The 55,323-nt window shown below is 70.8% G+C and carries 56 protein-coding genes and 2 pseudogenes (2 of these 58 only partly in view); 18 read left to right on the top strand and 40 right to left on the bottom strand.

The features are described 5' to 3' along the window. Together ACZ7OI_RS40990 and ACZ7OI_RS40985 are read left to right on the top strand one after the other, a co-directional pair. Positions 1–905: the 3' portion of a cytochrome P450 gene (locus ACZ7OI_RS40990; RefSeq protein WP_470269508.1), read on the top strand. It extends 325 nt beyond the left edge of the window; 905 of the gene's 1,230 nt are visible here — the last part of the coding sequence; its start codon lies off the left edge, out of view; the stop codon is at positions 903–905. Position 906: 1 nt separating this feature from the next. Beyond that, entirely contained in the window at positions 907–1,917 is a 1,011-nt protein-coding gene (locus tag ACZ7OI_RS40985; protein WP_470269507.1) for an FAD-binding oxidoreductase, read from the top strand. Between the two features lie 313 nt (positions 1,918–2,230). Here the strand turns inward: ACZ7OI_RS40985 and ACZ7OI_RS40980 are convergent, their stop codons facing one another. After that, positions 2,231–3,178: an NADP-dependent oxidoreductase gene (locus ACZ7OI_RS40980; RefSeq protein WP_470269506.1), complete on the bottom strand. Its 948-nt coding sequence runs from the start codon at positions 3,176–3,178 to the stop codon at positions 2,231–2,233. A gap of 83 nt (positions 3,179–3,261) precedes the next feature. Here ACZ7OI_RS40980 and ACZ7OI_RS40975 point away from each other — a divergent pair, with 83 nt between their 5' ends. Beyond that, positions 3,262–3,855 carry a TetR/AcrR family transcriptional regulator gene (locus tag ACZ7OI_RS40975; protein WP_470269505.1) on the top strand — a complete coding sequence of 198 codons (594 nt, stop codon included), beginning with the start codon at positions 3,262–3,264 and terminating at the stop codon, positions 3,853–3,855. A 169-nt stretch (positions 3,856–4,024) separates the two neighbouring features. Then, positions 4,025–6,304, top strand: coding sequence for an ATP-binding protein (locus ACZ7OI_RS40970; protein WP_470269504.1), 2,280 nt, complete (start codon positions 4,025–4,027; stop codon positions 6,302–6,304). Between the two features lie 79 nt (positions 6,305–6,383). Here ACZ7OI_RS40970 and ACZ7OI_RS40965 read toward each other — a convergent pair whose 3' ends face one another. The 8 genes and pseudogenes from ACZ7OI_RS40965 to ACZ7OI_RS40930 form a co-directional block, all read right to left on the bottom strand. Then, positions 6,384–7,037, bottom strand: a complete 654-nt coding sequence (locus ACZ7OI_RS40965) for a cutinase family protein (RefSeq protein ID WP_470269503.1) — start codon at positions 7,035–7,037, stop codon at positions 6,384–6,386. Between the two features lie 65 nt (positions 7,038–7,102). Next, on the bottom strand, positions 7,103–9,532 hold the full coding sequence (locus ACZ7OI_RS40960) for a penicillin acylase family protein (protein WP_470269502.1): 2,430 nt from the start codon (positions 9,530–9,532) through the stop codon (positions 7,103–7,105). A gap of 69 nt (positions 9,533–9,601) precedes the next feature. Then, entirely contained in the window at positions 9,602–10,666 is a 1,065-nt protein-coding gene (locus tag ACZ7OI_RS40955; RefSeq protein WP_470269501.1) for an alpha/beta hydrolase, read from the bottom strand. Between the two features lie 175 nt (positions 10,667–10,841). Then, positions 10,842–12,611 (bottom strand): chloride channel protein, encoded by a 1,770-nt coding sequence (locus ACZ7OI_RS40950; protein WP_470269500.1) that lies wholly within the window; start codon positions 12,609–12,611, stop codon positions 10,842–10,844. A gap of 112 nt (positions 12,612–12,723) precedes the next feature. Continuing rightward, complete coding sequence (locus ACZ7OI_RS40945) at positions 12,724–14,013, bottom strand: ArsB/NhaD family transporter (RefSeq protein ID WP_470269499.1); 1,290 nt, start codon at positions 14,011–14,013, stop codon at positions 12,724–12,726. A 31-nt stretch (positions 14,014–14,044) separates the two neighbouring features. Further along, positions 14,045–14,491, bottom strand: a complete 447-nt coding sequence (locus ACZ7OI_RS40940; protein WP_470269580.1) for a CBS domain-containing protein — start codon at positions 14,489–14,491, stop codon at positions 14,045–14,047. A 151-nt stretch (positions 14,492–14,642) separates the two neighbouring features. Continuing rightward, positions 14,643–15,764, bottom strand: a pseudogene (locus ACZ7OI_RS40935) (cation:proton antiporter); the annotation flags it as partial. A 138-nt stretch (positions 15,765–15,902) separates the two neighbouring features. Beyond that, positions 15,903–16,211, bottom strand: coding sequence for a hypothetical protein (locus ACZ7OI_RS40930; protein ID WP_470269498.1), 309 nt, complete (start codon positions 16,209–16,211; stop codon positions 15,903–15,905). A gap of 157 nt (positions 16,212–16,368) precedes the next feature. Between ACZ7OI_RS40930 and ACZ7OI_RS40925 the strand changes: the two genes are divergently transcribed. Both ACZ7OI_RS40925 and ACZ7OI_RS40920 read left to right on the top strand, forming a co-directional pair. Further along, positions 16,369–18,351: an APC family permease gene (locus tag ACZ7OI_RS40925; protein WP_470269579.1), complete on the top strand. Its 1,983-nt coding sequence runs from the start codon at positions 16,369–16,371 to the stop codon at positions 18,349–18,351. A 216-nt stretch (positions 18,352–18,567) separates the two neighbouring features. Next, a complete protein-coding gene (locus ACZ7OI_RS40920) occupies positions 18,568–18,894 on the top strand; it encodes a hypothetical protein (RefSeq protein WP_470269497.1) in 327 nt (108 codons plus the stop codon). 57 nt (positions 18,895–18,951) lie between these two features. Here the strand turns inward: ACZ7OI_RS40920 and ACZ7OI_RS40915 are convergent, their stop codons facing one another. Then, on the bottom strand, positions 18,952–20,046 hold the full coding sequence (locus ACZ7OI_RS40915) for an acyltransferase family protein (protein ID WP_470269496.1): 1,095 nt from the start codon (positions 20,044–20,046) through the stop codon (positions 18,952–18,954). A gap of 37 nt (positions 20,047–20,083) precedes the next feature. On the opposite strand from ACZ7OI_RS40915, the gene ACZ7OI_RS40910 reads away from it, so the two are divergent. Beyond that, positions 20,084–20,821 carry a CPBP family intramembrane glutamic endopeptidase gene (locus ACZ7OI_RS40910; protein ID WP_470269578.1) on the top strand — a complete coding sequence of 246 codons (738 nt, stop codon included), beginning with the start codon at positions 20,084–20,086 and terminating at the stop codon, positions 20,819–20,821. Here ACZ7OI_RS40910 and ACZ7OI_RS40905 read toward each other — a convergent pair. Beyond that, complete coding sequence (locus ACZ7OI_RS40905; protein ID WP_470269495.1) at positions 20,814–21,032, bottom strand: hypothetical protein; 219 nt, start codon at positions 21,030–21,032, stop codon at positions 20,814–20,816. The genes ACZ7OI_RS40910 and ACZ7OI_RS40905 overlap by 8 nt on opposite strands. Here ACZ7OI_RS40905 and ACZ7OI_RS40900 point away from each other — a divergent pair. Further along, positions 21,031–22,031, top strand: a pseudogene (locus tag ACZ7OI_RS40900) (Acg family FMN-binding oxidoreductase). The gene ACZ7OI_RS40905 and the pseudogene ACZ7OI_RS40900 sit on opposite strands and share 2 nt — an antisense overlap. Before the next feature lie 154 nt (positions 22,032–22,185). Here the strand turns inward: ACZ7OI_RS40900 and ACZ7OI_RS40895 are convergent. Then, positions 22,186–22,785, bottom strand: coding sequence for an Rv1733c family protein (locus ACZ7OI_RS40895; protein WP_470269494.1), 600 nt, complete (start codon positions 22,783–22,785; stop codon positions 22,186–22,188). Between the two features lie 199 nt (positions 22,786–22,984). Between ACZ7OI_RS40895 and ACZ7OI_RS40890 the strand changes: the two genes are divergently transcribed. Beyond that, the gene (locus ACZ7OI_RS40890; RefSeq protein ID WP_470269493.1) at positions 22,985–23,431 is read left to right on the top strand and encodes a CBS domain-containing protein; all 447 of its coding nucleotides are present in this window, start codon (positions 22,985–22,987) and stop codon (positions 23,429–23,431) included. Between the two features lie 30 nt (positions 23,432–23,461). Here the strand turns inward: ACZ7OI_RS40890 and ACZ7OI_RS40885 are convergent, their stop codons facing one another. The 5 genes from ACZ7OI_RS40885 to ACZ7OI_RS40865 form a co-directional block, all read right to left on the bottom strand. Next, positions 23,462–24,448, bottom strand: coding sequence for an Acg family FMN-binding oxidoreductase (locus ACZ7OI_RS40885; protein ID WP_470269492.1), 987 nt, complete (start codon positions 24,446–24,448; stop codon positions 23,462–23,464). A 109-nt stretch (positions 24,449–24,557) separates the two neighbouring features. Continuing rightward, the gene (locus tag ACZ7OI_RS40880; RefSeq protein WP_470269491.1) at positions 24,558–26,123 is read right to left on the bottom strand and encodes an ABC transporter permease; all 1,566 of its coding nucleotides are present in this window, start codon (positions 26,121–26,123) and stop codon (positions 24,558–24,560) included. Next, entirely contained in the window at positions 26,120–27,019 is a 900-nt protein-coding gene (locus tag ACZ7OI_RS40875; RefSeq protein ID WP_470269490.1) for an ABC transporter ATP-binding protein, read from the bottom strand. The genes ACZ7OI_RS40880 and ACZ7OI_RS40875 overlap by 4 nt, the downstream gene beginning before the upstream one ends. Then, a complete protein-coding gene (locus ACZ7OI_RS40870; protein ID WP_470269489.1) occupies positions 27,016–27,297 on the bottom strand; it encodes a nitroreductase family protein in 282 nt (93 codons plus the stop codon). Before ACZ7OI_RS40870 ends, ACZ7OI_RS40875 begins: the two co-directional genes overlap by 4 nt. Before the next feature lie 9 nt (positions 27,298–27,306). Beyond that, complete coding sequence (locus ACZ7OI_RS40865) at positions 27,307–28,095, bottom strand: Acg family FMN-binding oxidoreductase (protein WP_470269488.1); 789 nt, start codon at positions 28,093–28,095, stop codon at positions 27,307–27,309. A 106-nt stretch (positions 28,096–28,201) separates the two neighbouring features. On the opposite strand from ACZ7OI_RS40865, the gene ACZ7OI_RS40860 reads away from it, so the two are divergent. Further along, entirely contained in the window at positions 28,202–28,669 is a 468-nt protein-coding gene (locus ACZ7OI_RS40860; RefSeq protein WP_470269487.1) for a universal stress protein, read from the top strand. Positions 28,670–28,706: 37 nt separating this feature from the next. Here the strand turns inward: ACZ7OI_RS40860 and ACZ7OI_RS40855 are convergent, their stop codons facing one another. After that, positions 28,707–30,428: a GAF domain-containing sensor histidine kinase gene (locus ACZ7OI_RS40855; protein ID WP_470269486.1), complete on the bottom strand. Its 1,722-nt coding sequence runs from the start codon at positions 30,426–30,428 to the stop codon at positions 28,707–28,709. A gap of 149 nt (positions 30,429–30,577) precedes the next feature. Here ACZ7OI_RS40855 and ACZ7OI_RS40850 point away from each other — a divergent pair, with 149 nt between their 5' ends. Continuing rightward, on the top strand, positions 30,578–31,558 hold the full coding sequence (locus ACZ7OI_RS40850) for an Acg family FMN-binding oxidoreductase (protein ID WP_470269485.1): 981 nt from the start codon (positions 30,578–30,580) through the stop codon (positions 31,556–31,558). A 5-nt stretch (positions 31,559–31,563) separates the two neighbouring features. Here ACZ7OI_RS40850 and ACZ7OI_RS40845 read toward each other — a convergent pair whose 3' ends face one another. Together ACZ7OI_RS40845 and ACZ7OI_RS40840 are read right to left on the bottom strand one after the other, a co-directional pair. Next, on the bottom strand, positions 31,564–32,205 hold the full coding sequence (locus ACZ7OI_RS40845; protein ID WP_470269484.1) for a response regulator transcription factor: 642 nt from the start codon (positions 32,203–32,205) through the stop codon (positions 31,564–31,566). A gap of 53 nt (positions 32,206–32,258) precedes the next feature. Continuing rightward, the gene (locus ACZ7OI_RS40840) at positions 32,259–33,995 is read right to left on the bottom strand and encodes a GAF domain-containing protein (protein WP_470269483.1); all 1,737 of its coding nucleotides are present in this window, start codon (positions 33,993–33,995) and stop codon (positions 32,259–32,261) included. Between the two features lie 372 nt (positions 33,996–34,367). Between ACZ7OI_RS40840 and ACZ7OI_RS40835 the strand changes: the two genes are divergently transcribed. Together ACZ7OI_RS40835 and ACZ7OI_RS40830 are read left to right on the top strand one after the other, a co-directional pair. Beyond that, the gene (locus ACZ7OI_RS40835; RefSeq protein WP_470269482.1) at positions 34,368–34,559 is read left to right on the top strand and encodes a hypothetical protein; all 192 of its coding nucleotides are present in this window, start codon (positions 34,368–34,370) and stop codon (positions 34,557–34,559) included. 10 nt (positions 34,560–34,569) lie between these two features. Continuing rightward, the gene (locus ACZ7OI_RS40830; RefSeq protein ID WP_470269481.1) at positions 34,570–35,529 is read left to right on the top strand and encodes a hypothetical protein; all 960 of its coding nucleotides are present in this window, start codon (positions 34,570–34,572) and stop codon (positions 35,527–35,529) included. 91 nt (positions 35,530–35,620) lie between these two features. Here ACZ7OI_RS40830 and ACZ7OI_RS40825 read toward each other — a convergent pair whose 3' ends face one another. The 13 genes from ACZ7OI_RS40825 to ACZ7OI_RS40765 all read right to left on the bottom strand — a co-directional run bounded on the left by ACZ7OI_RS40825 (position 35,621) and on the right by ACZ7OI_RS40765 (position 46,955). Then, a complete protein-coding gene (locus tag ACZ7OI_RS40825; RefSeq protein ID WP_470269480.1) occupies positions 35,621–37,981 on the bottom strand; it encodes a phosphoketolase family protein in 2,361 nt (786 codons plus the stop codon). Continuing rightward, the gene (locus tag ACZ7OI_RS40820) at positions 37,978–38,874 is read right to left on the bottom strand and encodes a universal stress protein (protein WP_470269479.1); all 897 of its coding nucleotides are present in this window, start codon (positions 38,872–38,874) and stop codon (positions 37,978–37,980) included. Before ACZ7OI_RS40820 ends, ACZ7OI_RS40825 begins: the two co-directional genes overlap by 4 nt. Continuing rightward, positions 38,871–39,482 (bottom strand): CBS domain-containing protein, encoded by a 612-nt coding sequence (locus tag ACZ7OI_RS40815; protein WP_470269478.1) that lies wholly within the window; start codon positions 39,480–39,482, stop codon positions 38,871–38,873. Before ACZ7OI_RS40815 ends, ACZ7OI_RS40820 begins: the two co-directional genes overlap by 4 nt. A gap of 94 nt (positions 39,483–39,576) precedes the next feature. Next, positions 39,577–40,473, bottom strand: a complete 897-nt coding sequence (locus ACZ7OI_RS40810; protein WP_470269477.1) for a CHAD domain-containing protein — start codon at positions 40,471–40,473, stop codon at positions 39,577–39,579. A 208-nt stretch (positions 40,474–40,681) separates the two neighbouring features. Next, a complete protein-coding gene (locus ACZ7OI_RS40805) occupies positions 40,682–41,086 on the bottom strand; it encodes a hypothetical protein (RefSeq protein ID WP_470269476.1) in 405 nt (134 codons plus the stop codon). Beyond that, complete coding sequence (locus tag ACZ7OI_RS40800; RefSeq protein WP_470269475.1) at positions 41,083–41,973, bottom strand: universal stress protein; 891 nt, start codon at positions 41,971–41,973, stop codon at positions 41,083–41,085. The genes ACZ7OI_RS40805 and ACZ7OI_RS40800 overlap by 4 nt, the downstream gene beginning before the upstream one ends. Continuing rightward, positions 41,960–42,241, bottom strand: coding sequence for a DUF1918 domain-containing protein (locus tag ACZ7OI_RS40795; RefSeq protein WP_470269474.1), 282 nt, complete (start codon positions 42,239–42,241; stop codon positions 41,960–41,962). Before ACZ7OI_RS40795 ends, ACZ7OI_RS40800 begins: the two co-directional genes overlap by 14 nt. Then, entirely contained in the window at positions 42,208–42,849 is a 642-nt protein-coding gene (locus ACZ7OI_RS40790) for a universal stress protein (RefSeq protein ID WP_470269473.1), read from the bottom strand. The genes ACZ7OI_RS40795 and ACZ7OI_RS40790 overlap by 34 nt, the downstream gene beginning before the upstream one ends. A gap of 69 nt (positions 42,850–42,918) precedes the next feature. Continuing rightward, positions 42,919–43,773: a polyphosphate kinase 2 gene (gene ppk2, locus ACZ7OI_RS40785; RefSeq protein ID WP_470269472.1), complete on the bottom strand. Its 855-nt coding sequence runs from the start codon at positions 43,771–43,773 to the stop codon at positions 42,919–42,921. A gap of 5 nt (positions 43,774–43,778) precedes the next feature. Continuing rightward, complete coding sequence (locus ACZ7OI_RS40780; RefSeq protein ID WP_470269471.1) at positions 43,779–44,417, bottom strand: CBS domain-containing protein; 639 nt, start codon at positions 44,415–44,417, stop codon at positions 43,779–43,781. A gap of 123 nt (positions 44,418–44,540) precedes the next feature. Continuing rightward, positions 44,541–44,942: a DUF6010 family protein gene (locus tag ACZ7OI_RS40775; RefSeq protein ID WP_470269470.1), complete on the bottom strand. Its 402-nt coding sequence runs from the start codon at positions 44,940–44,942 to the stop codon at positions 44,541–44,543. A 124-nt stretch (positions 44,943–45,066) separates the two neighbouring features. Then, complete coding sequence (locus ACZ7OI_RS40770; protein ID WP_470269469.1) at positions 45,067–45,945, bottom strand: universal stress protein; 879 nt, start codon at positions 45,943–45,945, stop codon at positions 45,067–45,069. Next, entirely contained in the window at positions 45,945–46,955 is a 1,011-nt protein-coding gene (locus tag ACZ7OI_RS40765) for an Acg family FMN-binding oxidoreductase (protein WP_470269468.1), read from the bottom strand. The genes ACZ7OI_RS40770 and ACZ7OI_RS40765 overlap by 1 nt, the downstream gene beginning before the upstream one ends. A gap of 428 nt (positions 46,956–47,383) precedes the next feature. On the opposite strand from ACZ7OI_RS40765, the gene ACZ7OI_RS40760 reads away from it, so the two are divergent. Further along, positions 47,384–47,980, top strand: coding sequence for a hypothetical protein (locus ACZ7OI_RS40760; RefSeq protein ID WP_470269467.1), 597 nt, complete (start codon positions 47,384–47,386; stop codon positions 47,978–47,980). A gap of 58 nt (positions 47,981–48,038) precedes the next feature. Further along, the gene (locus tag ACZ7OI_RS40755) at positions 48,039–49,076 is read left to right on the top strand and encodes a zinc-dependent alcohol dehydrogenase family protein (protein ID WP_470269466.1); all 1,038 of its coding nucleotides are present in this window, start codon (positions 48,039–48,041) and stop codon (positions 49,074–49,076) included. 170 nt (positions 49,077–49,246) lie between these two features. Here ACZ7OI_RS40755 and ACZ7OI_RS40750 read toward each other — a convergent pair whose 3' ends face one another. The 7 genes from ACZ7OI_RS40750 to ACZ7OI_RS40720 form a co-directional block, all read right to left on the bottom strand. Continuing rightward, on the bottom strand, positions 49,247–49,681 hold the full coding sequence (locus tag ACZ7OI_RS40750; RefSeq protein ID WP_470269465.1) for a BON domain-containing protein: 435 nt from the start codon (positions 49,679–49,681) through the stop codon (positions 49,247–49,249). A gap of 21 nt (positions 49,682–49,702) precedes the next feature. After that, positions 49,703–49,939, bottom strand: a complete 237-nt coding sequence (locus tag ACZ7OI_RS40745) for a CBS domain-containing protein (protein ID WP_470269464.1) — start codon at positions 49,937–49,939, stop codon at positions 49,703–49,705. Positions 49,940–49,949: 10 nt separating this feature from the next. Beyond that, entirely contained in the window at positions 49,950–50,456 is a 507-nt protein-coding gene (locus ACZ7OI_RS40740) for a universal stress protein (RefSeq protein ID WP_470269463.1), read from the bottom strand. 132 nt (positions 50,457–50,588) lie between these two features. Next, positions 50,589–51,227, bottom strand: a complete 639-nt coding sequence (locus ACZ7OI_RS40735; RefSeq protein ID WP_470269462.1) for a hypothetical protein — start codon at positions 51,225–51,227, stop codon at positions 50,589–50,591. Further along, the gene (locus tag ACZ7OI_RS40730) at positions 51,224–51,634 is read right to left on the bottom strand and encodes a hypothetical protein (RefSeq protein ID WP_470269461.1); all 411 of its coding nucleotides are present in this window, start codon (positions 51,632–51,634) and stop codon (positions 51,224–51,226) included. Before ACZ7OI_RS40730 ends, ACZ7OI_RS40735 begins: the two co-directional genes overlap by 4 nt. After that, positions 51,600–52,724 carry an acetate/propionate family kinase gene (locus tag ACZ7OI_RS40725; protein WP_470269460.1) on the bottom strand — a complete coding sequence of 375 codons (1,125 nt, stop codon included), beginning with the start codon at positions 52,722–52,724 and terminating at the stop codon, positions 51,600–51,602. The genes ACZ7OI_RS40730 and ACZ7OI_RS40725 overlap by 35 nt, the downstream gene beginning before the upstream one ends. A gap of 18 nt (positions 52,725–52,742) precedes the next feature. Beyond that, the gene (locus tag ACZ7OI_RS40720; protein ID WP_470269459.1) at positions 52,743–53,183 is read right to left on the bottom strand and encodes an acetate--CoA ligase family protein; all 441 of its coding nucleotides are present in this window, start codon (positions 53,181–53,183) and stop codon (positions 52,743–52,745) included. 599 nt (positions 53,184–53,782) lie between these two features. Here ACZ7OI_RS40720 and ACZ7OI_RS40715 point away from each other — a divergent pair. The 3 genes from ACZ7OI_RS40715 to ACZ7OI_RS40705 form a co-directional block, all read left to right on the top strand. Further along, positions 53,783–54,223, top strand: coding sequence for a DUF6292 family protein (locus ACZ7OI_RS40715; RefSeq protein ID WP_470269458.1), 441 nt, complete (start codon positions 53,783–53,785; stop codon positions 54,221–54,223). 467 nt (positions 54,224–54,690) lie between these two features. Further along, positions 54,691–55,095: a DUF302 domain-containing protein gene (locus ACZ7OI_RS40710; RefSeq protein ID WP_470269457.1), complete on the top strand. Its 405-nt coding sequence runs from the start codon at positions 54,691–54,693 to the stop codon at positions 55,093–55,095. Continuing rightward, on the top strand, positions 55,092–55,323 hold the start of the coding sequence (locus ACZ7OI_RS40705) for a mycothiol-dependent nitroreductase Rv2466c family protein (RefSeq protein WP_470269456.1). The gene runs 353 nt beyond the window's last position; the window shows 232 of its 585 coding nt (coding positions 1–232); its start codon is at positions 55,092–55,094; the stop codon falls past the right edge of the window. The genes ACZ7OI_RS40710 and ACZ7OI_RS40705 overlap by 4 nt, the downstream gene beginning before the upstream one ends.

Raw genomic sequence — 55,323 nt, 5'->3', positions numbered from 1 at the left:
GGATCGACGACCTCGTCCGCCCCATCGCCCGGGACTACCTCGAAAAGTTCGAGAACGACGGCCGCGCGGAACTCGTGTCCCAGTACTGCGAACCGGTCAGCGTCCGCTCCCTCGGCGATCTGCTCGGGCTGCACGGCGTCAGCTCGGACAAGCTGCGCGAGTGGTTCGCGAAACTGAGCCGGTCCTTCACCAACGCGGCGATGACCGAGGACGGCGAATTCGCCAACCCGGAGGGGTTCGTCCAGGGCGACGAGGCGAAGGCCGAGATCCAGGCGACCGTCGACCCGCTGATCGACCAGTGGATCGCCGAACCCGCCGACACCGCGATCTCGCACTGGCTGCACGACGGGATGCCGCCGGGGAAAACCCGCGACCGCGAGTACATCTACCCGACGATCTATGTGTACCTGCTCGGCGCGATGCAGGAACCGGGCCATGGCATGGCCTCGACTCTGACGGGGCTGTTCAGCGAACCCGATCAGCTCGAGCAGGTGGTGGACGACCCGGCGCTGATCCCCCGGGCGATCTCCGAGGGGATGCGCTGGACCTCGCCGATCTGGTCGGCCACGGCGAGGATCTCGGCCAAACCGGTCACCGTCGCCGGGATCGGCCTGCCCGCCGGGACGCCGGTGATCCTGTCCTACGGTTCGGCCAACCACGACACCGGCGTCTACGAGGCCCCGACCCGCTACGACCTGCACCGGCCCCCGCTGCCGCACCTGGCCTTCGGCGCCGGGAACCACGCCTGCGCCGGAATCTATTTCGCCAACCACGTCATGCGCATCGCACTGGAGGAGCTGTTCGAGTCGATCCCGAACCTCGAACGCGACACCTCCTCGGACGTCGAGTTCTGGGGCTGGGGCTTCCGCGGGCCGACGTCGCTGCACGTCGCCTGGGAGGCCTGACATGTCCTTCACCGCGACCGTCGGAGGCCGGGAAGTGCCGTGCGGGCCAGACCAGCCGATGCTCGACGCTTTCCTCCGCGCCGGGGTCTGGATGCCGAACTCCTGCAACCAGGGCACCTGCGGCACCTGCAAACTGCGCGTGGTCGACGGCGCCGTAGACCACGCGGGCTCCCCCGCCGACACCCTGACCGGCGACGAGCGGGCAGCGGGCCTGGCACTGGCGTGTCAGGCCCGGCTCCGCTCGAACGTCGTCGTCGAAACCGCGGGCGGCGCCGCCCGGCCCGCACCCCCGCTGCGCGACCTCACCGCGACCGTCCGCGAAATCCAGGACATCGCCCGCGACACCCGGCGGCTGCGGCTCGGGCTGCCCGAACCGCTGGCTTTCCACGCGGGCCAGTACGTGGAGCTCACCGTGCCCGGTACCGACGTGCGCCGTCAGTACTCGCTGGTCAACACTTCCGACGAGGACAAAGTCCTGGAGTTGCACGTCCGTTTGGTGCCCGGCGGCGCGGCGACCGAGCAGTGGATCTTCGCCGGACTCGTCGTCGGAGAACAGGTCCAGGTCACCGGTCCGCTGGGCGATTTCTTCCTGCCTCCGGCCGACGAGGACGACGGCGGCCCGATGGCCCTCATCGGCGGCGGCACCGGTCTCGCGCCGCTGATCGGCCTCGCCCGCACCGCGCTGTCGCGGGATCCGGCCCGGAAAGTACTGCTGTACCACGGGGTTCGCGGCGCGGCCGACCTCTACGACCTCGACCTGATGGCCGAACTCGCCGACAGTCATCCAGGTTTCGCGTTCATTCCTGTGCTGTCGCACGAACCCGGGAGCAGCACGCACCGCACCGGTTTCCCGACCGACTGCTTCCTCGAAGACGTTCCCAGCGCACGCGGCTGGTCAGGCTGGCTCTGCGGGCCGCCGCCGATGGTCGACGCCGGGGTGAAGGCGTTCAAACGTCGCCGGATGGCTCCGCGCATGATCCACCGGGAGAACTTCACCCCGGCCGGGACCTGACCGGGCAGGTTCCGGCAGCGAACCGCGGCGGAGGGAGGGATTCCCGCGCAGGCAACGAACTCTGCCGCTACGGCTCGTCCTCGGCGCAGCTGAAAGGTGCGCCGCCACCGCGCGGGTCTCCCACTGGACGTCGCCTTCGAGGATCGACAGCAGCCGCACCGGGGATTCGGTCTCCAGCTGGTCGAGTACCGCTCGCACAGTGCGGGGAACTTGAGGTACTGCCCGGCAACCATCGGCCGCCCAGAATGTCCGCCCGAAGCTGCTGGCAGACGCCCTCGGCGCGCGTCGTTTCCCTGCCGTGCGCTCCCTTTTCCTAGAGGTCGATCACGACCTTGCCGTGCACGTGCCGCCCCGCCTGAAGTTCCACCGCGGCGCGGATCTCCTCGACCGGAAAGCTCGCCGCGATCGGTACCCGCAGCCGTCCTGCCGCCACCAAATCGGCGATCTCCTCGATCGCGCCGGGCGCTGCGTTGGCGCCGTTCGCCGGAGTGATCCCGTCGATCTGGCCCGCGATGGTGGTGATGCGTTCGTCGGGCACGCCGAGTTCGCGGGCCGTCCGCGCCGTTTCCATCCCGTGCAAGTCCATAGCGGCGGTGACGCCATCGGGAGCCAGCGCACGGACCCGGTCGGCCAGGCCATCGCCGTAGACCACCGGCTCGGCCCCCAGCGCGCGCAGGGCATCGGCCGAGGACGCCGACCCCGTCCCGATCACCCGGGCGCCCGCGAGCCGCGCGAGCTGGACAGCGAAAACGCCCACCCCGCCTCCCGCTCCGCCGACGAGCACCGTGTCGCCCGGACCGGGGTTGACCACGGCCAGAGCCGCGGCCGCTGTGCACCCCGCGATCGCAAGTGCGCCGGCGGTGCGGTCGTCGACGCCGTCCGGGGTGCGGTGTGCCTCGCCGCCCACCGCGATGGTCCCGGCCTCGTCCACGACGACGTAATCGGCGACCGCGCGGGACAAGGCGCCGCCGAACACCCGGTCGCCGACCGCGAACTCGCGCACTCCGTCGCCGACTTGGTCCACGATCCCGGCGTAGTCAGTGCCGAACCCGCACGGCAGGCTCAAGCCGAATCGCGCGGCGGTCTCCGCGTCGGAGGTCATGAACCAGTCCATCGGATTCAGTCCGGCCGCCGCGACCCGCACGCGGAGCTGTCCCGGTCCGGCTTGCGGCACGGGCACTTCGCGGACGCTGAGGGTCTCCGGTCCGCCGAACGACGTGAACTGCACCGCCCGGCTCGTGGTGGCGCTCGGTTCTTTCATGCTCGCCTGCCTCCTGAAGCAACACAAACGGACTATGCTCCGGTTACGTCGTCCAAGCTAGCACAAGTGGAGCGTGATCCGTTTTGGCCGCCGCACCGCCCCCCAAACCGCGCGCGGACGCGACCCGCAACCGCCAGCAGCTGCTGGACGTGGCGACCCGGCTGTTCGCTTCGGCCGAAGCCGAGCCGTCGATGCGCGCGATCGCCCAGGAAGCGGGCGTCGGCATCGCCACTCTCTACCGGCACTTCCCCACTCGCGAGTCGCTGGTCGACGCCGTCTACCAGGATCAGGTTTCGCGGCTCACGATCGGTGCCCGCGACCTGCTCGCCCAGCTCGGCCCGGCCGCCGCGCTGCGCCGCTGGATGGACCTGTTCGGGGACTGGATCGCGACCAAGAACGGGATGCTGGACACGCTGCTCGCGATGGTCGAATCCGGCGAGATCGCCCACGCCCACACCAGAACCGAACTGCTCGCGGCCATCGACGGCCTTCTCGAAGCCGGACGCGCGAGCGGAGAACTCCGCGCCGACGTCCCGGCCGAAGACATCGCCGCCGCGCTCATCGGCATCTTCACCGTCGCCGGTTCGCCCGAACACAAAGCGATGGCGGCTCGTCTGCTCGACCTCTTGATGGACGGGCTCCGGCCTTCCGCAGGCCAACCCGAAGCGGCGGAGTGAGGACGAGTTCCCCGACGACATCGGGTTCGAGCACCGTTACGGACGTTGCGCGCCCTGACACCCTCCGCAACCATGACGAGAGGGGCACGAAGGCACTCACCCCTCGGTACGAGTCGCGACGCCGCGCAAGGCGTCCGGTTCCTCAACCAGCCAGCGAGGGGGAGACGAGTTGGCAGGCCGGTTCGGCGTGCTGCTGCGGCAGCTGCGGCAAGCTGCGCGGCTGACCCAGGAGCGGCTCGCGGAGCGCTCCGGGGTGTCCGTCCGGTCCATCAGGCGGTTTGAGCTCGGGCAGGGCGGCGAGCCCCGCATGGCCACGGCGCGGCTGCTGGCCGACGCCCTGTGCCCGAGCCCGGCTCAACGGCACGAACTGCTGGCCGCGGCCCTGACCGGGACGGCGGAAGGCTCCCAGGCCGCGGTCGGCTCGGCGCCGCGGCAGTTGCCCGCCCAAACCGGGATGTTCGTCGGCCGGAGCGCCGAGCTGGCGGCCGTGGACAAGGCTTTCGGAGCGCTCGGCTCAGGCGGGCTGGCGGTGGTGTCGGCGATCGGCGGGGGCGGCGTGGGCAAGACCTGGCTGGCGCTGCGCTGGGCGTACGCCAACGCGGAACGGTTCCCCGACGGGCAGCTGTTCGTGGACCTGCGCGGCTTTACGCCCCAGGACAATCCGATGACGCCGCGGGAGGCCGTGCGGGTGCTCCTGGGGTCTTTCGACATCGAACCGGCCTCCCTTCCCCCTGACCTGGCGTCCCAGACGGCCTTGTACCGCAGCCTCACCGCCGGCAAACGGCTGGTGATCGTGCTGGACAACGCCCGCGATACCGCGCAGGTGGCACCGCTGCTTCCCGGCGGCTCGTCCTGCGCCGTGCTCGTCACCAGCCGCGACCGGCTGACCGGTCTCGTCGCCGCCCACGGCGCGACGCCAGTGCCCTTGGACGTGCTCAGTCCGGCCGACGCCCGGCACCTGCTGGCGAGCCGCCTCGGACACGATCGGCTCGCCGCCGAGCCGGACGCCGCAACCGAACTTCTGTCCTGCTGCGCCGGGCTGCCGCTGGCGCTGGCCGTGGTTTCCGCCCGTGCCGCCGTCCGGCCGGCCTTCCCGCTCGAGGCGCTGGCGGCTGAACTGCGCGATACCTCCGACCGGCTGGACACGCTCGACGCCGACGACACCGCGGCCAGCGTCCGAGCCTCTCTTTCCTGGACGCACGGCGCACTTACCGCCGAGCAGGCGACGGTGTTCGCACTGCTGGGTCTGGCACCCGGTCCGGACATCGGCCTGCCCGCTGCGGCCGGGCTCGCCGGCCTGCCCGAGGACGAGACCGCCGAGGTGCTGCGGGCGTTGGAGCAGGTCTCCCTCGTCCAGCACCATCTGCCTGGCCGTTATCGGATGCACGACCTGGTCAAGCTCTACGCCGAGGACGTCGCCCGCCGCGACCTACCGGAGCACACGAGGGAGGCCGCGCTGCACCGCTTGGTCGAGCACTACCTGCACACCGCGGCCGGAAGCGGCCACCTGCTCGACCCGCACCGCCAGCCTGTCCGGCTCGCTCCCCCGGCGCCCGGCTGCCTCCCGCGCCCGCCCGCCGACCGGACGGCGACCATCCGATGGTTCGACGCAGAACACGCCAATCTGCTTGCCGCCCAACGTCTCGCGGCCGAACACGGCTGGCACCGCGAGGTGTGGCAGATGGCCTGGGCGCTCAGTCCGTCCGTCCACCGCAGGGGACACAACTACGATTCGCTCGCGGTCTGGTCGGCCGCGGCGGCCTCCGCCCACCGGCTCGCCGACCCTGTCGCCGAGAGCCTCGCCCGGCGGTTCCTCGGGTGGACCTGCGCCCTGCTCGACCGGCACGACGACGCCTGGAACCACTTGCGCCGCGCCGTGACGCTGGCCGAGGAATCCGGCGATCCGCTCAGCCAGGGCCACGCTCTGCGGTTCCTCGCGGGGATTTGCGATCAGCAGGGGGATCATCGCCAGGCACTGCGGCACGAACGCGCCGCGCTCGTTTTCTTCGCTACGCTGGAAATGCCCGCTTGGCAAGGAGATGTGCTCAACATGATGGGCTGGAGCGCGGCTCTGATCGGCGAACTCGACGAGGCCCACACCCACTGCGAGGCCGCGCTCGCCCTCCTTCGCCGTCATCACCACCCCGTCTCCGAATCCAACACTCTCGACAGCCTCGGCTACATCGCCCACCAGCGCGGAGATCACGCACTGGCCCTCGACTACTACCGGCAGGCACTCGTCCTCTGCCGCGACCACGGCCACGCCTTCTTCGAAGCCGAAGCCCTCGACGGGCTCGGGCACCCGTACCTCGCCCTCGGGAATCGCGAGCAGGCCCGCACGGTCTGGCGGCAAGCTCTGGCGCTCTACCGGGCCCAGCACCGCACAGACCGTGCCGACGGTGTCCAACGAAAACTGGCCGCCCTCGACAACGACATCGCCCAGCGCTGACCATCACGGCGCAGGCGGCCTCACGCCGGAAGATCGTGCAGTGCCCCCGGCACCTGGCCGGGGGCACCGTCCCCCTCGCTTACCAAGGCATCCAAACGCCGTTGTACCACTGCTCATTGGCGTTGTCGTTGTGGTGGTTGCCGTCGAAATCGACGTCGTAGTGGTTGATGTGATCGGCCGGGTACCCCAACGGGTTGGCGGACGTGTCGCAGACGTAGTCCACGGTGCAGATCGATTTGACCGGCACATTGCCGAAGAACCGGTCGACCCCGGCGAGCGGCGCTCCGACCGCCGGGCCGAACACCCCGGTTCCGCCGTCGGCTCCCGGAGGCCCCTGCCGTTTCGGATCGGCGACGAGAATGGCGTTGACGTTGTCGAACGACATCCAGTTCGTGGTGACCCAGACGTGCACCACCGCGGCGCCCATCGAGTAGCCCATCATTTTGACGTGCTGGCCCGGGCACGCCGCGCGTTGTTCGCGGACCAATCGGTTCAGCTCGTTGACCCCGGCCTGGGTGCTGGCGCCGTTGGGGATGTCAGTCGGATACCCGACGTGCTGCGTGACGTTGAAGAAACGGTCGTCCCACCAATGGCTCCGCCAACCGCCGACGGCTATCGAATACGTCCCGTCGCACGGTGCCGTGTCGGCATGCGCGGACGGTCCGGTCACGAGCGAAAGCCCCGTGATCGCGAGTAATCCCGTCAGCAGCATCGCGATGTTTTTCTTCCTCATTCAACCTTCTCCGTTCGATGGCTGGTCAGTGGCTGTTCGGATCCGCCGGAACCGATCATCGGTTCTCAGTTCAGGACCACGACGTTCAGCGCGGGCGAGGCCGCGATCTGGTCTTCGGTGAACCGCTCGGGCACCCATTGACCGGCCGAGAACAGCTTTGTCTGGTCGGCGTAGTGCGGCGAGGTCGGATCGGCCGATTGGGAGTAGGTCAGCACCGAAGACGCCTGCGGCGGTCCGTCGGCGGCGAACCGCACCTCCTGGACGAAGCTGGACCCGAAGACGACATCCGGTTTGCCGTCGCTGTTCTGGCCTGGACTGATCACGTTCAGCACGCCCAGCTCCGCAAGCGAGCCGTGCACCGGGATCTGCTCGCCGTTGCGAGTGACCTTCTGGATGTCCGACAGCGGGGCGTCGAGCGGGATGCCGGCGTTGCGCAGCGCGATGACCGCCCGGCCGAACGCGTCGCGCACCGCGGAGTTGCCGGTGTCGAGCGAATTGGGGGTGTGCACCGGATCCTGGGGGTCGAAGGGGACCCGCCACGGAACGCTGGCGAACAGGTTGCCCGCGGACAGGGAGAACCAGAAGTTCTCGAACAGCCACGATCCCCGGCTGGCGACGGTGTAGCTGTGATCCTTCCAAGCGGTGAGGATCGGGCACGCCTCGCTCACGTTCACCAGGACGCCGTCGACCAGGATGAGCCCGAAGGGAAGGTCGCGGCACATCGACACCACGGAATCGAGAGCCAGATCGGCCGCCCGGCTGCGGTCGGCGAACAGCAGCTGCCGCATGTTCTCCGGGGTGAATCCCCTGCCGGGCAAGCCGTCGGCGCCGTTGATCCGGTTCTGCGCGGTGAGGATCAGCTGCTGGGTGCGCAGCGACCGCGGCGTCGTCGAATCGCCCATGACCCGGGGATAGGCCAAGGGCTGGGCCGGATTGGCCAGCCACGGGCTGTCGTTGGCGTTGCCGACGAAGTCCGGCCGGATCAGCCGCGGCTGCCGGTGCGGGTCCAGCACGCCGGGGGCGGCGGCGTTCGGGTCGTTGGGCCAGTCGCACTCGCTGCGCTTGCCGTCGAAAATGGAGATCGGCGGCACGTTGGGCAGTTTCACCTGGTTGAACAGCAACTGGCCGGTCAGGGTGAGACACGACTGCGCGTGTTCGTCGGTGATGTTCGGCGCGGCCTGGATGTCCGCGTACAGCGCGTTGCCTTGGCGGTCGGCGGCGACGGTGTTGAAGAACGGAACTCCCTGCGTCCGCTCCAGGGTGTTGACCACGTCGTGCACGTCCGTGGCCTGGTCGAGGTGGAACCAGGTGTTCAACGCCCGGAGATTGTCCATGTTCACGTCGCGGACCGCGTGCGCGCTGACCGTCCAGGGCAACGGATAGCCCTGGAGCGAAGTGGTGATCGGGCCGTACCGGGTCGACCACAGCGTCCTGCTCACCGTGCCGACGGAACCGTCCTTGTTCAGCACCCCGACGCTGACCTGCTGCGAGGCCATGTTCTCCCATGTGCCGTCGACCAGGTAAACGGTCGGGTGCAACGGATCCACCTGCACGTCGAAAAGCCCGAACGGGGCGACTGTCGCGACCGTGTGGCTCCACGCGACATCGTTGTTGTGCCCGATGTTCACCGCCGGGAACCCGAGCAGGCTGGCGCCGGAGACGTCGACCTGACCGGGGATCGTCAGCTGGCTTTGCCACATCCGGTTCTTGCCCTGCCACGGAAAATGCGGGTTGGCCAGCAGCATGCCGGTGCCCCCGGCCACGCCTTGCGAACCGACTGCCAGCGCGTTGCTGCCTATCCCCTGCCGACGGCCGGCGGCCATCGCGTCGGCGATCCGCCGGGCGGTCTCCTCCGCCGGAAGCGCCGACGCAGCGACCCCCAGGGGCGCGGCGTTCACCTCGCCGTCCAGCAGTGCCTCGGCGCTGCCCATGATGATCTCGGCGTGCGCGTGCCGGTAAACGTCGGATTCCGTGATGGGGCGAACCCAGGCGGCTCCCCGGCAGGCCGGGTCGGAAATGTTGCTTGCCCCGGTCTCGGCAAGGTAGCGGTTGTACCCCTGGACGTAGCCGCGAATGGCTTTCTTCACGCTCGGCTCCGGCCCGTCCGGGGCCGGCTTGGCGACCAAGCGCTCGACGACGTGGTTGTCGTTGATGCGCTGGAAGTACAGGTCGCTGTTGAGGTTGGTGGTGGTGTCCTGGTGCTCCCCCGGACTCGCTTTGCCGTCGGGACCCAGGAATCGGGATCTCCGGCCGTTGACCGTCAGATAGGTGTCGGCCAAAGTACAGATGTTGTCCTTGGCCGCGGCGTATCCGTACCCTTCTCCTATTCCTTCCCAGTTCGACGCGATGATGTGCGGGATGCCGTACTCGGTGTACCGGATCGTCGGCTTGTGGTCCGTCGCCATCGCCGGGAACGTCGCCGTCGTCGCGGCCAGCAACACTGCGGCCGGGAAAACGAACAACCGTCCGGGTTTGGGTCTCCTCCTGCTCGCCATCGAACCGTCCTTCCTCGCGGTTAAGGCGATCTCAGCGGATTGTTTTCGGTCCCAGAGATTTCGGGAAACTCAGGCGGCGTCCGCGAACACCTTTTCCAGGCGCGGGAGGTAATCGACGAGATCCTGTTCCCAGCAGTAGCTGTTGTGGCCGCCGTTGCAGCCAGTTCCCCAATTCGCCCCGTTGCCGTAATCGACGTAATAGTAGGGCAGGCGCAGCGCGTCGAGGTGGTCCTTGACGTGCTTTGCCGCTCCTTCCAGCCAGAATTCCAGCGCGTCGTTGTTGCCGACGTAGATCGAGACTCCGACACCGGCCAGTCTGTCCACGTGAGTCGACGGGTCGACGGCGTTCCACAGCCGATCGGCGTCGAATACCGGGTAGGGCGAGCCGAACAGCGCGTCGCTGTCCACGCCGGGCGCGTAGGAATCTTGGGTGCAATTGTCGGTACCGGACGCGGAAGCGCAAATCGCGCCGACGGCGTTGGTCACCGTGGCGACAGCGACCATGCGCAGGTCCATCGAGTCCACTGACATGTCGATGTCCCCGGAGAGCGAAGCGACCTGGTCGAACAGGTCGGGGCGGTCCTCGGCGTAGTGCAAGGCGCCGAATCCGCCCATGGACACTCCCGCGACCGCGCGGCCCTTTTTGGCGGCGATGGTGCGCAGGTTGGCGTCGATGAACGGAATCACCTGGTCGAGGTGGAAGCTCTCCCAGTTCTGCGCGCCGAGGACGGTGTTCGGGTCGCGCCAGTTTGCGTACCAGCCGCGGTGGCCGCCGTCCGGGACGACCATGATCATCGACGCGGACGAGGCCAGCGCCGGATAGTTCTGGGCGGCCGGGTCGTCCGGGGATCCGTGCAGGAAATACAGCACCGGATAACGCTGAGCCGGGTGGGAGTTGTAGCCCGCCGGGAGAATGATCTTGAGGTGGTGCTGGCCCGCGACCTGTCCGGTGGTCACGGTGAGGACGAAATTGGTGCCGGTTCCGGTCGCCGAGCCGACCTGGGTCAGGCCGAATCCATCGGAGAGGACAGGCGGGACCGACTCGTCCGCGTGCGCGACGGGAGGGGCCAGCACGGCGAGAGCTGCCACGACGGCGGCGGCCAGCCGGGCAAGGGCGCGCGGCAGGGACCTCACTGGAGGGGTCCTTGTTCAAGGCGGAGCGCCGGTATGGGCATGCGGCCAAGGATCGCCGTCCGGCACCCGGCAGGCCAGGCCACGAACCGGCCACTTTCGGCCGATCACGCGCCATGCGCTCAGTTCCTCTGGCCGATGCGCACCCGTCGAGGCTCGCTCTTCCGGCCTGTCGCACTCAACGGCCGTGCGCGGCGGGTTCCAGCGCGGACAGCACCGACTGGTGCGTGATCCACCCGGTCAGCTCATCGGTTCCGGTCAGCACCGGAAGACCGGTGCCCGGAGCCTGAGCCAGCGCGTCGAGCGCGTCGGCCAGCGTCGAATCGCTCGTCACGAGCGGGGGCAGCTCCGCGAGATCGCCGACCCTGCCCTCGTGGTCCTCGGCCACCGCCTCGGCGACCGCGCGGGCGGTGGCGCAGCCCTGGTACCGGCCGTCCTCGTCGATCACCGGCAGGATTCCGTGGCCGGACAACGCCAGCGCGTGTGCGGCCAGCTCCAGCGGCAGGTCCTCGCGCAACGGCTCCGGCAGCGGTTCGGTGACCGCGGAGACCTTCGTGCCCGCCAGCCGCCGCGCGGACGGATGTTTGTCCAGATCGATGCCTCGGCGGCGGAGCTTGAGCGTGTAGATCGTGTCCCGGCTCAGCGTCCGGCTCACGGCGGTGGCGATCACGATCGCGGTCAGCATCGGGAGGATCACCGTGTACTGCCCGGTCAGCTCGAACAGCACGATCACCGCCGTGATCGGAGCGCGCGCCGCGCCCGCGAACGCCGCACCCATCCCGATGAGCCCGTACACCCCCGGCGACGCGGTCACCGACGGCAGCCACGCATGCACCCCGATCCCGAACGCCGTGCCCGCCATCGCGCCGATGAACAGCGAAGGCGCGAACACCCCGCCCGAGCCGCCGATCCCGATCGTCAGGCTGGTCGCCACGATCTTCCCCAGCATCAGCACCACCAGGAACCCGAAGACGTACTTGCCCTCGACCGCGTTCTGCAGCACCGGGTAGCCCACCCCGTACATCTGCGGCAGCGCCAGCAGCAGCCCGCCCAGGAACACCCCGCCGACGGCCGGACGCAGCCACTCCGGACCCTGCCACAGCCGGTCGCACAGATCCTCGATCCAATACAACACCCGGGTGAACAGCACCCCGCAAGCGCCGACGACCAGCCCCAGCGCCACGAACAGCAGATACTCCACCGGATTCCGCAACGTGAAGGGCGGCAGATCCAGGAACGGCGAGTTCCCCAGCACCGCCCGCCCGACGACGCTCGCCGTCACGCTCGCGAGCACCACCGCCCCGAACGACTCCGCCGCGAAATCGCGCAGGATCAGCTCCATCGCGAAGAACGGACCCGCCAGCGGCGCGTTGAAGGTCGCCGCGATCCCGCCCGCCGCGCCGCACGCCACCAGCACCCGCAGCCGCGATTCCGGCAGCCGAGCCGCCCGGCCCAGCGCCGACCCCAGCGCGGACCCGATCTGCACGATCGGCCCTTCCCGGCCGACCGAACCGCCGGAGCCGATCGTCAACGCCGACGCCAGCGCCTTCACGACGCTCACCTGCACCGGGATCCGCCCGCCCCGCTCGGCGACGGCGTACATCACCTCCGGCACTCCATGCCCGCGCGCCTCCGGGGCGAACCGGTGCACGAGCGGCCCGTAAATCAGGCCCGCCAGCACCGGAGCCAGCAGCAGGAACCACGGACCCAGCTCCGGAAACCACGCATGCGCCGCCCGTCCGGCCGCCGAGTAGTCCGCGTGCCCGGAAAACACGTGCGTGAACGTGGTGATCAGCCACCGGAACACCACCGCGCCCAGCCCCGCGCCCGCGCCGATCAGCACCGCCAGCCCGACCAGCCCGGTCCGGCTCTCCCGCACCCACTGGCCCACCGGCGGCCGCGCCGGCACGACCAGCCCGCGTTTCCCCGCACTCTCACCCGACGACATTGGTGCAGTATGCAACAATTGCGCACGGACATGGTTGCGGGATCGCTCACACCCGGCGATACCCGCCGCACCGCAAGGGTTTCCGTCCGTTTTGACCGGAAACCGCGTTACGTCAGAACACGAAGTAGCGCAGCCACAGGTACGGCGCGGCGACCAGCACGGTGATCAGCGTGACGACCGCGCCCTTCTTGGTGAATTCCCAGAACGAAATCGGCGCGCCCGCCCGGGCGGCGAGACCCAGCACCACGACGTTCGCGCTGGCCCCGACCGCGGTCATGTTGCCGCCGAAGTCCGCGCCGAGCGCCAGCGACCACCACAGCGCCTCGGAATGCGCGGGGTCCGGGATGTCGTGGGTGAGCGCGAGCACGAGCGGGCTCATCGTTGCCACGTAAGGGATGTTGTCGATCACGCCGGACAGGAGCGCGGACACCCCGAGGATCAGGAAGACCGCCAGCAGCGCGTTCCCGCCGGTGGCGTCGGCGGCCAGCTTCGCGAGCCAGTCGATCACGCCGGTCTTGACCAGCGCCCCGATCATGATGAACAACCCGGCGAAGAACAGCAGGGTTTCCCATTCGACCCCGTCCAGGTACTGCTTGGGCGGCGTGCCCGAGAGCAGCACCAGGAGGCCCGCGCCGAGCAGCGCGACCACCGACGGGTCCAGGTGCACCACCGAATGCAGCACGAACCCGGCGAACACCAGCAGCAGCACGGCGCCGGATTTGATCAGCAGCTTCGGCTGCCGGATCGCTTCGCGTTCGTTGAGCGCCATGACGTCGGCGACCCGCTGCGGGTCGACCGTGAACGAGCCGCGGAACAGCCACGGCAGCACCAGACACAGCACGACCATCTCGAGCGCGACGATCGGCGCGAGATTGAGCAGGAAGTCGTTGAACGCCAGTCCCGCGCGGCTGCCGATGATGATGTTCGGCGGGTCGCCGATCAGGGTCGCGGTGCCGCCGATGTTGGACGCCAGCACCTCGGCGATCAGGAACGGAACCGGGCTGATCTCGAGCCGGTCACACACCAGCAGCGTCACCGGGGCGATCAGCAGCACCGTGGTCACGTTGTCCAGGAACGCCGAGGCGACCGCGGTGATCAGCACCAGCAGCAGCATGATCCGCAGCGGCGACCCTTTCGCGCGCTTGGCCGCCCAGATCGCGACGAACTCGAACACCCCGGTCCGGCGCAGGATCCCGACGATGATCATCATGCCGAGCAACAGGAACAGCACGTTCCAGTCGACGCCGGTGTCCTCGGAGAAGAACGCGTCGGCCGATCCGCTGACCCCGGTCGCGAGCACCACGCCGGCCCCGGCCAGCGCGGCGGTCATCTTCGGGATCTTCTCGGTGGCGATGAAGACGTAGGCCACCACGAACACTGCGACCGCGATGATCGTGCTCACCGGCGGACCGCCCGGGTCAGTCCGGCACGGGTCAGCGAGGCGTCAGCACGTGCTCCAGCAGCCGCGACGCGGAAATCACGCCGAGCAGCGTCCGGTCCCGCATGACCGCCACCAGGGGGCAGCGCAGCCGGGCCATCGTCGCGGCGACCTCCACCATCGTGTCGTCCCCGTCCACCTTCGGCAGTTCGCGCGGTTCGTCGGGCAGCAGCTCGCGCACCGTCCGCCCGCCGAGCTTGTCCGCGACGCGGTCCGCCATCGACTCGCTGAGCACCCCGGCCAGCGACGGATCGTCGCGCACGTAAGGCGGCACCAGGAACTGCACGACGTCGGAGGCGGGCAGCACCGTATGCGGGCACCCGGACGCTTCCGTCACCACCAGCCCCGGCAGCCGGTGCTCCGCCAGCAGGCGCGCGGCCGCCAGCGCATCCGAATCGAGGTCGACGACCGGGAACTCCTCGGCCAGGTCCGCTGCGCGCATGCCCCCAGGCTACGGCGGACCGGACGGTGCTGCCGGAACTCATGAATTCTTTCCTTTCTCTTTGCGACCGGCGTCCGCGCTCGGCGGACGGCGGACGGCCGGTGGGCAGGTTGTCCGGCGGCTGGACGCGCAGCAGCTTCGCGATCGGCACGTCGGTGGAGGAATGCAGCACGATCGACAGCGCGATCGTCACCGCGACCAAATCGAACACGAGCTCGCTGTCGGCGATCCCGGACTGCAGGGCTGGCAGCCCGTACACCACCGACGCGAACCCCTTCGGCCCGAACCACGCCGCCGTCGCCCGTTCCCGCCCCGACATCGGAGTCCGCAGCAGCGAGAGCGCGAGCGCCGTGGGACGCACCAGGACGATGGCCAGCACGGCGAGCACCCACGCGCCGGCGCTCAGATGCGACAGCCGATCCGGCGTGATCAGCGCGCCGAACACCAGCAGGGCGGCGAACTTCGTGATCTCCGAGAGCAGATCCCCCAGCGGCTCGAAATGCTCCGCCGCCGTCCTGTCCACAGTGGCCAGCGTGGAACCTGCCGCGAACGCCGCCAGATACGGATTCGCGTCCGTCAGATGGCACGCCGCGTAGAGCAGCACCGCGACCGCGAGCGGACCGAGCGCCTGCAACCGCGGCTCCGCGGTCAGCACCCGCAACCGCCAGGCCAGCGCGACCAGCGCCGGAATCGCGATACCCAGCACCAATCCCAGCACCAGCTCGAAGGCGACGGTGCCCAGATCCGACGAGGTGTGCGTCGCGGTCGCGAGGAAGATCAGCACGAACGGCAGCGCGAGCCCGTCGTTCAGCCCGGACTCCACGTTCAGCAGCCGCCGCAACCGCAACGGCACGTCGTCGCGGCCCACGGTCGCCGCGGCGAACACCGGGTCGGTCGGCGACAAGATCGCGCCCAGCAGCAGCGACGTCGGCCAGTCCAGCCCGACCAGGAAATGCGCGGGCACCGCGATGCCCACCATGGTCAACGGCATCCCGAGCCCGAGCGCCCGCCCGGACAACCGCCAGTTCTCCCGCAGCGCGGGCACGTTCGCCCGCTGGCCGTCGGTGAACAGCACCGTGAACAGCGCGATGTCCGCGAGCGACGTGACCAGCGGATCCCGCGGCGCGATGCGGATCAGCCCGAACCCGCCGTCGCCCAGCAACGCGCCGGCGAGCAGGAACAGCAGCGCGGTGGACAGCACCGTCCGCGCGGCCACGCCGGAGAGCGACACACTGACCAGCAACACCGCGCCGAACGCCAGCACCAGCGCCATCGGACTCCCCGGGGTCGGCTCGACCGCCCGTCGCCCGGCCGGGCACGGGCGGGCCGACCAGACTTCCCGGCACTCCACGCGTAAAGATGCCGCAAAGAACAGCCCCGGGCAAACCGGAACGGCGAAGGACGCGCGGGCCTACTGGTCGCGCAGGTAGGCCTCGTACACCGAAACCCAGACGTCCCAATCGGACAGAACGGCCGCGACCGCCAGCCCGGTCCCGGTGAGCAGCAGCTCCGTGTCCGGGCGGAGGCCGAGGTCCCAGCTGCCCGGGTCGGACCGGGCGACCGCGCCCTCCGCGGCCAGTTCGCGAATCGACGACTCCAGCACCCGCCGCGGCACGGTGCGGCGCAGCCGGGAAACGCTCGCCGGGCCGGCGAGGAGCGCGTCGATCACCTCCGCCGCCCCAGGGCAGCGAAGGATCCGCACGACCCGGCCGTCAACCATGGCGCGGGAGGTTAGGCGCCCGCCGGTTCCGCCGGCCGTTCCTTGACGTATTTCTGACGTGCGTTAACGGAATCTCTACGGTCGCGCCGGGATCTTGACGAGATCCATACGCTGCGGACCAGGCCCCCGGGGGACGCTGCGGTACGTGCCAGCACCTATGTCATGGCTCAAACGGCTGGTGCTCGGGCGGCCGTTCCGGAGCGACACCCTCGGCGAAACGCTGCTGCCCAAGTGGCTCGCGCTGCCCATCTTCGCCAGCGACCCGCTGTCCTCGGTCGCCTATGCCACCCAGGAGATCCTGCTGATCCTCTCGATCGGCGGGCTGACCTATCTGGTGCTGGCGCCGTGGGTCGGGCTCGCGGTCGCGGTCCTGCTCAGCGTGGTGGTCGTTTCCTACCGGCAGGTGGTGAAGGCCTATCCCAGCGGGGGCGGCTCCTACGAGGTCGCCTCCCGCAACCTCGGCAGCCACGCCGGGCTCGTCGTCGCGGGCGCGCTGATGGTCGACTACATCATGACCGTGGCGGTGTCGGTCGCCTCCGGCGTCGACAACATCATCTCCGCCGTGCCCGACCTCAACGACCACCGGATCGCCCTCGACATCGGCTTCATCGTGATCCTGACCGCGATGAACCTGCGCGGCCTGCGCGAATCCGGGCGCGCCTTCGCCGCGCCGACCTATCTGTTCGTGGCCGCGGTGCTGCTGATGATCGTCGTCGGCTTCTCCCGCGCGATCGCCGGGCACCCGCCGGTCGCCGAAAGCGCCGGCTACACGATCCGTCCCGAACAGGTCGGATTGACCGGCTTCGCCCTGATTTTCCTGCTGCTGCGGTCGTTCTCCTCCGGCTGCACCGCGCTCACCGGCGTCGAAGCCATCTCCAACGGCGTGCCCGCGTTCCGCAAGCCGAAAGCCGTCAACGCGGCCCGCACGATGACCGCGATGGGCGTGATCGCGGTCGTCATGTTCGGCGGCATCACCGCGCTCGCCCTGATCGCGAAGGTGCACATCGCCGAGAACGCCTGCGATCTCGCCGGGTTCGCCGGCCAGTGCGCGACCGACCCGCAGCGCACGGTGATCAGCCAGATCGGCGCCGCGGTCTTCGGCGGCGACCACGCCGTCCTGTTCTATTTCCTCCAGGCCACGACGGCGCTGATCCTGATCCTGGCCGCGAACACCGCGTTCAACGGTTTCCCGCTGCTGGCCTCGATCCTCGCCAAGGACCGCTACCTGCCCCGCCAGCTGCACACGCGCGGCGACCGGCTGGCGTTCTCCAACGGCATCATCGCGCTCGCCCTCATCGCCGCCGTCCTGATCTACGCCTTCGACGGCTCGACCACCCGGCTCATCCAGCTCTACATCCTCGGCGTGTTCACCTCGTTCACGCTGTGCCAGGCCGGAATGGTGCGGCACTGGAACCGCGAACTGGCCGCGGGCAAGGGATCCCGGCACGCGATCCTGCGCTCCCGCGCCATCAACGCCATCGGCGCGACCCTCACCGCGATCGTCCTCGCGGTCGTGCTGATCACCAAGTTCACCCACGGCGCGTATCTCGTCGTCATCGCCATTCCCGCGCTGTACCTGATGATGCGGGCAATCCACCGGCACTACACCCACGTCCGCGAGGAACTGCTGCCCGACGAGGAAAGCGAACTGCTGCCCAGCCGGGTCCACGCCATCGTGCTCGTGTCCACTTTGCACAAACCGAGCCAGCGCGCGATCGCCTTCGCCCGCGCCACCCGGCCCGACACGCTCACCGCGATCACCGTGAACGTCGACGACACCGAAACCCGCGAGCTGCAACGGCAATGGGAACGCCACGGCATCAAGATCCCGCTGAAGGTCGTGGAATCGCCCTACCGCGAGATCACCCGCCCGGTCGTCGCCTACGTCAAGAACTTCGCCCGTTCCAGCCCCCGGGACGTCGTGTGCGTCTACATCCCGGAATACGTCGTCGGCCGCTGGTGGGAGAACATCCTGCACAACCAGAGCTCGCTGCGGCTCAAAGGACGGCTGCTGTTCGAACCCGGCGTGATGGTGACCAGCGTCCCCTGGCAGCTGCGGTCGAGCAGGCGCCGCGATCTCCAGCGCGTCCGGCCCCTGCCGGGCGATCTCCGCCGGGGCGTCACCGCGCGGCGCAGCTGAACGCCTCGGCCCGGCACAAGTAAAGCCTTCATTGCACCGGCGCGGCCGCGAGTTTAATGTTGCCGCCTGACTCGCCGTGGGCCGATTCCGCCGGGCGCAACCGGAAATTGGCAGCCGGATAATCCCTCGTTCTCGTCACTTTCCGGTTTTCAGGAGCGACCGTAACGCGATTCCTCTTCGCGTCGACTGTGTGGTGGTAATCAATGTTCCCATCGGATGAACATCGCACAGAAGCAGGGGCAACTGCACATGATTCAGCGATACCTCAAATTCGCGCCGGTCATCCTGGTCGCCGCCGTCGTGGGAATCATCGCCGGACTGGTGATGCACGCGAAGAACGCCAGCCAGGTACAGGCGTGCGGCACCCCCGCCCACATCATCGAGAAAGCGCTCCTTTCCAACTACCGGGCCACGTGCGCCACGGCGAGTTCGCTGTCGGGCATCGGCATGGCGATCGTGTGGATTTCCGCCGCGGTGGCGGGCGTGGTCGTGATCGCCGCGATCGCCTACTTCATGCAGCGTGACACTCAACCATCCACCTGAACGGGATCGAAACCAGGTCGCGCGAGCGGCAAGCCCGGTCCCGCCCGCGGGCCCGGGCTATCCCCGTGCCACCCGGCGCAATTCGTTTCGCCGCCCGAAAAAGACGATGAGCGGCACAGTAAACAACAACGGGCCCAAAACCGCCAGCGGACGTTCGGCCCACCAGATCCAATCCGGCGCGCGGTCGTCGACCACCTGCCGGTCGAAACCGAAATACACGACCGCCCGGGCCAAAGCCATTCCGGTGGCGTGGAAGAGAAACAACGGCAGCGCGTATCTGGCGAAAACCGCGGTCCCCCGTTGCCAGCGAGGTTTGGCCAGAGCACGCTCGACAGCCGGACGCAACACCTCGCACAGCCCGATCTGGAAGGCCAGCAGCGCGACGATGACGAACGTCGGCGGCGACATGTTCGACATCCGCTCCCCCGGGACTCCCACCATCGAACCGGGGTACAAGCCCGACAGCACCAGTCCGCCGAGCGCGAACAGTCCTGCCCACATCAGCACCGCGGCCAGGCGCCGGCCCGCTTCGGCGATCCGGTGGTGGAAGAAGCCCGCCTGATAAGCCAGGCCCCAGACCGCGGCCACGTTGACCCAGCTCATCCCCGTCCAGCCGAAGCGCAGGCGGAGGACGTCGACCAGCAGGGCGACGCCGCCGAGCCAGACCAGCACCAGCACGTCGAACCGCTCGTGCAGCCACGCCATGACCGGCAGGAGGAGCAGCAGGCCGACGTAGACCGCGAGGAACCACAGCGGGCTGAGGACCAGCATCACCGCGCCGCCGAACCACCGCACGCCGAGCATCTCGGTCAGCACGACGCCGAGCGCGGCCCAGAACAGGATCAGCACGCCCGCCGGGGCCACCAGTTCCTTGACGTGGTGCCAGACATACGACCGCCGAGACTGTCCTCGGGCGCGAGCGCGCTGCCAGGACGCCAGGTGCACCGACCCTCCGACGTAGAAGAACACCGGCAGCACCTGCAGGAACCAGGTGAGCACCCACAGGCCCCGGAAGTACGCGAGCGGGTTCGTGGGCTGCGGCCCGGTCGGCGTCCAGTGCAGGATCGTGAACGCCCAGTGCCACAACACGACGACGACCAGGCTGACCGCACGCAGGAAGTCCAGGTACGGTTCGCGTTCCTTGGTCGGCATCGCCATTGTCCCTTTCGGCAGGCACACTGGAATGACGATGTCTGTTACCGCTGTTGTCCCGAAACTGTCGGAAGTCACTGCTTTCCGGCGTCGTGCCCTTGCAGTGCTTCCCGCAGTCCTGCTGCTGGCGACGGCCACTGTGCTGGCCAACCGGGTGCTGCCCGGCTGGGCCTACCCCGTCTGCGGCGCGGTCACCGCCGCCGTGCTCCTGCTCCTCGCCCGCTTCGTCGGCGTCCGCTGGGCCGAGATCGGATTCAGCAGGCAGCACACGCGCCGGATGCTGCGGTTCGGGCTCATCGGCTTCGCGGTCGTGGCGTTCGGGTTCGGTCTCGCCGCCGCGATCCCGGCGCTGCGCGTGCTGTTCCACGACGGCCGGATCGGCTCGCCGGGATTCGGGCAGCTGATGTGGCTCGCTCTGGTGCGGATCCCGCTCGGCACCGTGCTGATCGAGGAGATCGCGTTCCGCGGCGTGCTCCCGGCTCTGCTGGGCGCGGGCGAGCGCTGGCGCTGGTGGCCAGTGCTCGGCGCGTCCGCGCTGTTCGGGCTGTGGCATCTGCTGCCCTCGCTCGCCCTCACCCAGAACGCGGCCGTGCACCAGACGATCGGCGGTCTTCCGCTCGCGATGATCTCCGTGCTGGCGATGGTCGCCGCGGCCGGAGCGGGCGTGTTCCTCTGCTGGTGGCGCTACACCGGCCGAGGGCTGCTCGCCCCGATGCTGGTGCACCTGGCGACGAACTCCGGCGGGCTGGTGCTCGCCTGGGCCCTCGTCAGCTGAATCCCGGGTCCACGGCCGTCCACCAGGTCTGCGCGCCGAGGACGATCGACGCCGCCGCTTCGACGTTCACGCCGCCCGACCGGCTTGCCGCGGACCATCGCGGACGTCCGGCGAAAGTCCCCACGCCCGGGGAATTCCGGCCCTGCCTGGTTTCCGTCGCGGCTGCCACTGTCGACGCATCACCGGACGAGACGACAAGGCAGGTCGCCATGGAACGCGGGCTCCCCGATGACTGCACCGTCGCCACCGCGGTCGGGATGGCCGTCCGTGCGCCGTCGGTGCACAACTCCCAGCCGTGGCGGTTCGCGGTCGGGCACCGGTCCCTGCACCTGTACGCCGATCCGTCGCGGCAGCTCGTCCAGACCGATCCGGACGGGCGGGACCTGATGATCAGCTGCGGCGCCGCGCTGCACCACGCGCGCATCGCCTTCGCGGCGCTCGGCTGGCGCGCCGAAGTGCACCGGCTGCCCAACCCGGAGGAGCCGGATCACCTGGCCTCCCTGGAACTTCACCGCCACGAACCCACTCTCGACGAGGTCGCGCTCGCTGCCGCGATCCCCCGCCGCCGCACCGATCGCCGACGGCACAGCTCGTGGCCCGTACCAAGCGGACATCTGGAGAGCATGGCCGAAGCCGTCGCGGACGAAGGCGTCGTGCTGCGCGTCGCCGAAGACGCCGAGCGCTACTGCCTGGCCGCGGCGATCGAGCAAGCGTCGCTCCGGCACGTGCACGATCCCGCCTACCGGACCGAACTCGCCGCGTGGAGCGGGCGACACGCCTCCTCGGACGGTGTCCCGTCTCGCAATGCCCCGGTGCCGGACGAGGCTCCCGGCGCCCTGCCCGGCCGCCAGTTCTCGGACCCGGAACTGCCCGAAGCCGAGGGTGCGGCCAACGAGGACGACGAAACGGTGCTGCTGGTGCTGTGCACCGCGTCCGACGACCGCATGTCCCGGCTGCGCGCCGGGGAAGCGACGAGCGCGGCGCTGCTCACCGCGACCCGCTTCGGCCTCGCCCGCTGACCGAACCGCTCGAATTGCCCGACGTCCGCCGCACCGTCGAGCAGAAGGTCGCTTCCGGCGCCTTCCCGCAGATGATCCTGCGCCTCGGTTGGGCTCCGGCCAACGCGGACCCGCTGTCCGCGACTCCGCGCCGCGCGGTCCACGACGTACTCCAGCCGCTCGAAGCCGCCGCCCCTCGTCAGCGGCCCTGAGTCGCGCAGGGCCCGGTCGTGATGAGTGTCGTGGCCGTCGCGTTCGCTGGCGGCTTCCTAGAAATCCTTGTGCGTCGCCAGGAATTCTGCGAAGCAGGCGCCTCCCGGCCGATTCCGTGCACGAAGCCCGTCGCGGACACGAGTGTCTACACCCTCAAGAATGGGTGCGCTTCTCCTGCTCGGCATCCCATTCGCGCTGCCATTGCGCCAGCCGGTGCCGATTCAGCGCGAACACCGTTCCGCCGCACACCAGAGCCAGCAGCATGCACACCGATGCCAACAGCCCCAGTGTCGCGCACACCGCGTCGACCAGCACCGCAGCGGCGGTCATCGGCGGCGGCACCGGGTTTCCGGCCCGGTCCACCCAGATCGTGATCTGGTCGCCGCGCCGCGCACCCTCGTCGGCGGCCACCTTGCCGACCCGGCGCGAGCCGTCGGGCACCCGCCAGACCGCGTCCGTCGGCGCCGAGTTCGCGACGACGCCGCTGCGCCCGCTCGCTGTCGTCGCCGGACCGTCGGCCAGCAGCACCGCGGTCGTCACGCTGCGCTGCGCGACCTGTTCGGCCGAAACAGGTTTCTGGGTCGCGTAAAGCTCGGAGCCCGCGGCCGCCGAGAACGGGACCGCGGCCAGCGCGACGAGAACTGCCGCGAAGAGGAGAACGGACTGGAACCGGTCCGAGGGCCGGGCCACTGAACCGCGCCCCGGGACGAGCATGTGCCACCACCGCACGACGCGGTCAGCCGACGCCTTCATTTCGAGCACCTTCCGGGAGGCTTCGCAGGTTCTGCCCCCAGAATCGCCGGGATTCCGCCCCGTCCGAAGAGGAATTCCGCCCGGACGCGCGGGCCGCCGGACCCGAGCGGGAGAGCACTGCGGCAGGGACCAAATACCCTTGGCGCACTGGGGTTTCGGGGTGATCGTCGACGCAGGGGCGCGACGAACGGAGACTCCCATGCACGCGCGCGACATCATGACCACGCCGGTGATCGCGGTGACTTCCTCGATGCCCCTGCCCGAGGCGGGCAGGCTGATGGCCCGGCACGGATTCACCGCCCTGCCGGTCGTCGACAGCCACGGGCGGCTGCTGGGCCTGCTGACCGAGGAAGACATAGTCCGCGCAGGCATTCCCGGCGACGCGGACCCGGACGCCGGCGCGATGATCGGCGGCCGCCGCACAGCCGGGGCGGTCATGCGCACCCCGGCCCTGGGCGCGGCGGCCGACCTGGAATGCGGCGAACTGGCCCGCCGCATGACCGAGGCCGGGATCCGTTCGCTGCCGGTGCTGGACGACGGCGTCCTCGTCGGCATGGTCACGTTCCAGGACGTGCTCCGGGTGCTTCCCGCCGCCGGGGCACCCCACGCTGCGAACGTCCGTGAAAGGCCCCTTGAGGGAATCTGATTCCCTCAAGGGGCCCTTCACGGACCTCGGTCACAACGCCGGGACCACCGGCGCGCTCCGCACCGTCGTCACCTCCGTCGCCGGTCGCCGCGCCGTCATCCGGGTGGGCAGCCCGTACCCGATCCGCAGCAGCGTGTGCACCTGTCCGAGCCCGCGGAAGGCCGCCAGCAGCTGCGTCCGCGTGGACCGCGCTTCGAACGGCTGGGACAGGAACGACGTCGCCAGGCCCTCGGCGGTCGCGGTCAGCAGGACGCGTTCCATGATCATCCCGCCGCGAACCTCGGCCGCCGTGCCCTGGTCGCGGGTCAGCACCGCGGCCAGTACCGGGTCCTGTTCGAACTGCCGCGGCGGGATCGACTGGTTCTCGTGCGACGAGCGCATCGACACCACGCCCGGCACGTCGGCGGGCGGGCCGAACGCAGCGGTGGGCACGCCGTCCGGGGAATCCGCTTCGCGGCCCGTCCACTTCTCGGTCTCCGCACGGAATTCCGCGTCCGTGGCTTGTTCCGTTTCCGCGCGGCGGACGAGCGCGGACACCTGCGTGTACCGGCCCGAAGCGTCCAGGAACTCGAGCTGGCCACCCTCGCCCAGCGCGGCCGAGCGCAGCAGCGCCCGCGCCGACACCGGCACCACCCGGTCGGACAGCGGACGCCGGTTGGTGTGCCGCCGGAAGACCGCTTCGGCGAGCCTTCGGTCCACAGTGGACGGACGGACGTTCCCCTCGATCGAGACGACCGCCAGCAGGTCGGCCTCGGTCGCGTCCGGGACGATCCGCACCTGGGTGCGCACGCCGTTGACCCGCAAGGTGAGCATCAGATTGCACACCGCCGCGCCGCAGGCGAGCCGTGCCTCGCGCCCGGCCGGGTCGGCGACGGGGAGGACGCGGTCGCGATCCAGCCACACCTCGATCCGGGGCCCGTCGACGACGAACCGCCACGGTTGCGTGTTCTGCGGGGACGGAGCGCGCACGGCGGCCGCGAGCGCTTGGTCGACGACAAGTGGCAGGGATAAGTTCATCGCGGTCTCCGGGTGAGTGGGGCAGTGAAACGAGCGTCGCTTCCGGCGGCGCTGCGAGGTAGCGGAACCTGTCCCGAATTCGAGGGACCAACGGCCTCTCCCGCTCGCCTCAGGCGGTCAGGTCACGGCGGCCGAAGGCAGCGAATCCGACTCCGCCGAGCAGTGCCGCGACAGCGGTGAGCCAGAGCAGCGGCCCGAGGTCGACGACTCCGCCCGGGACATGCGGAAGGTGCGCGAACGGCGAAATCCCCAGCGCCCAGCCAGGCGCGTGGAACAACGGGCCGAACTCCCCCAGCATCAGGAACGCGGCCAGCGCCGCCCAGGCCGGCCAACCCGCCCGCGGGAACGCCCCGAACACAGCGAGCGCGACTCCGGTGATCACCCATACTCCGGGCAGCTGGACAACGGCTGCGCCGACCAGGAGCGACACGTCGCCGTGCACGAGGCCCGCGGTCAGCCCCGCGGCGAGCAAAGGCGCCGCCGTGGCCGCGACGGCGACCGACACCGCGCCACCGGCCAGCCGCGCCCGTGCGACCGGCGCGGCGAGCACCGCGGCCGCCCGGCCGCTCGACTCCTCGGACCGCAACCGTCCGATGAGGACGATCGCGAGCGCCGACACGAGCACGCCGGACACTCCGAACTCGGCCGCGAGGAACGCGTCGGCCAGCGCCTGTTCCCCGCCGAGCGCGGTGATCAGCTGCCGGGCCTGTGCGGTGGAGAAGAAAGTGCCGAGGGAACCGGAAAGATTGCCGACCACCAGCCCCAGCACCGCGAACGCGAGCGTCCAGGACGCCACGGCGCTGCGGTCGAGCCGCCAGGCGAGCCCGGCCGGACCGGACAGCAGGCGGCTGGCCCGAGTCGCGCTGGGGCGGACGGCGAGCAGGCCGGCACCGAGGTCCCGATGCCGGGCGACGGCGAACGCCGCGGCCCCCAGCAGCAGGGACGCCCCGAGCGGAAGCGCCAGCACCCACCACCGATCGCCCGCGAACGGCCGAAGCAGGCTGACCCAGCCGATCGGGGAAAGCCACGACAGCCACCGCGGACCGGTCGCGTCGCCCACCGCGCGCAGCAGGTAGGCCGCGACGAGCGCGAGCACGGCGATTTCCGACGCGGTCCGTCCGCTCCGCGCGACCTGCGCCGCGAGCGCGGCCAGCGCACCGAAGACCAGACCCGCACCGGCCCAGCCGAGCCCGAAGGCCAGCGAGCCGCCGAGCGGAAGCCCCGCCGCGACGAGTCCTGCGGCGGCGCCCGCGCCGAGGCCGAGTGCCGTCACCGCCAACAGCGCGCCCGCCGCCGCGAGTCCCGCGTGCCGTCCAGTCGCCGCGCCGCGCAACAACTCCCAGCGACCGGACTCCTCCTCAGCACGGGTGTGCCGGACAACCGTGAGTGCCGTCAGCAGTGCGACCAGCGCAGCGCCGAAGGCAGTCAGCTTGAAGACGGCGGCCGCACCCGCGGTCGGCTCGGCGACCGGGCCGTACAGCGCGACCAGCGCGGGCACGGCGTTGATGCTCGCCACTGCCGCGCGGCGTGCCTCGTCGGTCGGATAGACGCCCGCGGTCGCTGCCGCGGCGGCGGCCGTCATCGATGCGGACACCAGAATCCAGACCGGGAGCCGCACCCGGTCCCGGCGAAGGGCGAGCCGGATCAACGCGCCGGCTCCCGCCACGGAGTTCACGCGGACACCGTTTCCGGTTCGCGGTAGTGCCGCAGGAACAGCTCCTCCAACGTCGGCGGGCGGCTCTCGATGCTCCGCACCTCGCGCCTGCCCAGTTCCGCCAGCACATCGCTCAGCGCGGAGTTGTCCACGCTCAGCCGCACCAGGCCGTCGTCGGCAGCCACATCGTGCACCCCGGCGAGCCGCGCGAGCCCGTCCGCGGGCCCGGACATCCGCACGGTCAGCGAGGTCCGGGTCAGGTGGCGCAATTGGTCGAGGCTTCCGGTGTCGACGACCTTTCCGGCGCGCAGGATGCTCACCCGGTCGCACAGCGCCTCGGCCTCGGCGAGGACATGGCTGGACAACAGGACGGTCCGGCCACGCGAACGCTCCTCGCGCACGCACTGCCGGAACTGCTCGGCCATCAGCGGGTCCAGGCCCGTCGTCGGCTCGTCCAGCAGCAGCAGTTCGGCATCGGCGGCGAGAGCCGCGATCACGGCGATCTTCTGCCGGTTGCCCTTCGAATACGCGCGCACCCGGACCGCCGGGTCCAGCTCGAACAGCTCCAGATAGCGCGCCCGGCGCACCGGATCCGTGCCGCCGCGCAACCGGCCGAGGAAATCGATCGTCTCGCCGCCGGTGAGGTTCGGCCACAGCGCGACCTCTCCCGGGACGTAGGCCAACCTCCGGTGCAGGGCGACCGCGTCCCGCCACGGATCGCCGCCGAACAGGCGCATCCGGCCCGCGTCGGCGCGCAACAGCCCGAGCAGCAGCCGCAAGGCGGTCGTCTTCCCCGCCCCGTTCGGGCCGAGAAAACCGTGCACCTCCCCGGCTTCGACGCGCAAATCCAGTCCGGACAGCGCGCGGGTGCGGCCGAAAGCCTTGCGCAGTCCCGAGATTTCGATGACGGAGTTCATTCCAGGCCTCCCGGAACGTCAGTGCGGAGCAGGTCGGCCAGCGGCAGCCGAGGCGACGGAGGAGCCGCCGAAACCGGGTGCCCGCAGCGGAAGATCGCCTGCGGCAGCCCGGGAAGGCCGAGGCGATCCGCGACGTGCTCCCGGAAGCCGGTCAGATGCAATGGCTGGGTGAGGACAGACCCGGCCAAGCCGTGCGCGGTCGCCTCCAGCCAGATCTGCTGGAGTGCGGCCCCGGCGGCGAGGTGCGCGCGCCTCGTGTCGTCGTCAGTGCAGAGCACCACGAGCGTCTACGCCGCGAGCCGTTCGGCCAGCCGGACATCGTCGGGAACCGGGGTCGTCCGGCGGACAAGGCCCGCGGCGGGCAGCGGCTCGTCGCCGAGGGCTGCCTCCGGAACTCCGTCGACCGCGCCCAGCGCGCGACGGCCGAAGGTGTGTGCGGTCCAGATGTCCAGTTCCCGCTGGTAGGCGCCATCGGAGCGGAATACCCGCGTCGCGAAGCCGAGCATCTCCGCGAGCGCCTCGACGTGCGGCGGCACCAAGGCGCGCACCGTCGGCTCTTCGACCGCGTCAAGAAGTTCTGCCAGGTCTTCGTCGCACACCGGCTCCGGCGCGAACTCGCGGCGATAGCTCCGGCGGCGGTCGATCGCGTGATAGCGCGCCAGGTTCGCGAGAGTCGGGGCTTCGCCGGGTCTGGTGTGGACTGTCGCGACCACGTCCGAGCCCGAGGGGAACGAGGTGCTGATTTCGCGACGGAGTGCCTGCGCGGCCAACTGCAGGTTCGCGAGCGCGGCTCCGCACGAGAGCAGCCGGTCGCGGCCCTCGGGATCGTGCCACGGCAACGCGACGTCGGCGCGCTCGACGAGGTCGACGTCGGCGCCGCGGACACGCAACTGCCAGGGCTGGCTGTTGTGCACCGACGGGGCCCGGCTGACCGCCCGGACGAGCGCGGCCGTTTCGGAGGGGGCGAGGTCTGCGGTCGCCGAGGTCTTCATGGTCACTCCCGGAGCCGGGATCCGTCGCCCCGGCCCGTCCATGCTGAGCGCGCTCCGGCACGCGGTGCTGGGGCCGAAAGTCATCGCGGGGACCGCAGACGTCCCCCTGCGCAGCGATGACCTCCGGCCCTGTCCCGGCGCGCGTTCCCTGCCGCACGATCGGCTTCAGCCCAGAGAAAGGGGCAGGAAGATGAACACTCCCGGCCGTCTCATCGTCGTCGGCGTCGACGGTTCGCCGCAGGGCGACGCCACCCTGCGCTGGACCCTGCAGGTCGCCGCACAGCCCGGCGACCGCGTGCACGCCATCGTGGTGCGCCCCTCGGAAGCCTTGCTTCCCGGCGCGTCGCTGGCTTTCCAGCCGCACGGACGTCACCCGGCGGGCCAGCCCCTGCCGTACCAGCGCATCGCGGCCATCCGGCGGGAATTCCCGGACGCCCCGGAAGTTTCGGTCGCCACCCCGCACGGCGACCCGGCGACGGAACTGGTGACCGCGTCCGCGGACGCGGATCTGCTGGTGGTCGGCGCGCACGGGACCGGCCTGGCGCGGGAGTTGCTGCTGGGCAGCGTTTCCCGGGAATGCGTCCGGTATTCGCGGTGCCCGGTCGTGGTGATCACGCCGGAAGCGGCGCGGCGGTTGACTCCTGCCGCGACGGGGTGAAAACGCCGGCGCCGGGGAAGATTTCTCCGGCGCCGGCTCAGCGCAGCGGTGCCGACCAGTCCAGCCGGACGCCGTCGCCGGGGTGCGATTCGAGCGTGAACTGCCCGCCCATCGACTCCGCCCGCTCCCGCAGATTCCCCAGCCCGCTCGGCGTAACCCCGTCCGGCAGTCCCTTCCCATCGTCCGTGACCGTCACGCGCACTACGTCGTCCCGGGCCGACACCGAGACGGTCAGCGTGTCCGCTCGCGCGTGCCGTACCGCGTTGCTGACCGCCTCGCGCACGACCGCTTCCACGTGCTCGGCCAGCTGGGCGGGCATCGCGTCGAGCGGGCCGGCCATGCTCACCGTCGGATGCAGCGGCGCGTCGTCGGTCAGCTCCGCGATCGCGTCGTGCAACCGGTGCCGCAACCGCACCCCGCCCGCCGCACCGCCGTGCAGATCGAAAATCGCGGTCCGGATCTCCCGCACGATCTCGTGCATCTGATCGATGCTCTCCTGCAACCTCCGCTGCAGCTCCGGCGTCTTCGTCCGCCGCTGCGTGCTCTGCATCGACAACCCCACCGCGAACAACCGCTGAATCACATGGTCGTGCAGATCCCGCGCGATCCGATCCCGATCCGACAGCACATCCCGCTCCCGCGCCGCCCGCTGCTGCGCCGCCAACTGCAACGCCAACGCCGCCTGATCCGCGAACGACGCCAGCACCGGCAACTGCGCCATCTCGAACCACGCCGACCCCGCATCCCGCAACGCGATCAGCACCCCGGAGGTGTGATCGGCCGCGCGCAACGGCACCACCAGCGCCGGACCTCGGCCGCGGCCGGCGAACAGCTCGAGCTCGGCCATCCGGCGCGGCGTCCGGTCCCGGTAAACAGCGCCCGGCACCGTCTCCGCGACGGACATCCGAAGCCCCATCAGGTCACGGGCATCGCCGCCCGCACACACCGTGACCGTCATCTCACCCGGAGCACTGACCCATTCCTCATCAACATCGAGCCCGCCCGTGCCCGGCAACGCCAGCATCGTGACATCCGAACCCGTCAGCTCCAGCGCCCGGCCCGCGATCAGCTCCAGCGCGTCCACCGGATCCGTGCCGCCGAGAAGTTCCGTAGTCACCTCGCTCGTCGCACCGAGCCAGCGCTGCCGCAGCCGGGTCTGCTCGTAGAGATGCGCGTTCTCGATCGCGATCCCGGCCGCCGCGGCCAGGGCCTGCACGACCACCTCGTCGTCGTCGGTGAACTCCGCCCCGTCCTTCTTCTCGGTGAGGTAGAGATTGCCGAACACCTCGTCGCGCACCCGCACCGGGACGCCGAGGAACGAGTGCATCGGCGGATGGTTCGCCGGGAAGCCGACCGACGCCGGATGCGCCGAAATCTCCTTCAGCCGCAACGGTTTAGCGTCGTCGATCACCAGCCCCAACAGGCCGTGGCCCTCCGGCAGATGCCCGATCCGCTCCCGCGTCTCGGCGTCGATCCCCTGGTACACGAACTCGGCCAAAGTCCCGTCTTCCCCCAGCACGCCCAGCGCGCCGTAACGGGCCTCCCCCAATTCCGCCGCGGCCTGCACGATCCGCCGCAGCGTCGCGTCCAATTCGAGCCCCGACGCCACCGCCAGCACCGCCTCGAGCAGGCCGTCCATCTTGTCCCGGGTCCCGATCAAGAGCTCGATCCGCTCCTGGAGATCCCGCAGCGTCTCCCGCAGCCGCAGCTGCGACAAGGTTCCGGACAACCTCAGGCCGCCCTCTCCGGCTTCCGGCATCAGACTCGCTTTCGATACTCAGTGCGCCCCGGACAGATGACCTTTTCCCCTGTGCGCCCCCGTACAGCGGACGCATGCTGGAGGGAACGACTTGGTACGACACGACTTGGTACGACACAGTGTGCCGCTTTTCGCGGTGTGGGAGAACAATGAGCCTCAACGTGGCCCCCGCAGGCCAGCTCAGCGCCGATCAAGTGACGTCGGCGCTGCGCTCCGCGACTTTGGCGCCATCCACGCACAACACCCAGCCGTGGCTGTTCAGCGTCGGGCCGACCGGCATCGAACTGCACGCCGACGCCGACCGCACGCTGCCCGTCGCCGACCCGGACCGGCGCGAACTGCTGCTTTCCTGCGGCGCGGCCTTGTTCAACCTGCGCACCGCGATCCACGCGACCGGCGTCCACCCGGCCACCACGCTGCTGCCCCGCCGCAGCGATCCCGACCTGCTGGCCGTCGTGCGGCCGCAAGCCGCCGCGGCCGTCGACCGGAGGCTGGCAGTTCTGGCCAAGGCCATCCCGCGCCGGCACACCAACCGCACGCCGTTCACCGCGAAACCGGTTCCCGCGGAGGCGCTGGGCACCCTCCGGCACGCGGCAGAGGTCGAGCACGCCTGGATGCCGCAGCTCGACGAGGACCAGCTCGCAGGGCTCAAGGAATTGGTCCGCGAAAGCCACCGTATCCAGCTGAACGATCCGGCGTTCCTCGCCGAATGGCAGCGCTGGACCGGACGCGGCCGGGCCAACCGGGACGGCGTGCCCTTCGCCGCCGGCGGAGAAGCCGCCGCGGACGACGCGTGGGTCCTGCGCGATTACGGCGGCAACACCGGCGCACCGGGCGCGACCCCGACGGTCGTCGTGATCGGCACCTTCGCTGACCAGCCGATCGACCGGCTCCGCGCCGGACAAGCCATGCAGCGGGTCCTGCTCACCGCCACCGCCGAGGGGATCGACGCCTCGTTCATCTCCCAGCCGGTCGAAGTGCCCGCCGTCCGCACCCGGCTCCGGGACCTGCTCGGCGGCGGACTCTGGCCCCAGATCGTGCTCCGCCTCGGATACGGCACACCGGTCGCCTGGACGCCGCGCCGGGCCCTGGAGGACGTCTTGTTCGATCCGCCGCCGCTCAGCGCCTGACCGCGCTACCGTCCCTTGCTCCGCAGCTCTGTCGCGAGCACCGCGGCCTGCGTGCGCCGTTCCATGCCCAGCTTCGTCAGCAACCTCGACACATAGTTCTTCACCGTTTTCTCCGCCAGGAACATCCGCTCGGAGATCTGCCGGTTCGTCAGCCCCTCCCCGATCAACCCCAGCAACGTGCGTTCCTGTTCGGACAACTGCGACAACGGACCACGCTGCTTTTCCGCGCTGTCGCGCAACTTCGCCATCAACGCCGCCGCCGCATGCGCGTCCAGCAACGACTTCCCCGCCCCCACGTCGAGCACCGCCGAAACCAGATCGAGGCCCTTGATGTCCTTGATCACATAGCCGCTCGCCCCGGCCATGACGGCGTCCAGCATCGCCTGCTCGTCGGTGTAAGAGGTGAGCATCAGGCATTTCAGCTCAGGCAGCCGGGACCGCAGTTCGCGAGCCAGCTCGATGCCGTTGCCGTCGGGCAGCCGCACGTCCAGCACCGCCACTTCCGGCTGCAGCGCCGGAATCCGGGCCAGCGCCTGCGAAACGTTGCCCGCCTGGCCGACGACGGTGATCCGGTCGTCCTCGTCCAGCAGGTCGGCGACCCCGCGCCGGACCACCTCGTGATCGTCCACCAGGAAAACCCGCACCATCTCTTCTTCTCCCGCCTTGGGCACGGCAATGCGCCGCGCGCCAGAAACCGAGCCTACGACCGTGAGTCCTTCTCGGACGGTGCCGAAAGTCCCCAATCCCCGGCCGAAGATCCTCCCGGAGCCGGAACCGACCAGACCAGCCGGGAGCCGCCGGCCGCGGTCAGTGTCCCGCCCCGGCGGCTCGCCTGCTCCGCCAGCGCGGCCAGCTCCGCGGCGGCGGGCCCGGCGAGATCGGCGCCCTCGTACCGGACGGTCACCGTCGTCCGCGCCTCCCCCGCCTGGAGTTCGACCTCCACCGACTCGGCCGACGTGTGCCGGGCGACCAGCCGCAGAGCCTCGTCGAGGAACGGCACCACCGCGTCGGACCGGACCTCCTCGAGCTTCCCGGTCAGCTGCGTGGACACCGGGAAACCCAGCGCTTCCCCGGCTTCGGCCAGCACTCGCAGGACCTGGTCGCGGATCGGCTCCGGGGACCGGGGAGGACCGTCGCCCGGGTGGAAAACCATGCTGTGCGCCTGGGCGATGATGTCGTCGAGTTCGGAAATCGTCTCCCGCAGGCGCGTGGCCACGACCGGCGACCGGGCGAGCCCGGCCGTGGTCTGCAGCGACAATCCGGTGGAGTACAGCCGTTGCAGGATTTCGCGCTGCAATCCGGCCGCGATCCGGTCGCGTTCGTCGTGCAGCGCCGCGGCCTCGCGTTCGGCCCGCGCCTGCGCCAGCTCGACCGCCACCGCCGCCTGGTCGGCGAACCACGCCGCCATCTCCAGATCGTCGTCGCCGAACGCCGGGCGGCTGGTCAGCCGGGCGACGGCCAGCACCGCGCCCGCGAACGGGACCAGCAGCACCGCGTCGAGGTTCAGGTCCACAACGGACGGCGTGACCCCTTGGGCCGCCTCGTCCGGCCACGAACCCAGTTTCGGCTCGCCGCTGGCGAGCACCGCACCGACCACAGTGGACTCCGCGGTCAGTTCCCGTCCGGCCAGCTCGTCCGCGCCGGAACCGGCCGCGCGTTCGATCCGGACGCGCGCTTCTTGCCCGGCCGGGCGGAAAACGGCCACGAGATCGGCGGAAGCCAGCTCCCGCAGGTAGTCGACGACGCGCCCCAGGGGATCCGCCACCTCGGCCGACAGCAGTTCCTGCGTCACGGCCGCCGACGCGCGCAGCCACTCCTGCTGATTCCGAGCGGTCTCGTACAGCCGCGCGTTCTCGATCGCGCTCCCCGCCGCCGCGGCCAGCGCGAGGGCCAGCTGCTCGTCCTCGGCGCTGAACGGACCGTGCTCGCCGTCGGTGAAGTAGAGGTTGCCGAAGACCGCGCCCCGCGCCTGGATCGGCACCCCGAGGAAGCTGGCCATCGGCGGATGCCCGGCGGGGAACCCGGCCGAGCGGGGATCGTCCTGCAGCCGGGTCAACCGGATCGGCCGCGGATCCTCGATCACCGCGCCGAGCAGGCCCTTGCCCTCCGGCAGCCCGCCGATCCGCTCGACCGCGTCCGGGTCCATCCCGGTGTGCACGAACTCCGTCAGCCGGCCGTCCGGCCCGATCACGCCCAGCGCCGCGTACCGGGCCCCGACCAGTTCCCTGGCGGCCTCCACGATGCGCCGCAGCAGCGACGGCAGCGCGAGCCCGGTCGTGATGGCCTGCGTCGCGCGCAGCAGGCCCCGGAGCCTGCCCTGGGTGCCCATGACCTCCTGGGCGCGTTCGACCAGCTGGGCCAGCAGCTGGTCCAGCTCCATCCTCGGCTGGTCGGGGAAGGTCAGCCCGGCCTGCTCCGGCGCGTCCCGCTGGCTCACCTTTGCTCCCTGCCCGTCTGCTGCGCGTTTCCGGCACCCGGCACCACAGGCGTCCCCGCAGTTTCCCGGCTCGCGGAAACACCGTCAAGCGCGCCGAAGGGCCCTGCGGCCGCCGGGGAGATGACCAAGGACCCTCTTCCCGGCGGCCCCGCGCGCCGGATGCAGCACACTGCGCGAAAACCTGCGCCTCGCCCGGCCCGGCTCGTCCGACGACGAGATCCGGGCGGCGCTGGAGCTGTCCCAGCTCGGCCCCTGGCTCACCACCCTGCCCGACGGCCTCGACACCGCGCTCGGCCTGCACGGCACACCGGTCTCCGGCGGGAACGCCAGCGCATCGGGATCGCGCGGGCGCTGCTGTCCGCACGTCCGATCTTGATCCTGGACGAACCGACCGCCCATCTCGACGCGCGGACCGCGACAGCCTTGGCGGCCGACATTCTCGCCGCGACGCGGGACCGGTCCGCGCTGATCGCGACTCACCGGCCGGGAGAGTTTCCCGGGGTGGCGGAGTACCGGCTTCCGGCGCGGGCCGCGGCGGAGGTTCCGGAGAGGGCTCGCGCTTAGGCTCGCGGGAATGGACGTCTCGCTTATCGGGCACGACGGGAATCCGGAAGACCCGATCTATCACATCCCAACTTCTCAGGCAGACCATCGGATCCTGCCGGGCACCGGGTACGGAAAAGACGCGCTCGAAGACCTTCAGCTGTGGGCATGGCTCACCGCGTTGGCGTTCAACCAGATCGTGTCTGGCCCGGTCGGCGTCCGTCCAGGCACCGACCCGCCAGACCGGGTGCTTGCCATCGACGGAACTGAGTACCCGCTCGAGCTCACGGTTCTGACGGTGCAGCAGCTCCGGACCCGGCTTGGCGGAGTGCGGAAACTCGCCCGGCTGGTCCATGAACGGTTGCACGAGGAGGCGTCCGGCTTCACGCACCTCGCAGACCGCACAATCGTAATCGCTGCCTTCGACCTCGACCGGGCGCTGCCTCCTGGCACCCGCCGCACCGACGTCGCCGATCAGGTCGTCACGGAGCTCCGAGAGGACCGTGGGTTCATGGGCGACAATCTCGACTCGAACCGGCTCGCCGCCGAGGGACTGCCTACGGCGCTTGACCTGTCCGGCGGGGATTACGGCGAATTCGCCGGGCTCAAGGTGCGCGCGGAACATTCGGCTGCCTCAACCGGCGAGCCGGTCACGGTCGTCGGTGCCGCACAGGCTGAGTTCCGGCTGAGCGAGGCGCAGACGCTGGTCAAACAGATCATCGCCAAGAAGGACGTTCCGGAGAACCGCATCCTGCTGATCTCCGCCGGAGCTCCCGACAGCGACGGCTTCGCGTGTCCGCTCGACTTCTGGTTGTTCGACGCGCTGTGGCAGCACGGACTGGGCGGGCGCGCGCAGCCGACGCACCTAGATTGCGTCGTGCTGCAGGCATGGGGCAAGCCGCTTGTCGCAGAGCTCTACCGCAGGCCCGGCGCTGTCCTGCCGTGGCCGCCCCCGCCCTCCGGAAGACCCGCCTCCGATCAGCCGCTCTGACGGCAACCACGCCAAAACAACCGTCGCGCGCCCATGCCACGCGGCGGGGGCCCGGAAACCCGAACACCCGCCGCTCAGCTCAGCCCGATGGCTACCGGCTCCACCACCGCCACTCCCGCACCTCGGGCAGATCCTCCCCGTGGTCGGTGATCCAGTGCCGGTGCCGTTCCTGCGTGCGCGTCATCCGCTGCCGCAGCGGGCCGGTCGTCGCGAGCAGGCCCGGCACCCGGTCCAGTACGTCGATCACGAGCTGGAACCGGTCCATCCGGTTGCGCACCAGCATGTCGAACGGCGTCGTCGTGGTGCCGTGTTCGGTGTAGCCGCGCACATGCAGCCCGGCGTGGTTCGTCCGGCGGTAGGCCAACCGGTGGATCAGCCACGGGTATCCGTGGTAGGCGAAGATCACCGGACGGTCCGGGGTGAACAACGCGTCGAACTCCCGGTCGCTCAGTCCGTGCGGGTGCTCGGCTTCCGGTTGCAGCCGCATCAGGTCGACCACGTTCACCACGCGGACCGCCAGTTCGGGCAGTTCCTCGCGCAGGATCGACGCAGCGGCGAGGATTTCCAGGGTCGGGGCGTCGCCCGCGCACGCGAGCACGACGTCGGGCTCGCGGTCCGCGTGCGTGCTGGCCCATTCCCAGATGCCCAGGCCCCGCGCGCAATGCAGCGCGGCTTCCTCTGCGTCGAGCCAGTCCGGCGTCTCGTTCTTGCCCGCGACCACCACGTTCACGTAATCCCGGCTGCGCAGGCAGTGCGCGGCCACCTCCAGGAGCGTGTTGGTGTCCGGCGGGAAGTACACCCGCACGACCTCCGGGGCCTTGTTCGCCACGTGGTCCACGAAACCCGGGTCCTGGTGGGAAAAACCGTTGTGGTCCTGTCGCCAGACGTGCGAGGTCAGCAGGTAGTTGAGCGACGCCACCGGGCGGCGCCACGGGATTTCGCGGTGCACGCGCAGCCATTTGATGTGCTGGTTCACCATCGAATCCACGATGTGCGCGAACGCCTCGTAGCAGGAGAACAGCCCGTGCCTGCCGCTCAGCAGATAGCCCTCCAGCCAGCCCTGGCACAGGTGTTCCGAGAGCACCTCCATCACGCGTCCGTCCGGCGCGAGGTGGTCGTCCGGCGGGCCGGCGGACAGCTCCCACGTTTTCGCGGTCACGTCGTACACCGCGTCGAGCCGGTTCGACGCGGTTTCGTCCGGTCCGAACAGCCGGAAGTTCGCGCGTTCGGCGTTGCGGCGGAACACTTCCCGGAGAAAACGGCCCAGCACCCGCGTCGGTTCCGAGAGGCTCGCCCCCTCCGGCGCGACCTCCACCGCGTGCTCGGCGACCGGAGGCAGCGAGAGCGGGCGCAGCAGCACACCGCCGTTCGCGTGCGGGTTCGCGCCCATTCTTCGCGAGCCGCACGGGATCAGCGCGGTGACCGCCGCGGTCGGGCGGCCGGCGGAGTCGAACAGCTCTTCCGGCCGGTAGGACCGCAGCCAGCTTTCCAGCTGCCGCAGGTGCGCCGGGTCCTCCCGGACCCGGGGCAGCGGGACCTGGTGCGCCCGCCAGGTGCCTTCGACCTGCTGACCGTCCACTGTGGCCGGTCCGGTCCAGCCTTTCGGCGACCGGAGCACGATCATCGGCCACGGTCCTGCTCCCCCGCGGCGGAGCAGGGCCAGATCGGCGACCACCGCGTCCAGCGCGGCGGCCATCGCCTGGTGCATCGCCACCGGCTCGTCGCCTTCGACGTACACCGGAGCCCAGCCCGCGCCGCGCAGCAGCGAGTCCAATTCGGACGGCGGAATCCGGGACAGCACCGTCGGATTCGCGATCTTGTAGCCGTTCAGGTGCAGGATCGGCAGCACCGCGCCGTCGCGGCGCGGGTCGAGGAACCGGGTCGCCTGCCAGCTCGTCGCCAGCGGACCGGTCTCCGCCTCGCCGTCGCCGACGACGCACGCGACGAGCAGGCCCGGATTGTCGAACGCGGCGCCGAACGCGTGCGCGAGCGAGTACCCCAGTTCGCCGCCCTCGTGGATCGAGCCGGGCACGTGCGGGGACACGTGGCTCGGCACCCCGCCCGGGAACGAGAACTGCCGGAACAGCCGGTCCATCCCCTCCTCGTCGCGCGAGACCTCCGGCCACAGCTCCGAATAGCTGCCCTCCAGCCAGGTGCTCGCGAGCAGCGCCGGGCCGCCGTGCCCCGGGCCGGTCACGAACATCGCGTCGAGGTCGTGCGCCAGGATCGCGCGGTTGAGGTGGGCGTAGACGAAGTTCAGGCCGGGCGAGGTGCCCCAGTGCCCGAGGAGCCGGGGCTTGATCTGCCCCGGCTCCAGCGGTTCCCGCAGCAGCGGATTGCCCATCAGGTAGATCTGGCCCGCGGCGAGGTAGTTCGCGGCTCGCCACTGGGCGTCGACGCGCGCCAATTCCTCGTCGGTGAGCGTCGCCAAGGGAGCTTCGGTCGCCGTCACCGCTTCGGCTCCCGCACGACGAGCACCGGGCACGAGGAATGGTGCACCAGCGCCTGGCTGGTCGACCCCAGCAGCATCCCGGCGAACCCGCCGCGCCCGCGGCTGCCGACGACCACCAGCTGTGCCCGGTCGGACTCGTCGAGCAGCACGTGCCGCGGCCGGTCGCGGACCAGCTTCCGGTGCACTTCGACGTCAGGGTACTTCTCCTGCCAGCCGGCGAGCCGCTGTGCCAGCAGCCGTTCCTCGGTCGGCTGCAGGGTTTCCCACTGCGGCACGAGCCGCGCCGCGCTCTCGGTCGAGTCGTAGACGACGTCGAGCCAGGCGTGCACCGCGACCAGCGGGGCCTTCCGGAAGCTGGCCTCCTCGAACGCCGCCGCGATCGCCGCCTCGCTGTTCGGGCTGCCGTCGACCCCGACGACCACCGGTCCGTCCTGCGGCACCGCTCCGTCGCCGTGCTTTCCGCGGACCACCGCCACCGGACAACCGGCGTGGCTCACCACCGACGAGGTCGTGGTGCCCACGAGCATGCCGGTGAAACCGCCGGTCCCGGTGCGGCCGAGCACGACCATCCTGGCTTTCTTCGAGCGGTCGATCAGCAGGGCCGGCGCCGAATCGGTGAACACCTCGCCGCGGACCTCCAGCGAGGAGTCCACCGACAGCGCCAGTTCGCGCGCTTCGGCCACGATCCGTTCGCCGTCCTGCTGGACGCCTTCGAAAAGCACCCCGCTGTCGGCGAGACCGCCGCCGTAGGCAAGCCCTGCCAGCTGCAGGCAATGCACCAGCTCCAGTTCGAGATCGCGTCCCGCCGCCAGGCCCGCGGCCCAGCGGGCCGCCTCCGCGGCGCCCTCCGACCCGTCGATCCCGACGAGCACCGTGCGAGTCCGGTCAGTCATCGCCCCACCTCCTGTTCCGCGGACACGGTGTCCGCTCCGACCACGCCGGGCACCGCCAGTGCCAGCAGCGTCGCGACGTGGCGATCCGTTTCGTCGTCATAGCGGTCGGCGATCCGCACGATCCCGTCGTGCACCTCGACCTGCCAGCGGCCGGCGCCGCCGTAGATCTCCAGCCGGTGCCGGACGTCCGCGGCGATCGCGCGGTCCTCCCTGGCGAGCACGCGCACGACGTCGCCGCGCGTGACGATGCCGATCACCCGGCTGCCGTCGACGATCGGCATCGCCCGGATCTGCCCGTCCACCAGTGCCTGGCACAGGTCGGCGACATCGGCGCCGGACGACATCGCGGTCGCCGGAGACGTCATCACCGCCCCGACGGTCGTTTCGACCGCGCCGGGGTGGTACGGATGGCGGTACTCCGACCGCGCGTCCGCCGGGATGCGGCCGCGGATCAGGTCGGCCTCGGTGACGATGCCGATCAACCGGTCGTCGTCCACCACCGGCAGCGCGGTGAAGCCGTGCTCGGAGAGAATTTCCGCCGCTTCCTTCGCGGGCGTCCACGGATGCACCGTCTCGACCGGTGCGGACATCAGATCGCGTGCGCGCATCAGGTCCGTCCTTTCCTTGTGCTGCCTCGAAAATAGGCAACGGAACCGGTCCGGCACGCCGGTCCGGAGTCACCGGCGCGAAGGACCAACGTCCTCAGCGCCGCAGCGGGGCCAGCTGCCGGTATGCCTCGCGCCACGCCGCGGGAAGCGCCTCGGCGCACTGCCGGGCACAGCGGATCTCGGCTTCCAGCACCAGGGTGTGGGCCCGCGTCCCCTCGCCGGCCTCGATGAGCGAGAGCAGTCTGCCCTGCGCGACCGCGGCGTCCTGGTACTCGCCGAGCAGTTCCTGCAATCCGCGCAGGCTCTTCAACACCTGAGCCTGATCGACGGGCAAGGCCGCGCCCGCAGCCTCGACCGCGTACCGGAGCCGCTTCACGCTCTTGCGCACCGCGTGCACGGTTTCCGCGCCGACCCGCGCATCGGTTTCCGCGACCACCCTCCAGACCAGTTCCGGAAGCACCTTCTCCGCCGGTCGGCGCGCGCATTTTCCTTGCGCTCCAGCGCTTTGCTCGCGCAGCACGACCAGGAACACCTCAAGCGCGTTCAGCAGTTGCAGGTACCGCGGGGAGTCGAGGCCGACCGCGCACTCGGCGGCCGCTTCGTCCGCCTGCGCGGCGAAAACCTGCTCGGCGGAGATGCGCACCTCGTCGTCGACCGACTCGGGCGACAGCTGGTCCAGCGCGGCGAAGAACCGGGCACGTTGCACCTCAAGGTCTCTCGCTGGCCCGACACTCGCGCCGAGCCAGCGCAACGCCGCGCGGAATCGTCCGGCGAGCCGTCCGCCGAGCACCGGCGCGAAAGTCTCCAGCGTGGCCCGGATCCGCCGGGCGGCCACCCGAAGATCGTGCACGCCCTCCGGCTCTTCCAGCCGAACCGCGAGATCGGCCCGCGCGAGCGCTTCGACCTGGTGCTCCACGTAAGCGAGCACCACCTGCCGGGCCGTGCGGGGCTCCTCCCCCGCGCCTCGTCCGGCTCCGGGCTGCCTTGGCATCGGCACCAGGCCAGGTCCCTGCTGTACGCACGGACCAGCCTCGACAGCACGTGTGGCACCTGGTCCACGCTGGGAGCCTCGACGCGGCATCCCCGGCCGTCGCCGAGATCGAGCTGCCATGCGCTGCCCGCACGGCTGATCGCCATTCCGTTGCGCCGCAGCCGCAGGTCGGTCGTGTCGTAATACGTCACCGGCCGCGCCGCGCGGGTCATGAGGGCACCGCCCGCTGCGCGAACCTGCTCAGCAGGACCAGCAGCACGGCCAGGGTGAGCGTCACCCACTGCACCGGCTCGCGGAAACCGAGCACGACGAACTGGATCGCGAGCCAGCCGACGAGCACGACGCTCGCGGCGTACCCGAACCAGTGCGCCTCCGGGTCGCCGCGCCACGCCGCCAGCGCGGCCCAGCTGAGCGTGCCGCCGATCGCGATCACGAGCGCCAGCCCGGGCAGCGCCCAGCTGGACAGCCCGAGCGGAACGAGGGCGGCAAGCGGCAGCCGGAACCCGGGCGCGCCGACCATCAGGCAGATGCCGCCGGCCAGCGCGCCCGCCGCGAAAACCGTCTCGTAGGTCGCGAGAACCCGTTGCGCGGCCCGGCCGCGCGACGTGATCACGGCAGGCTCCTCGGCCGGACGACCGCCACCGGGCAGGTCGAATGGGCGAGCAGGGCCTGGCTTGTGGACCCGAGAAGCATCCCGGTGAATCCGCCGCGGCCCCGGCTGCCGACCACGACCAGCTGTGCGTCCTCGCCGTGCTCCAGCAGGGCGCGCACCGGCCGCCCGGGCTCGATCTCCACGTCGATCCGCAGGTCCGGATATTTCTCCCGCCACAGCGCGAGCTGGCCCTCGATCCGGCAGCGTTCGCCCGCCGCGATCTCGTCCGCCGCGATCTCCATGGTCCGCAGGGAACCGTCCAGGCCCAGTTCGTTCCAGGTGTGCACGACCGCGAGCGACGTTTTCCGCGCGGTCGCTTCGGCACAGGCGAACCCGAGCGCCTCGTCGCTGTCGGCCGCGCCGTCCAGCCCGACCACGACAGGTCCGGCCGAGCGCGGGACGTCGTCCGGCATCCGCCCGCGCACGACCACGACCGGGCACAGCGCGTGCGCCGCCAGTGCCACCGCCGTGGATCCGACGAGCAGCCCGGTGAACCCGCCGAGCCCGCGCGAACCCAGCACCGCCAGCTCGGCGGCCCGGCTTTCCCGCAGCAGCACGGCGACGGGGTTCCCTTCGGCGACGACTCGTTCGATCCGCACCGCGGGCCACTGCAGTCGTGCCGCGGCTTCGGCCTCGTCGAGCCAGCTCTCCGCTTGGCTCTCCAGCCCGCTGCGCACCTCGGCCACGAACAGATCGGTAATGCCCGGCGACGGGATCAGGTACGCCTGCGCCAGCCGCAGCGTCAAGCCCCGGTTCTGTGCTTCCCCGGCCGCCCACACGGCGGCGTTGCGCGCCGACCCGGAACCGTCGATCCCCGCCAGCACCACTCTTTCGTCAGGTCCGGGCATCATGCGCTCCTCTCCTGGCCCGCCGCAGCAGGCGCAGCCGGTCGAACCGGTCGCGTTCGCTCCGGTCCTGTTCGGACACCTCGGCCTCGGTGAGCACCACCGCGTCCGATCCGGGGAACACCGTCGTGACGCGGTCGTCGGCGAGCCAGCGCACCGTGAACGGCGGGCTGCCGTCCGGCTTTCCGGTCGCGACGATCCGGCCGCGCTTCTCCGGCAGGTCCAGCCGGAGGCCCTTCACCACCAGCCAGTCACCGGGCTGTGCCTGCATTTCTCCTCCTCGGTCCGGATGTCCGCGGAACTCACCGCGGCGCGGAGAGCTCTACCGCCAGCACGCCTTCTACGGTCCGGGCGAGAGCGGAGACGAGCCGGCGTTCGGCTTCGTCGGCGAATGAGCCGCGGACGGTCACCGCCCCGCCGGCGACGGACACGTCCCACCGGTCCTGATGCCCGTCGTAATCGCTCAGCAGCGCGCGCAGCCGGGACGCGCAAGGCGACCGAGCCGATCGCCGCGCCGCGCAGCCCGCCGAGCCCGTGCGAACCGAGCACGATCAGCGACACCGACCGGGAAAGTTCGACGAGCAGATCGGCCGCGAACCCGACGCGGGCGACCACCTGGGTCCGCACTCCCGGCGCCGCGTCCTCGGCCACCTGCGCGGCCCGGCTGAGCCAGCGATGCGCGCGGCCGAACAGCTCGTGCGCCTTCTGCTCCGCGACTTTCCCGGAAACGTCGACTGTCTCGCCGATCCCGGCGTGGAACAGCTCCAGCCGGCAGTCCCGCCGCCTCGCTTCCGCGGCCGCCCAGCGGACCGGGACAAGGGAGGTCTCCGATTCGTCGATGCCGACGAGCACTACGTCGCCGGGCTTGTTCGCGGTCACCGCATGCCTCCCGTTCCGCCGCCGGTTCCGGCGGCTCCGTTCACCGTCGCTCGCCGGGGCCGGTGCGGGTCAGAGCCCGAAGTCCCTTCCCCCGGGGACGAAAGCGGGATGTTGTTTCCGCAGAGTCGCCGCGTGGTCGGGCACCTCGCGCAGCAAGCGCCGGTCGGTCCGCGCGTAGCCGGAATCGCGGGAGCGGGGCGGCAGTTTGACCGGCGGAGGCGGGACCTCCCGGTACGGCACGCTCGCCAGCAGGTGCGCGATCATGTTGAGCCTGCCGCGCCGCTTCTCGTCGCCGTCCACCGCGTACCACGGGGAATCCGGGGTGTCGGTGTGCACAAACATGTCGTCCTTGGCGCGCGAGTAGTCGTCCCATCTCGACACCGATTCGAGGTCCACTGTGGACAGTTTCCAGCGGCGGAGCGGGTCCTCGATCCGCGCGCGGAACCGGCGTTCCTGCTCGTCCCGGCTCACGGAGAACCAGTACTTGCGCAGCAACAGCCCGTCTTCGACCAGCAGGCGCTCGAAGATCGGGCACTGCCGCAGGAATCTCTGGTACTGCTCGGGAGTGCAGAACCCGAGCACCCGCTCGACGCCCGCGCGGTTGTACCAGCTGCGGTCGAACAGCACGATCTCCCCGGCCGCGGGCAGCTGCGCGACGTACCGCTGGAAGTACCACTGTGTGGCCTCCCGGTCGGTGGGCCGGGGCAGCGCGGCGATCCGCACCACGCGCGGGTTGAGGTGCTCGGTGAAGCGCTTGACCGCGCTCCCCTTGCCCGCCGCGTCGCGTCCCTCGAAGACCACGACGAGCCGGGCTCCTTCGTGGCGCACCCATTCCTGCAGTTTCACCAGTTCGATCTGGAGGCGGGCAAGCTCCGCCTCGTAGACCGCCCGGGGCAGCCGGGCCGCCCCGCGTTTCGCCGCCACCAGCGTCAGGCGACGTCGTCCCACACGTAGTCGAGGCCGTTGCAGACCGCGACCACGCCGGGGACGGCTTCGATCAGCCGGGTGACCGGAGCGATCTCGCTGCGGCGCTCGACGCGGCCGGCGACGGTGACCACTCCGGCGTGCACCATGGCGCGCGCCCGGTCCGGGCCGAGGTTCAGCGTCTCGTACAGGACGCCGGTCACCACGTCGCGTTCGATCTCGGGGTCCGGACGGGTCAGCGCGCGCAGTACGTCGCGCCGGGCGACGACTCCCGCCGGGCGACCGTCTCGCACGACGAACAATCGCCGCAGTCCGGTTTTCTCCAGCTTGGCCGCCGCCGCGGACACTGTGTCGTCCGCCGCGATCGTGACGACCGGAGCCGTCATCACCTCGCGCGCGCTCCGCCCCTCGGCTTTCCGGGCTTCTCTGCGGTGCCACCACCGGAACTGGCCGCCCTGCACCATCGGCAGCAAGTCCTTTTCGGACACCACGCCGACGAGGGCGCCGACGTGGTCGACGACCGCGACCGCGCTGATCCCTTCCCTGGCCAGCATCGCGGCGACTTCTTTCACCGGCGTCTCGGCCCGCACGCAGACCGGGCGGGCCGTCATGACCTCGGAAACCGGTGTCGTGATCGTTTTCATCGTTCCTCCGTGAGGTCCGCGTGTTCCCTGTGCTGCCTCGAAACTAGACAGGGGGACCGCCCCGGCACGCCGGTCCGGAGTCATCGGCGCGAAGGACCAATGTCCTCGGTGACACAAACGACGTCAGACCCGTACGGAGACCAGTCTCGCGCGAACGTCCTTCACCGACATTCCTCCGGTGAAGCACCAGATGGCGATCACCGGGTCGCAGATCGCACAGCCCAGCGACGAAGTGTGCGCGAACGGGAGAATCGGCGCGCCCTTGAGGTGGTGCACCACGTCAAGGGCCGTGTGCAGGAGCCAGGCGAGCCCGATGAACGCCCAGGATTTCAGGCCGCGCCAAGCGCAATAGGTCACCGCCGCGGTGAAGATCAGTTCCACGGGGCCGACAGCGCCGCTGCTCAGGTACGCGGCCCCGGCGCCCGCGACCATGATCGCGTTGAAACTGCGGCGGTGCGGCTCGGCGAGGAAGGAGTTGAGCAGCGTGTAGACAATGCCGATCAGAACGGCGGAAACGATGATCACAATCCGACGTTAAGGCGGCGGGCACGCGTGCGTAACCGGCCCGAGAGCCAATTTCCGCCGGGTTCTCGCCAACGGCGCTCCGCCCTGGGGACAAACCGGCGGACGACGGACATCGGCGCCGTGTTCACCAGTCGGCCGCGGCTGTGGCACCGGCCCGGACGACCAGCACCGGACATCCCGCGTGGTGCAGCAGCGCGTGGCTCGTCGAGCCGAGCACCATGCCGGTGAACCCGCCCCGGCCGCGGCTGCCCAGCACCACCAGCGAGGCCCGCGCGCTCCACTCAAGCAACCGGTCGCGCGGCCGGTCCTGTTCGACGACCTGCTCGACGCGCACGCCCGGGTACAGCGAGCCGTAGCCGGCCAGTCGTTGCGCCAGCAGCCGATGCTCGGCTTCCCTTGCCTCGAAGGGGAAATCGCGGTCGCCGAACAGCCGGGTGCGGTCGGCGTCGAGCCAGGCGTGCAGAGCGACCAGCTGCACACCGTGGACCGCGGCCTCCTCGAACGCGCAGGCGATCGCCGCGTCGCTGAGCAGGCTTCCGTCGACGCCGACGACAACCGGGCCTTCGGCGCGGACCGTGCCCCGGACGACGACCACCGGACAGTGCGCGTGCGCGGCGAGGTCGATGTCCGGGGATCCCGCGAGAAGCCCGGACAGCGTGCCGGCCGGCGCGCCCAGCACCAGCATCCGCGCTTTCGCCGAGGCTTCCCGCAGCGCGACCTCCGGGCCGGCCGGACTCGTCTCGGCGGCGATCCGGACGCGCGGCTCGGCCTCCTCGAGCTCCGCCCGGACTGCTTGCAGCAGCTCCTCCGCCGCGGTTTCCTTCGCCTCCAGCCAGTGCGCGGGCGGATACCGTCCGCCCGCGAAGCTGCCGTCCGCGAGCCCGAACGCCACCAGCACGGTCAGCGGGACGTTTCGCAAGACCGCCTCGCGCGCCGCCCACCGTGCGGCCGCCGCCGCGGACTCGCTCCCGTCGACGCCGACCAGGACCGGCCTCGTGTTCATCATCGCTCCCGCCACTTCGCACCGAGCACCTCGGCGACACCGCGACGCAGGCTCGACGGCGTCACCCTGGTCGACCGCCCCAGCCGCAGCAGCGCTTGCGGGAATCCGGCGAGCTGGTAGTCCTCGCACAGCGCCGAGCGCACCTCGGGCACTCGCAGCGGCTGCGTCAGCACCGCACCCGCCAGGCCGAGGGTGACCCCCTCGAGCCAGCTGCGCTCCAATGCGTAGCCGGCGCGGATGTGGTCGACGCGCGCGTCGTCGGCCGTCGTGAACAGCAGCACCGTTTCGGCCTCCAGCCGTTCCCGCAGCAGGACCGGGCCGGGCACGACCGTCGCGCGGCGCACCAGTCCCGCCCACGGCAGTTCGCCGGGCGGCAGGGCGGAAAACCGGATTCCCGCTCCGTGCCGGTGCGCGGTCTCGTCCCGGATCGTCCAGAACGCGATTTCGCGCTGGTAGGCGTCGTCGTCCTGGAGGGCCCGGGCGGCGTGCTCGAAGAGCTTCGCCAGCCGGTCCATTTCGCCCATCCGGGTCGCCTCGACCCCGGTCGTCACCGCGGCCTGGAGAACCCGCGCGGTCTGCGCGGTGCCGACCGGCAGGCCGGTGAACGCTCCGCGGTGGCTGCGCCGCACCATGATCGCCCCGTAGCGCTGCAGGTCCTGGTCGGTCGGCGGCAACGGCTCCGCCGCGTCGACCCGGGCGACGACGTCCGGCTGCTCCGGGCACGGCAGCACGGTCACCTCGGCCCGGCGGCCGAGGACCCGCACGGCCAGCTCCAGATTCGCCAGCGCCGTCCCGCAGGAGATCGCCAGATCGCGGCGGCGGGGATCGTGGTGCGGCAGCGAGACGTCGGTGCGCTCGCGCAACAGGATCGCGCCGTCGACGAGCTCGACCCGCCAAGGCTGGGTGTTGTGCACCGAGGGCGCGCGCAGGACTGAGCGGCCCAGCACCTCCGCTTCGGCGAGCGTCCACTCGCCGGACCGGCGGACGGACGCAGTGGCTGTCTTCTCCATCGCGGTCACTCCTGTCGTTCCGGACAAGAGAAGCCAACCGCGCCGGGCCCCTTCCGCGCTCCGGCCGCAAGCCACCGGATGGAGGGACCAACGTCACCGGTGCTCCCGGCTGTCTCCGCCGCGACCGTCCACAGTGCTGCCCGCAGCGGGCCGCCAGCATCTCGCGAAACGGCCGCAAATCCGCCGCCCGGCCAGTGGACCCGGACAGCAGTCCTCCGCGCCCGTGGCTTCCCACGACGAGCAGTCGCGCCCCGCCCAGCCAGATCCGGCAGCTGCTCTCAGCCCGGGCTGTCCCCCGTCGCACGTCGACGCCGGGGGACTTCTCCGCGACGGTCCGCGCCCAACGGCCCGTCCGGCGGGGACTTTCGGCTCCAGAGCCGCCGTCGCCCGGCGGATCAGACTCGGGCCAGAGACGAATGGAGGTCCCCATGTCCGTCAAATCCCAGCACGGCACACCCCCGGCCAGCCGGATTCCCGCCAGCCACAACGAAACGGACGCGCAGCCGCCTTGGGCAAGCTACGGAGCCCGGTCGCTCGCCGTCCTGCGGATCGCCGCCGGGGTGCTGTTCCTGTGGTCCTTCGCCGACAAACTGTTCGGCCTCGGCTACTCCACGCCCGCCGCCGGAGCCTGGCTCCACGGCGGCTCGCCCACCAACGGATTCCTGAGCAAGGTCGACGCCGGCCCGTTCGCGCCGATGTTCCACGCGTGGGCCGGAACCTGGTGGGCCGACTGGCTGTTCATGCTGAGCCTGCTCGGCATCGGGCTGGCGCTCGTCGTCGGAGCCGGGCTGCGGATCGCCGCGGTTTCCGGCACCGTGCTGCTGCTTCTCATGTGGGCCGCGGAATGGCCGCCCGCCCGCACCACCGGCGCGGGAGCGCCCACGCATTCGACCAACCCGATCCTCGACTACCACCTGGTCTACGCCCTCGTCCTGATCGCGCTCGCCGCGGCGTGCGCCGGGAACACCTGGGGCATCGGCCGCCGCTGGGCCGCCTTCGTCGGCGACCGGACCTGGCTGCGCTGAACCGTTTCCGGGCGTCCGCCGTCGCGGCGGACGCCCGCAGTCCCGCGAAGGAGCGACTGTGAAGGCACTCGTGTACGACGGTCCCGGACGCCGGTCCTGGACCGACCGCCCGGACCCGGAAATCCTCGCGCCGACCGACGCGATCGTCCGGATCGACGCCGTCACCATCTGCGGCACCGACCTGCACATCCTGAAAGGCGACGTCCCCGAGGTCGAACGCGGCCGGGTCCTCGGCCACGAAGCGGTCGGCACCATCGTGCGCACCGGCGACGCGGTCGGCTCGGTCAAGCCGGGCGACCGCGTGCTCGTGTCGTGCATCAGTGCGTGCGGCCGCTGCGAATACTGCCGCCGCGGCAGCTACGGCCAATGCCTGGGCGGAGGCGGCTGGATCCTCGGCCACCTCGTCGACGGCGTACAGGCGGAGTTCGCGCGAGTCCCGTTCGCCGACACCTCCGTCTACCGGCTGCCGTCGTCGGTGAGCGACGAAGCGGCGTTGTTGCTGGCCGACATCCTCCCGACGTCCTACGAGGTCGGAGTCCGCAATGGACAGGTCGGCCCCGGCGACGTCGTGGCGATCGTCGGCGCGGGCCCGATCGGCCTCGCGGCGATCACCGCCGCCCGGCTCTACAGCCCGTCGTCGATCATCGTGATCGACAAGGAATCCGCCCGGCTAGCAGCAGCCAAAGCGGCCGGCGCCGACGTGACTGTCCAGCCGTCGGAAGCGGAAGTCGCGGTGCGCGAAGCGGGCGGCGGGCTCGGTGCGGATGTGGCTGTCGAAGCGGTCGGAGTCCCGGAGACTTTCGAACTGTGCACGGAACTCGTCCGCCCCGGCGGCCGGGTCGCGAACATCGGCGTGCACGGCAAACCGGCGATGCTGCATCTCGAACTGCTCTGGATCCGGAACGTCACGATCACCACCGGTCTCGTCGACACCACCAGCACGCCCATGCTGCTGCGGATGCTCGCCAGCGGCCGCCTCGACGTGAGCCGGATGGTCACGCACCGGTTCGGGCTGCAGGAGATGGACGAGGCGTATGACGTTTTCGCGCATCCGCAGGACAGCGGCGCGTTGAAGGTGGCGCTGTTCCGCGAGTGAGCTGAGTTCGTCAAGGGCTCCTTGGTTGTTGGTGCGGCTTGGGTTACCGAGCGCCGGCGGCCGAGGAGTCCTCGCACGTGCTCCCAACACCGCTCCAGCGAAGGTCCGTGAGGGGAACCTTGAGGGAATCTGATTCCCTCAAGGTTCCCCTCACGGACCTTCGCGCCGACTCACGGACGATGGATCGACCGGTCCGGGAACAACCCGCCCGCCGCGGGCGCCCCCGGCCGGAGGTCGCGGTCGTCCAGCTCCGCCCGCAGATGCTCCTTTACTTCCACCACTCCGTCGACCCGGCCGACGAGAGCCGTGAGCACCGGGATCATGCTGGCGCGCTCAACAGCCCCGTCCAGCGACACCACCCCGTCGTACACCGAGACGTACAGGGTGGACGGGTCGACGCACATCTCCTGTTTCAAGACCTCCTCGCGCACTTCCTCGCGAATGTCGTTGTCCAGACGCAAATACGCCCGCACGAGGTCCGCCCGGGCGACGATCCCGGCCAGCGTGCCGTCGGTTTCGAGCACCGGCAGCCGGTGCTTCTCCATCAGCTGAGCCGCTCGCAGGACGTCGTCGTCCACGCCCACCGTGACAGCCGGTGCCGTCATCAAGTCACTCGCGAAGAGCGCTTAGGCCTTGTGCCTGCCGTGTCGTGCCTTCGGTCCGATGCCGTGGTGCTCGACGTCCCGCTCCAGCAGGTCGCCGCTCGAAACCACTCCGAGCACCTGGTCGTCCTTGTCGACGACCGGCACCCCGCCGACGCCGCGTTCTTCCAGCAGCGCGGCGACAGCTTTGAACGACGTGCCCGGCGCGACCCGTACGACGTCGGTCGTCATCACCGCGCGGATCCGGCGTGTCCTCTTCATTTTCCGCTCCTCACAGCAGGGGACCGGGGTAGTACGCGCCCGCGGTTTCGGCTTCCGGCAACGGTTCCCGTTCTTCCGCCGACCGGGCCGGGACGATCACCACTGGGCAGCGCGCGTGGCGGAGGCAGTACTCGGAGACCGAGCCGACCAGCATGCGCAGCACCCGGCTGTGCCCGTGGCTGCCCAGCGCCAGCATCGCCGCCTCTGCCGACGCGCGGACCAGTGCCGGGCCGGGCGCGCCGTCGATCGTGCCGCTGCGCACCCGCACCCCTTCGGCCTCGGCCCGCGCCTCGTCCAGCACGTGGTCCAGTTCGTGCTGGTACCGGGACGCGATTTCGTCCGGCGAACGGGTGACGGCCGATTCCAGGTCGGCGAGCGGGTCGAACGTCCAGGCCCGCAACGCCACCACGGTCCGGCCGCTGGTCTTCGCCTCCGCCAGCGCCCAGCAGACCGCCGCGGCGCTGCCCGCCGATCCGTCGACGCCTACGACGATTTCCTGTTCATTCGCTGTGGTCATGGTTTTCTCCTCCGCACACAGTTCGGCGCTCAACTCGCCTTTTCCAGCAGGACGCGGCGTTCGGCCGCGTCCGGGTCGACCGAGACCGCTGTGATCCCCGCGCGCGCGATGTTCGGCGGACGCCGGATCCCCTCAGCTCTCGAACACCAGAAGGACCGCCTGCGGCACCCTGCCCTGGCCCCCGGGACGCACCTCAGTCGTCAACCCGCGGACCGCGGCGGCGACCCGCAGCGAATGGACCGCCGCGCCGACCAGCACGCGGTCGACGCCGCTCGCGCCGTCGGCGACCACATCGAGGCCCCGACCGCCCGCGTGCCGCGAGACCCGGGTGCGCGGCCAGGGGTTCTCCTCCGCCAGTTCCGCGAGCACGACCGGATTGTCGACCGGATTGTCGACCGGCACCGCGCGCACTCGCGGCGGTCCGGCGACCGCGCGCAAGGCGAGGTACCGGTCCCAGTCGCTCGCGGTCGCGGGGTCGTCCGCTCCGGGGGTCACCGCCGCGACCACGTCCGGGCGGCCCGGGTCGTCCGGGAACGACAGCACCGGGCGGATTCCCAGTCCCCGCAGCACGATCCAGGCGGCGGACAGCGCGGTGCCGCATCCGGCGAGGACGTGCCGTCCGCCGGGATCGTGCCGGAGGCGGCCGACGCGGGCGATCGCCAGCTCGCCGGTCCGGGTCTCGACCACGAAGCGGCGCACGTCCAACCGGGCCAGCGCGTCCACGAGCACCGCCCGCGCGCAGCGGTCCCAGGAGAAAGCGACGTCGGTCATCCGGTCGCTCCCGCGGGCTCCGGCCTCGGCCTCGGGATCGTCGGCGCTGCCCGGCAGGTCGCCAGCACTGTCTCGGCATTGGTCACGGTGACCCGGTCCGCGAGCCCGGCGGGCGTCGCCACCGGCAATCCCGGCTCCGGCGGGACGAGCGCCACCGGGACCTGTTTCCGCAGCGCGCACACGACCCCGAACTCACGCGCCGTGATCTCGTCCCCGGCGCCGCGGACGTCCACCGCGAGCACCGGCGGGTCGGCGCGGTCGTCGAGCGGGCACGAGGAGCCCGGCACGAGGGCGCGGCAGATCCCTTCCCGCGAGTGGCACCGGCTGACCCGGCACCCGTTGTCCCGCAACGGCCCGTTCAGCGCGTCGCAGTCACCGAACTTCGCTTCGGTCAGCAGTACGTGCACGATGCACCTCGTTTCCCAGATCGGCGAGCACGGTTTCCGCGCCGCGGGCGAGTTCCAGGTCTTCCCTGGCGCGGACCACGAGCACCGGCGCGGCCGAGCCGGACGCGCTGATCACCCGGTCCGCGTCCGACTGTCCGGGTTCTTCGACCCGCACCCCCAGGACCCCGAGGCCGCGAGCGACCTCGGCGACCGTTTCCGGCTGGTATTGCGCGACCCCGCCGGTGAACACCAGCGCGTCGAGCCGGTCGAGGCTGACCGCCGCCGCGCCGATTTCCCGGCGGAGCCGGTGGACGTAGACCTCGACCGCCAGCGCGGCGTCGGCGTTCCCGGCCGCGGCGGCCGCCCGCACCTCTCCGAGGTCCCCGCTGGTTCCGCTCATCCCGGCGAGCCCGGACCGCAGGCACAGCTCGTCGGCCAGCTCGTCGGGTCCCATCGGCGCGGTTTTCATGACGTGCAGCAGCAATCCCGGGTCGATCGAACCGGACCGGGTCGCCATCGCGGGCCCTTCCAGCGGGGTGAACCCCATCGACGTGTCCACGCTCCGCCCGCGCCGCACCGCGGTCACCGACACCCCGGCCCCGACGTGTGCGCAGACCAGCTGCAGCTCATCGACCGGCCGCCGCAGCAGTTCCGCGGTGCGGCGCACCGCGTACGCCACGGACAAACCGTGGAAACCGTAACGGCGCAACCGGTTCTGCCGGGTCCATTCGCGCGGCAGCGGATAGTGCGCGGCCGCCTCGGGCAGCTCCGCGTGGAACGCGGTGTCGAAGCAGGCCACCACCGGCACGCCGGGCAGCAGGTCCCGGACCTGCCTGGCGACCTCCAGCGACAGCGGCTGGTGGATCGGAGCCAGCGGAACTAGCCGGTCGAGGTTCGCTATCACCCGGTCGGTCATCAGAACCGGCGTCTTCTGCGCGCCGCCGTGGACGAACCGCACCGCCACCGCGTCCGGCCAAGGCCAGCGCTCCACGGCATCGGCGACGGCGCGGGACAATCCGTTCTGCCAGGCCGCCCAGCCGACCGCGGCGCCGTCGTGCACGACCGCCGCCTTCAGGCTGGAGGACCCGGGGTTCAAGGTCAGGATTCGCACTGGCTTCTCCTCGCTCGGTCAGCCGGACAGCTTGCGCAGGTACGGATCGGCGGGCTTCCGGCGCTCCAGCCGGACCCGGACGTCGAGCGCGGCGCAGCCGTCCGCCCGCGCGGACACCGGATTCAGGTCCAGTTCCGCCAGCTCCGGCACGAGCGTCGCCAGCCGGCCGGTCTTCAGCAGCAGTTCGCGCACCGCGGCCCGGTCGATGCCGGACGCCCACAGCGCCCCGGCCGAGCGCGGGCCGTCGAGCAACAGGTCCGCGTCCGGTCCGGTGAGCGGGGCGAGCCGCGCGGCGCGGTCGGCCACCAGATCGGTGTCGACTCCGCCCAGCCCGAACACCACCAGCGGGCCGAACACCGGGTCCGATCGCACGCCGACGAGCAGCTCGCGGCCCGGGCCGTACCCGGAGACGCGGCGACGGGCGTTCTCCTCGGTCAGAGCCTTTTCCTTCTCGTCCATCGCGCACCTCCTGCGGCCGGGACCCGCTCGTTCCGGAGCCGACGCTAAGACGGCGCGACCCGCGGTCGCTGCGGGCGGACGTCCGTGGCGCCGGAGTCTTTGGTCCCGCTCCCGAGAGGCGCAGCGGCCGGCGGCATAGTCACAAGGCTCGGACACCGCGTGCCCGGCGGGTCAGCACCGCGTACAGCCCGTATCGCGTCGCGCGCAGATCGTCGACCTGAGCCGCCCTGGGCCCCCGACGACGGCTCGCCGCCAGGCTGCGCGGAGAAGAACGTCACCGCCGCGAAGACCAGCAGCGGCGATCCGCTCGTCACCACACTGCTGCCGTATCCGCCGATCCTGCTGACCTTCGGCCTGCCCGCCGCTCAGGTCTCTGTCCACAACGGGCGGAGCCGGGGACCTTCGGCCCTTTTCCGGCGTCCGCCCGAGGCGCAGCCTTGAGACGGGCAGCCGGGCACCGCTGTCGGCCCGACCGTCGCGAACCGGCGGCCGGGCCGACAGCGGGAAGGCCGCGTTCCGGGCACGGGCGAACTCCGCCCGCCGGAACCCGCCGGCACCGAGGAACCCGCCGTGCCACGCGGTAGCAGAAACGAGAATCGATGAGCGTCCAGCAAGTGACCACCGACTGCGAATACCGCCTGCTCTGCGGAATGAGCGCCTATCTCGAAGCGGTGAGCGTCGCGGCCGGCGTCGGCCCGGAGTCCACCACGATGGATCTCGACTCGCCGATGTCGGCCTACCTCGCGCTCGACGGGCAGCTCTCCGTCCATCCCGGCCGCGACACGGCGCTGGTCTGGGACGAACGCCACGGCTGGTCGTTCACCATCGAAACCCATTCCGGCGAAGACCTGCTCGTGGTGGCCTATCTCGGCGGCGAGCTGGTGCCGCCCCCTTCCCGGGTCCGGGAATTCGTCCGCGCGGTCCGCTCGCGGGCCCGGCGCACGCCACCGCCCGCGCCGCCGGATCTGAACCGCGGGCGGGCCGACCTCATCGCCCGCCTTCTCGACTACCGGACTCCGCGAGCTCTGTTCGGCCAGTGACGAATCCCCCGTCTCGTACGACGGTCGGCGTCGTGCGGGCGGTTCGTCCTGTGCTCGGCCTCGCTGTGCAAGCCGGCCGCCAGTAGCCGGAGTCATGCTCCGGCATCGGGCTCTCGCGGTGGTCGCCGGGCCGCAGCAGCCACGTTTCTTCGGGCCGTTTCGATCGCGCCACAGAGGCGCTCCTGCGCCCCTTGGAGAAATCCAGGTCGGGAACGAGCTTCAGGACCGCGTTGTCCGGGCAAACGCCGAAACAGCTGGCGCACGACGAGCAGCAACGTGCCTCGTAAAACGCCGTCGGCTGGTCGAGCCCACCGGTCGCCTCGTCGAAGGTCAAAGTCCGCGAGCCGTTTTCCAACCGCAGCCGTGCGGCAAGGCCGGGCACCGCCCTGCTTCGCAATCCAATAATACCCCCGGGGGCATAGCCAATGCCCCCGGGGGTATCGTGGACCGCGAGGGAAGGAGCAACCATGCAGCTGAGCTTGTCCCGCACCTACCGAGACGCGGGTTTCGACGACGTCATGGCCAAGACCCGCACCGAACTCGGCGCCGCCGGTTTCGGCGTGCTGACCGAGATCGATGTGCAGGCGACCATGCGCGAGAAGCTCGACGAGAGGATGGAGCGCTACACCATCCTGGGCGCGTGCAATCCCCCGCTGGCCCACCGCGCGCTGACGGCGACCCGCGAAATCGGATTGCTGTTGCCCTGCAACGTGGTGGTCCGCGAAAACGGAGCCGAGGGCACGATCGTCGAGGCGATCAATCCCGCCGTCATGGCCGAGGTCGCGCCCGAGGCGGGCGTCGCCGAGGTCGCCGCGGAAGCCGCCGAGCGGCTCGGCTCCGCACTCGACGCGCTCGACCGGGAGCTGGCATGACCGGCGTGGTGCTCTACGGGGACCCGGTCTGCCCGTTCGCCTGGCTCGCGTACCGCTGGCTCGACGGCACGGGCGCGGAATTCTCCGTGCGGCCGATGAGCCTCGCTGTGCTCAACGAGGGAAAAACGGTTCCGGAGGAGCACCGCCAGCGGGTCGAGGACTCGCTGCACGCGGGCCGGGTCCGCGCCGCGATCGAAGACCCGGCCGCGGCCGCCCGGTTCCACGTCG

The sequence above is a fragment of the Amycolatopsis sp. NPDC114503 genome (assembly GCF_055633655.1).
Note: the sequence above shows the minus strand (reverse complement) of the source record. Positions and strands in the feature narration are given on the sequence as shown.

Coding starts and splice junctions, on each gene's coding strand:
- ACZ7OI_RS40980 (WP_470269506.1), bottom strand. CDS start 3,178: ATGAAAGAACCGAGCGCCACCACGAGCCGGGCGGTGCAGTTCACGTCG.
- ACZ7OI_RS40985 (WP_470269507.1), top strand. CDS start 907: ATGTCCTTCACCGCGACCGTCGGAGGCCGGGAAGTGCCGTGCGGGCCA.
- ACZ7OI_RS40885 (WP_470269492.1), bottom strand. CDS start 24,448: ATGAACTTATCCCTGCCACTTGTCGTCGACCAAGCGCTCGCGGCCGCC.
- ACZ7OI_RS40750 (WP_470269465.1), bottom strand. CDS start 49,681: ATGACGGCACCGGCTGTCACGGTGGGCGTGGACGACGACGTCCTGCGA.
- ACZ7OI_RS40960 (WP_470269502.1), bottom strand. CDS start 9,532: ATGGCGAGCAGGAGGAGACCCAAACCCGGACGGTTGTTCGTTTTCCCG.
- ACZ7OI_RS40770 (WP_470269469.1), bottom strand. CDS start 45,945: ATGAACACGAGGCCGGTCCTGGTCGGCGTCGACGGGAGCGAGTCCGCG.
- ACZ7OI_RS40950 (WP_470269500.1), bottom strand. CDS start 12,611: ATGTCGTCGGGTGAGAGTGCGGGGAAACGCGGGCTGGTCGTGCCGGCG.
- ACZ7OI_RS40895 (WP_470269494.1), bottom strand. CDS start 22,785: ATGAAGGCGTCGGCTGACCGCGTCGTGCGGTGGTGGCACATGCTCGTC.
- ACZ7OI_RS40875 (WP_470269490.1), bottom strand. CDS start 27,019: ATGAACTCCGTCATCGAAATCTCGGGACTGCGCAAGGCTTTCGGCCGC.
- ACZ7OI_RS40925 (WP_470269579.1), top strand. CDS start 16,369: ATGTCATGGCTCAAACGGCTGGTGCTCGGGCGGCCGTTCCGGAGCGAC.
- ACZ7OI_RS40865 (WP_470269488.1), bottom strand. CDS start 28,095: ATGACTTTCGGCCCCAGCACCGCGTGCCGGAGCGCGCTCAGCATGGAC.
- ACZ7OI_RS40740 (WP_470269463.1), bottom strand. CDS start 50,456: ATGACCACAGCGAATGAACAGGAAATCGTCGTAGGCGTCGACGGATCG.
- ACZ7OI_RS40855 (WP_470269486.1), bottom strand. CDS start 30,428: ATGCCGGAAGCCGGAGAGGGCGGCCTGAGGTTGTCCGGAACCTTGTCG.
- ACZ7OI_RS40830 (WP_470269481.1), top strand. CDS start 34,570: ATGGACGTCTCGCTTATCGGGCACGACGGGAATCCGGAAGACCCGATC.
- ACZ7OI_RS40845 (WP_470269484.1), bottom strand. CDS start 32,205: ATGGTGCGGGTTTTCCTGGTGGACGATCACGAGGTGGTCCGGCGCGGG.
- ACZ7OI_RS40920 (WP_470269497.1), top strand. CDS start 18,568: ATGAACATCGCACAGAAGCAGGGGCAACTGCACATGATTCAGCGATAC.
- ACZ7OI_RS40710 (WP_470269457.1), top strand. CDS start 54,691: ATGCAGCTGAGCTTGTCCCGCACCTACCGAGACGCGGGTTTCGACGAC.
- ACZ7OI_RS40940 (WP_470269580.1), bottom strand. CDS start 14,491: ATGCGCGCAGCGGACCTGGCCGAGGAGTTCCCGGTCGTCGACCTCGAT.
- ACZ7OI_RS40720 (WP_470269459.1), bottom strand. CDS start 53,183: ATGGACGAGAAGGAAAAGGCTCTGACCGAGGAGAACGCCCGTCGCCGC.
- ACZ7OI_RS40905 (WP_470269495.1), bottom strand. CDS start 21,032: ATGGCGACCTGCCTTGTCGTCTCGTCCGGTGATGCGTCGACAGTGGCA.
- ACZ7OI_RS40850 (WP_470269485.1), top strand. CDS start 30,578: ATGAGCCTCAACGTGGCCCCCGCAGGCCAGCTCAGCGCCGATCAAGTG.
- ACZ7OI_RS40780 (WP_470269471.1), bottom strand. CDS start 44,417: ATGAAAACGATCACGACACCGGTTTCCGAGGTCATGACGGCCCGCCCG.
- ACZ7OI_RS40915 (WP_470269496.1), bottom strand. CDS start 20,046: ATGCCGACCAAGGAACGCGAACCGTACCTGGACTTCCTGCGTGCGGTC.
- ACZ7OI_RS40910 (WP_470269578.1), top strand. CDS start 20,084: ATGTCTGTTACCGCTGTTGTCCCGAAACTGTCGGAAGTCACTGCTTTC.
- ACZ7OI_RS40965 (WP_470269503.1), bottom strand. CDS start 7,037: ATGAGGAAGAAAAACATCGCGATGCTGCTGACGGGATTACTCGCGATC.
- ACZ7OI_RS40765 (WP_470269468.1), bottom strand. CDS start 46,955: ATGGAGAAGACAGCCACTGCGTCCGTCCGCCGGTCCGGCGAGTGGACG.
- ACZ7OI_RS40745 (WP_470269464.1), bottom strand. CDS start 49,939: ATGAAGAGGACACGCCGGATCCGCGCGGTGATGACGACCGACGTCGTA.
- ACZ7OI_RS40800 (WP_470269475.1), bottom strand. CDS start 41,973: ATGCCCGGACCTGACGAAAGAGTGGTGCTGGCGGGGATCGACGGTTCC.
- ACZ7OI_RS40815 (WP_470269478.1), bottom strand. CDS start 39,482: ATGCGCGCACGCGATCTGATGTCCGCACCGGTCGAGACGGTGCATCCG.
- ACZ7OI_RS40760 (WP_470269467.1), top strand. CDS start 47,384: ATGTCCGTCAAATCCCAGCACGGCACACCCCCGGCCAGCCGGATTCCC.
- ACZ7OI_RS40890 (WP_470269493.1), top strand. CDS start 22,985: ATGCACGCGCGCGACATCATGACCACGCCGGTGATCGCGGTGACTTCC.
- ACZ7OI_RS40715 (WP_470269458.1), top strand. CDS start 53,783: ATGAGCGTCCAGCAAGTGACCACCGACTGCGAATACCGCCTGCTCTGC.
- ACZ7OI_RS40930 (WP_470269498.1), bottom strand. CDS start 16,211: ATGGTTGACGGCCGGGTCGTGCGGATCCTTCGCTGCCCTGGGGCGGCG.
- ACZ7OI_RS40820 (WP_470269479.1), bottom strand. CDS start 38,874: ATGACTGACCGGACTCGCACGGTGCTCGTCGGGATCGACGGGTCGGAG.
- ACZ7OI_RS40795 (WP_470269474.1), bottom strand. CDS start 42,241: ATGCAGGCACAGCCCGGTGACTGGCTGGTGGTGAAGGGCCTCCGGCTG.
- ACZ7OI_RS40735 (WP_470269462.1), bottom strand. CDS start 51,227: ATGACCGACGTCGCTTTCTCCTGGGACCGCTGCGCGCGGGCGGTGCTC.
- ACZ7OI_RS40810 (WP_470269477.1), bottom strand. CDS start 40,473: ATGCCAAGGCAGCCCGGAGCCGGACGAGGCGCGGGGGAGGAGCCCCGC.
- ACZ7OI_RS40860 (WP_470269487.1), top strand. CDS start 28,202: ATGAACACTCCCGGCCGTCTCATCGTCGTCGGCGTCGACGGTTCGCCG.